Annotated in this window: 40 protein-coding genes and 3 pseudogenes (1 of these 43 running past the window's edge); 25 read left to right on the top strand and 18 right to left on the bottom strand. The window is 58.9% G+C overall.

Annotated elements, in window-relative coordinates:
- Window positions 1-228: hypothetical protein (locus tag OKW20_RS30255; RefSeq protein WP_429177978.1), on the top strand; the 228-nt coding region annotated here is incomplete at its 5' end.
- Between the two features lie 231 nt (window positions 229-459).
- Here OKW20_RS30255 and OKW20_RS30250 read toward each other — a convergent pair.
- Window positions 460-870: a tautomerase family protein gene (locus OKW20_RS30250; RefSeq protein WP_043616246.1), complete on the bottom strand. Its 411-nt coding sequence runs from the start codon at window positions 868-870 to the stop codon at window positions 460-462.
- 110 nt (window positions 871-980) lie between these two features.
- On the opposite strand from OKW20_RS30250, the gene OKW20_RS30245 reads away from it, so the two are divergent.
- A complete protein-coding gene (locus OKW20_RS30245; RefSeq protein ID WP_043616243.1) occupies window positions 981-1,844 on the top strand; it encodes a LysR substrate-binding domain-containing protein in 864 nt (287 codons plus the stop codon).
- A 124-nt stretch (window positions 1,845-1,968) separates the two neighbouring features.
- On the opposite strand, the gene OKW20_RS30240 is transcribed toward OKW20_RS30245, so the two are convergent.
- Entirely contained in the window at window positions 1,969-2,718 is a 750-nt protein-coding gene (locus tag OKW20_RS30240) for an SDR family oxidoreductase (protein WP_043616240.1), read from the bottom strand.
- A 349-nt stretch (window positions 2,719-3,067) separates the two neighbouring features.
- Between OKW20_RS30240 and OKW20_RS30235 the strand changes: the two genes are divergently transcribed.
- A complete protein-coding gene (locus OKW20_RS30235) occupies window positions 3,068-4,126 on the top strand; it encodes a GNAT family N-acetyltransferase (protein ID WP_429178175.1) in 1,059 nt (352 codons plus the stop codon).
- 74 nt (window positions 4,127-4,200) lie between these two features.
- Here the strand turns inward: OKW20_RS30235 and OKW20_RS30230 are convergent, their stop codons facing one another.
- The 3 genes from OKW20_RS30230 to OKW20_RS30220 form a co-directional block, all read right to left on the bottom strand.
- Window positions 4,201-4,980, bottom strand: a complete 780-nt coding sequence (locus OKW20_RS30230) for an ABC transporter substrate-binding protein (protein ID WP_429119373.1) — start codon at window positions 4,978-4,980, stop codon at window positions 4,201-4,203.
- A 125-nt stretch (window positions 4,981-5,105) separates the two neighbouring features.
- Entirely contained in the window at window positions 5,106-5,501 is a 396-nt protein-coding gene (locus OKW20_RS30225; RefSeq protein WP_429119372.1) for a VOC family protein, read from the bottom strand.
- 75 nt (window positions 5,502-5,576) lie between these two features.
- A complete protein-coding gene (locus OKW20_RS30220; protein ID WP_043616267.1) occupies window positions 5,577-6,485 on the bottom strand; it encodes a DMT family transporter in 909 nt (302 codons plus the stop codon).
- 457 nt (window positions 6,486-6,942) lie between these two features.
- Between OKW20_RS30220 and OKW20_RS30215 the strand changes: the two genes are divergently transcribed.
- Window positions 6,943-8,046, top strand: a complete 1,104-nt coding sequence (locus OKW20_RS30215) for a DUF475 domain-containing protein (RefSeq protein ID WP_429178173.1) — start codon at window positions 6,943-6,945, stop codon at window positions 8,044-8,046.
- 118 nt (window positions 8,047-8,164) lie between these two features.
- On the top strand, window positions 8,165-8,440 hold the full coding sequence (locus tag OKW20_RS30210) for a hypothetical protein (RefSeq protein ID WP_429178171.1): 276 nt from the start codon (window positions 8,165-8,167) through the stop codon (window positions 8,438-8,440).
- A 93-nt stretch (window positions 8,441-8,533) separates the two neighbouring features.
- Here the strand turns inward: OKW20_RS30210 and OKW20_RS30205 are convergent, their stop codons facing one another.
- From OKW20_RS30205 to OKW20_RS30190, 4 genes are all read right to left on the bottom strand, one after another.
- Complete coding sequence (locus OKW20_RS30205; RefSeq protein ID WP_089045897.1) at window positions 8,534-8,701, bottom strand: hypothetical protein; 168 nt, start codon at window positions 8,699-8,701, stop codon at window positions 8,534-8,536.
- Window positions 8,702-8,907: 206 nt separating this feature from the next.
- The gene (locus OKW20_RS30200) at window positions 8,908-10,425 is read right to left on the bottom strand and encodes a tripartite tricarboxylate transporter permease (protein WP_043616223.1); all 1,518 of its coding nucleotides are present in this window, start codon (window positions 10,423-10,425) and stop codon (window positions 8,908-8,910) included.
- Between the two features lie 14 nt (window positions 10,426-10,439).
- Window positions 10,440-10,931 (bottom strand): tripartite tricarboxylate transporter TctB family protein, encoded by a 492-nt coding sequence (locus OKW20_RS30195; RefSeq protein WP_043616220.1) that lies wholly within the window; start codon window positions 10,929-10,931, stop codon window positions 10,440-10,442.
- Window positions 10,928-11,872 carry a Bug family tripartite tricarboxylate transporter substrate binding protein gene (locus OKW20_RS30190; RefSeq protein ID WP_043616217.1) on the bottom strand — a complete coding sequence of 315 codons (945 nt, stop codon included), beginning with the start codon at window positions 11,870-11,872 and terminating at the stop codon, window positions 10,928-10,930. The genes OKW20_RS30195 and OKW20_RS30190 overlap by 4 nt, the downstream gene beginning before the upstream one ends.
- A 461-nt stretch (window positions 11,873-12,333) precedes the next feature.
- On the opposite strand from OKW20_RS30190, the gene OKW20_RS30185 reads away from it, so the two are divergent.
- Window positions 12,334-12,783 (top strand): DUF1801 domain-containing protein, encoded by a 450-nt coding sequence (locus tag OKW20_RS30185; protein ID WP_429178186.1) that lies wholly within the window; start codon window positions 12,334-12,336, stop codon window positions 12,781-12,783.
- Window positions 12,784-12,842: 59 nt separating this feature from the next.
- Here the strand turns inward: OKW20_RS30185 and OKW20_RS30180 are convergent, their stop codons facing one another.
- Entirely contained in the window at window positions 12,843-13,910 is a 1,068-nt protein-coding gene (locus OKW20_RS30180; RefSeq protein WP_429178168.1) for an ABC transporter substrate-binding protein, read from the bottom strand.
- A gap of 77 nt (window positions 13,911-13,987) precedes the next feature.
- Here OKW20_RS30180 and OKW20_RS30175 point away from each other — a divergent pair, with 77 nt between their 5' ends.
- Both OKW20_RS30175 and OKW20_RS30170 read left to right on the top strand, forming a co-directional pair.
- Window positions 13,988-14,665 (top strand): response regulator transcription factor, encoded by a 678-nt coding sequence (locus OKW20_RS30175; protein WP_043616209.1) that lies wholly within the window; start codon window positions 13,988-13,990, stop codon window positions 14,663-14,665.
- Window positions 14,662-16,041: a sensor histidine kinase gene (locus tag OKW20_RS30170; protein ID WP_429178166.1), complete on the top strand. Its 1,380-nt coding sequence runs from the start codon at window positions 14,662-14,664 to the stop codon at window positions 16,039-16,041. The genes OKW20_RS30175 and OKW20_RS30170 overlap by 4 nt, the downstream gene beginning before the upstream one ends.
- A 117-nt stretch (window positions 16,042-16,158) precedes the next feature.
- Here the strand turns inward: OKW20_RS30170 and OKW20_RS30165 are convergent, their stop codons facing one another.
- The 6 genes from OKW20_RS30165 to OKW20_RS30140 all read right to left on the bottom strand — a co-directional run bounded on the left by OKW20_RS30165 (window position 16,159) and on the right by OKW20_RS30140 (window position 22,439).
- Window positions 16,159-16,281 carry a hypothetical protein gene (locus tag OKW20_RS30165; protein ID WP_255381084.1) on the bottom strand — a complete coding sequence of 41 codons (123 nt, stop codon included), beginning with the start codon at window positions 16,279-16,281 and terminating at the stop codon, window positions 16,159-16,161.
- Window positions 16,282-16,494: 213 nt separating this feature from the next.
- On the bottom strand, window positions 16,495-17,520 hold the full coding sequence (locus OKW20_RS30160) for an ABC transporter permease (RefSeq protein ID WP_402326851.1): 1,026 nt from the start codon (window positions 17,518-17,520) through the stop codon (window positions 16,495-16,497).
- Between the two features lie 34 nt (window positions 17,521-17,554).
- Window positions 17,555-19,096, bottom strand: coding sequence for a sugar ABC transporter ATP-binding protein (locus tag OKW20_RS30155; RefSeq protein WP_429178163.1), 1,542 nt, complete (start codon window positions 19,094-19,096; stop codon window positions 17,555-17,557).
- Between the two features lie 165 nt (window positions 19,097-19,261).
- Window positions 19,262-20,191 (bottom strand): sugar ABC transporter substrate-binding protein, encoded by a 930-nt coding sequence (locus tag OKW20_RS30150; protein WP_043616196.1) that lies wholly within the window; start codon window positions 20,189-20,191, stop codon window positions 19,262-19,264.
- A 227-nt stretch (window positions 20,192-20,418) separates the two neighbouring features.
- Window positions 20,419-21,231: a TIM barrel protein gene (locus OKW20_RS30145; RefSeq protein WP_429178161.1), complete on the bottom strand. Its 813-nt coding sequence runs from the start codon at window positions 21,229-21,231 to the stop codon at window positions 20,419-20,421.
- A 176-nt stretch (window positions 21,232-21,407) separates the two neighbouring features.
- The gene (locus OKW20_RS30140; protein ID WP_112772535.1) at window positions 21,408-22,439 is read right to left on the bottom strand and encodes a LacI family DNA-binding transcriptional regulator; all 1,032 of its coding nucleotides are present in this window, start codon (window positions 22,437-22,439) and stop codon (window positions 21,408-21,410) included.
- 164 nt (window positions 22,440-22,603) lie between these two features.
- Here OKW20_RS30140 and OKW20_RS30135 point away from each other — a divergent pair, with 164 nt between their 5' ends.
- The 15 genes from OKW20_RS30135 (at window position 22,604) to OKW20_RS30065 (ending at window position 42,666) form a co-directional block, all read left to right on the top strand.
- Window positions 22,604-23,695, top strand: a complete 1,092-nt coding sequence (locus OKW20_RS30135) for a fatty acid desaturase family protein (RefSeq protein WP_429178158.1) — start codon at window positions 22,604-22,606, stop codon at window positions 23,693-23,695.
- A 30-nt stretch (window positions 23,696-23,725) separates the two neighbouring features.
- Window positions 23,726-24,043 carry a MocE family 2Fe-2S type ferredoxin gene (locus tag OKW20_RS30130; protein ID WP_429178156.1) on the top strand — a complete coding sequence of 106 codons (318 nt, stop codon included), beginning with the start codon at window positions 23,726-23,728 and terminating at the stop codon, window positions 24,041-24,043.
- A gap of 48 nt (window positions 24,044-24,091) precedes the next feature.
- Window positions 24,092-25,318 carry an NAD(P)/FAD-dependent oxidoreductase gene (locus OKW20_RS30125; RefSeq protein WP_429178154.1) on the top strand — a complete coding sequence of 409 codons (1,227 nt, stop codon included), beginning with the start codon at window positions 24,092-24,094 and terminating at the stop codon, window positions 25,316-25,318.
- A 48-nt stretch (window positions 25,319-25,366) separates the two neighbouring features.
- Entirely contained in the window at window positions 25,367-26,164 is a 798-nt protein-coding gene (locus tag OKW20_RS30120) for a 3-methyl-2-oxobutanoate hydroxymethyltransferase (RefSeq protein ID WP_429178152.1), read from the top strand.
- An 80-nt stretch (window positions 26,165-26,244) separates the two neighbouring features.
- Window positions 26,245-27,057, top strand: a complete 813-nt coding sequence (locus OKW20_RS30115) for a sterol desaturase family protein (protein WP_429178150.1) — start codon at window positions 26,245-26,247, stop codon at window positions 27,055-27,057.
- 148 nt (window positions 27,058-27,205) lie between these two features.
- Entirely contained in the window at window positions 27,206-29,140 is a 1,935-nt protein-coding gene (locus tag OKW20_RS30110) for a glycosyltransferase family 2 protein (protein ID WP_429178148.1), read from the top strand.
- Window positions 29,137-30,240 (top strand): hypothetical protein, encoded by a 1,104-nt coding sequence (locus tag OKW20_RS30105; protein WP_429178146.1) that lies wholly within the window; start codon window positions 29,137-29,139, stop codon window positions 30,238-30,240. Before OKW20_RS30110 ends, OKW20_RS30105 begins: the two co-directional genes overlap by 4 nt.
- A 59-nt stretch (window positions 30,241-30,299) precedes the next feature.
- Window positions 30,300-30,872 (top strand): dTDP-4-dehydrorhamnose 3,5-epimerase, encoded by a 573-nt coding sequence (gene rfbC, locus OKW20_RS30100; RefSeq protein WP_043616181.1) that lies wholly within the window; start codon window positions 30,300-30,302, stop codon window positions 30,870-30,872.
- 17 nt (window positions 30,873-30,889) lie between these two features.
- Complete coding sequence (rfbB, locus tag OKW20_RS30095; RefSeq protein WP_043616178.1) at window positions 30,890-31,945, top strand: dTDP-glucose 4,6-dehydratase; 1,056 nt, start codon at window positions 30,890-30,892, stop codon at window positions 31,943-31,945.
- Window positions 31,942-32,829: a dTDP-4-dehydrorhamnose reductase gene (rfbD, locus tag OKW20_RS30090; RefSeq protein WP_082006003.1), complete on the top strand. Its 888-nt coding sequence runs from the start codon at window positions 31,942-31,944 to the stop codon at window positions 32,827-32,829. The genes rfbB and rfbD overlap by 4 nt, the downstream gene beginning before the upstream one ends.
- A gap of 14 nt (window positions 32,830-32,843) precedes the next feature.
- Complete coding sequence (gene rfbA / locus OKW20_RS30085) at window positions 32,844-33,704, top strand: glucose-1-phosphate thymidylyltransferase RfbA (protein WP_043616175.1); 861 nt, start codon at window positions 32,844-32,846, stop codon at window positions 33,702-33,704.
- Window positions 33,705-33,736: 32 nt separating this feature from the next.
- Complete coding sequence (locus OKW20_RS30080) at window positions 33,737-38,542, top strand: glycosyltransferase (protein WP_429178142.1); 4,806 nt, start codon at window positions 33,737-33,739, stop codon at window positions 38,540-38,542.
- A gap of 242 nt (window positions 38,543-38,784) precedes the next feature.
- A complete protein-coding gene (locus tag OKW20_RS30075; RefSeq protein ID WP_429178140.1) occupies window positions 38,785-40,020 on the top strand; it encodes a glycosyltransferase in 1,236 nt (411 codons plus the stop codon).
- A gap of 38 nt (window positions 40,021-40,058) precedes the next feature.
- Window positions 40,059-41,171 carry a non-hydrolyzing UDP-N-acetylglucosamine 2-epimerase gene (gene wecB / locus OKW20_RS30070; protein WP_043616252.1) on the top strand — a complete coding sequence of 371 codons (1,113 nt, stop codon included), beginning with the start codon at window positions 40,059-40,061 and terminating at the stop codon, window positions 41,169-41,171.
- 13 nt (window positions 41,172-41,184) lie between these two features.
- Window positions 41,185-42,666 carry a hypothetical protein gene (locus tag OKW20_RS30065; RefSeq protein WP_429178138.1) on the top strand — a complete coding sequence of 494 codons (1,482 nt, stop codon included), beginning with the start codon at window positions 41,185-41,187 and terminating at the stop codon, window positions 42,664-42,666.
- A 51-nt stretch (window positions 42,667-42,717) separates the two neighbouring features.
- On the opposite strand, the pseudogene OKW20_RS30060 reads toward OKW20_RS30065, so the two are convergent.
- Window positions 42,718-42,872, bottom strand: a pseudogene (locus tag OKW20_RS30060) (transposase domain-containing protein); the annotation flags it as partial.
- Window positions 42,873-43,068: 196 nt separating this feature from the next.
- Here OKW20_RS30060 and OKW20_RS30055 point away from each other — a divergent pair.
- Window positions 43,069-43,302 carry a DUF6429 family protein gene (locus OKW20_RS30055; RefSeq protein WP_082006000.1) on the top strand — a complete coding sequence of 78 codons (234 nt, stop codon included), beginning with the start codon at window positions 43,069-43,071 and terminating at the stop codon, window positions 43,300-43,302.
- Here the strand turns inward: OKW20_RS30055 and OKW20_RS30050 are convergent.
- Window positions 43,283-43,638: pseudogene (locus OKW20_RS30050) on the bottom strand (transposase domain-containing protein); the annotation flags it as partial. The gene OKW20_RS30055 and the pseudogene OKW20_RS30050 overlap by 20 nt on opposite strands.
- Window positions 43,639-43,833: 195 nt before the next feature.
- Here OKW20_RS30050 and istA point away from each other — a divergent pair.
- A pseudogene (istA, locus tag OKW20_RS30045) lies at window positions 43,834-45,229 on the top strand (IS21 family transposase); it runs 146 nt beyond the window's last position.

The following is a 45,229-nucleotide window of genomic DNA, read 5'->3' as shown; positions in this document are numbered from 1 at the left end:
GTCGAGCGGACGCTGGAGCTGGAAAACGGCCTGATCCTGTCGCCGACGATCGGCGCCGATGTCGGCTTTGCGTCGCTCGATGGCGAAGGCCTGTTTGGCCGGGTCTCGGCCGGGCTTGCCCTTTCCAACAACGACAACTGGGACCTCGACTTCTCGCTGTTGTTCAACATCGAGGGCGATGGTTCGCAAGCCGCCGGCGCCAAAGTCGGCGCCCGCGTCCGGTTCTGACGCCCACGATACGGCGGTATCGCGTTGCGCTCGACGCGATACCGATGGATGGGTGGCGCTTGGGCGATACGTCTGTTGCGATCGACCGAACTTCGATTGACCGGCGGCTCACCGGCGACCATTGGCTCCATGCTATGCGCGTGCCCGTTTGGGTTTGCCGGGTAAACGTCTCGCCATGGTCAAGCTTCGCCTGCGCCTGAATGAAGGCCGCAGAAAGCGGGCCGAAGGGCTTCAGATGCCGGATTTGAGCTTGCCGCTGATGTAACGGAACTCCTGCGTCTTGCCGCCATAACCATAGGCGGCGGCCGAAACCTCGTGGACGAGAACGTAGCTCTCGTGGTGCACCCGCCCGAGCAGCTGTTCAAAGCGCCCGAAGATGGCTTCGAGATAGGCAGCCATTTCCTGCTTGGTGTTGGTGCCGTCGACGACCTTGATGTCCAGCCAGAAGCTGTTGGTATCCTGCTCGGCAAGCGACTTTCCGCCGGCGAACCAATGTTCCGGGTCCGCATAGGTGACGACGATGGCTGTGATCGTCGGATCCTTGCGCAGGTGGGCAGCCGTCAGTTCGCTGACTGAAGCGGCAATCCGCGACGAGAGTGCCGGATCCGGCTTGCCGCTGACGGTGACGTTGATGATGGGCATTGGCTGGTTCCTTTCGGGTTTCCCATTTCTTGTGTGAGCCCAATCTGCCATGTCCCTATCTTCGGAAAAATCGAATTGTTTGGCATTATAAATTCGACTAAATTGAAGTAATGCAAACCTTCGATCCTGACCTGCTTCGCACCTTTCTTGCTTTCGCCGAGAGCGGGTCTCTCGCGAATGCGGCTGCGGCCGTGGGGCGGACACCTTCGGCGGTGACCGCCCAGATGCAGCGCCTTGAAACGATGATCGGCGAACCGCTGCTTGCACCCTCAGGCAGAGGGCGGATTCTGACTCCGGCCGGAGAGGAACTGGTCGTTCATGCGCGCCGGATCCTCGAGGTTCACCGGGACGCGTGGCTGAGCCTCAAGGGCGCCAGCACCGACGGCCGCCTGGCGCTCGGCTGCACCCAGGATTTTGCCGACAGCAACCTGCCGGATCTCCTACGTCGCTTCGGGCGCACCCATCCGCGTGTGCGGCTGGACTTGAGGGTCGGCCGGTCCCGCGAACTGACATCGGCCTACGATCAGGGGCTGATCGAGGTGCTGATCGTGATGCGGGAAGGGCCGACACCTGACGAGATCACCATTCTGCGCGAACCGATGCTGTGGCTATCGGCATCGGATGTTCCATCCATGGCTGACGGCGAATTGCCGATTGCTGTGCTGGATCCGCCTTGCGGCTTCCGCGCGGCTGCGACGGCGGCCCTCGACGAGGCGGGGCGCCATTATCGCATCGCGGCGACCAGCCCGAGCCTTTCTGGTCTGCGCGCGGCGGTGAGAAGCGGCATCGCCGTCACCGCCCGCACGCCGCGCTTCCTCGGAGAAGGCATAGCGCTTGCACCCCCGGCACTTTCGCTACCGGCATTGCCGAATGCGGATTTCAGCCTGCGGCTGAAAGCAAAGGCCGACAAGCCGGCGTCGAGCCTGGCGGCACTGCTTGCCGAAGGCTTGGCGGTCGGTATCGAGCGGTGGTGAAGACGATCGCCCGGCAAGGCTGCGGCGCGGCCGCGCTGATCTACGGGCACTTCAGATCCGAGCACACAGCGAAAAAGCGAGATGCGAAGCAGCCGCTGCAGCGGAAAATTGTCGACGATGACACTCACATCTGCGCGGTCATACCGCCGTCCACGGTCAAGGTGATGCCGTTGACGAAGCTGGCAGCGGGCGAGGCCAGGAACACAGCGGCCGGCGCGATCTCCTCCGGTCGGCCCCAGCGTTTCAGGGGAATGCGGACATCGACGAAGGCCTGCAGCGCCGGATCGGCGGCAAGGGCCGCATTGGTCTCGGTTGCAAACCAGCCGGGCGCGATCGCATTGACCGTGAGTGTCGCCGACCCAAGCTCCACCGCCAGCGAACGGGTGAGGGCATCGAGACCACCCTTGGCCGCGGTATAGGCGGGGTCGCCCGGCCGCGCCACGGAGGCGGCGATCGAGGTGACGAAAATCAGTCGGGCGGACGAGGACCGGCGAAAATAGGGAAGTGCCGCTCGCGCCATAGCATAGGCGGCCGTCAGGTCCGTGTTGACGAGGGCGGCAAAGGCTGCAGGGTCCATGACGTCGGTCCCACGCCGATCGCGCTCGCCCACGGCATGAATGAGGATGTCGAGTTGGCCGGTCTTGGCCGCGGCCGCCGCGACGATCTCTTCCGCATCCGTCGAAACGTCGCCGACGACAAGGTCGAGTGCGATGCCTTCGGCGGCGGCCTCGTGGCGCGCCAGATCGAGGGCCGCTTCATTACGGCCGTTGATCGTAACGATCGCGCCGGCCCGCGCGAGCGCCTTTGCCATTTCAAGGCCGAGACCGCGGCCGCCGCCCGTTACCAATGCCGTCATTCCGCTGAGGTCGAACATGTCGGTCTCCGATGCTTTCCGCCGATTCCGGGGTGAGGCTACACCAAATCCGGGCAGGAGAGCTTTAGCGCCTGCCGTTGCCGCCGCCAATGGCGCAAGCCCGCCGGACCGCAGACCAGTCTGGAGCGGTTACCGTAAGGCGCTTGCGCTGCACGGCCCGGCTGTCTAGTCCGACGATTGCAATCGCGCTCGATCCGAGGGCGCAGGTATAGAGAGGTAACAAGATGACAGTGTCCAACGCCGTGCGCCGGTCGGCTGAAGCCGGTCTGAAACGGGACGACCTGATCGTCTCCACCCTTTCTTCTAGCGGCAGGGATGGGATATCCCGCCGCAACAGGATTGCATTTTCATGTTTCTACTCGAACAAGCCGCCTATCCGGCTGCTCAATCCCTCCTAAAGGACCTTTCCTCCACGCACGTGGCCATCGCTGCCGTACTCGACGGCATCATAGAAGGTGAAGTCTGGGTCGATCGTCCGGTAGAGCCGCGCGTTGCGCTGCTCGCCAATGGCGATGCCTACTATCTCGCGGGCGTGCCGGACGAGGCGGCCGACAGCTTTGCCGAGCTGAAGGAACTGATCCCCGACTGGGCCTATTTCTTCGTCGAAGACCGCTGGTCCGATCGTCTGGGCGATATCTGGTCCAATGGCTTCGCCCGCCCGCATCCGCGCGTCAGGATGGGCTTGCCGGGAGTAAGGCATGGCCTCACGGCGACGGCGTTGCCTGACGGCTTCCGCCTCGTGCAGATCGACCAGTCCCTGCTCGATCTGGGACCCGGCGATATCGAGACCGTGACCTATCTCATGGAAGGCTGGGCCTCCCCCGAAGTCTTCCTGGAGAACGCCATCGGCTTCTGCGTCCTTCACGACGGATCCATCGTCAGCCATTGCGCAACCGACAGCGTCAGCGGCACCCGTTGCGAAGTGGGTGTCGGGACCGAGCCTGCGTATCGGCGCCTGGGGCTCGGCAAGGCGGCAGCGGCTGCGACGATTGCCGAGTGCGTCAAGCGAGGTCGACCCGATATCGAATGGCACACGCACGCCTCCAACAAGGGATCGATGGCGATTGCCAGGGGCATCGGCCTCATCGAACGCGACCGGCATGTCGCCTATAGCGGCAACTTGCCGGCGGAGAACGTCGGCGATCTCGATCTCGATACTTGCCGGGAATGGGGGCTGCATCTGGAGCGGGCAAGCGATCACATCAACTGGTATCGCTTCCACGCAACCGGAGCCTGGACGCTTGCCGGCGACCGCACCCGGGCGCTTGCCAATCTTCGCCAGCTTGTCGATGGCGGTTGGGAGGGCGAGGCCGAGTGGCTCGAGGGCTACTGGGCCGTGCAATCGCTCGTCGACGATCCCGAATTCAAGGCGATCGTGGCGAAGCAGCGCGCGGTAAACGAAGCCTAGCCATAACAGGCCGGCCGCGCCCTTGGGGCGCGGCCGGTCTTTCGTAGGGGCCGTGTCGGCCGGCCATCCATGCGTCACTTCATCGTATAGACGTCGATGGTGAAGTACTTGTCGTTGATCTTCTTGTAGGTCCCGTCGGCACGGATTTCGTCCAGCGCCTTGTTCAGCCGTTCGCGAAGGTCGTTGTCCTCCTGGCGCACGGCAATGCCGACGCCTTCACCGACGAATTTCTTGTCGGTGATCGGTTCGCCGATCAGTTCGCAGCATGCCTTTCCGTCGGCATTCTTCGTCACCCAGTCGAGCAGCGGCAGCATGTCGCCCACCTGCAGGTCGAGGCGGCCGTTGACCATGTCGAGGTTGGCCTCGTCCTGGGTCGGATAAAGCTTGATCTCCGCGTCGGGATAGGTGGCGGTGATGTATTCGGCCTGGGTCGTGCCCGACTGCGCGCCGATCACCTTGCCCTTGAGCGCTTCATTGGTGAACTCAGTGATGCCGGCGCCCTTCGGGGCGGCATGGGTCATGGCGGCCAGGTAGTAGGGGTTGGTGAAGGCGACCTGCTTCTTGCGTTCTTCGGTGATGAACATCGAGGCGATGATCAGGTCGTATTTCTTGGCGACCAGACCCGGAATGATGCCGTCCCAGTCCTGGGCAACGACTTCGCATTCGACCTTCATGCGCTCGCAAAGCGCAAGTCCGATATCGACGTCGAAGCCGCCGATCTTGCCGGCGGGATCGATGAAGTTGAAGGGTGGGTAGGCGCCCTCCGTGCCGATCTTGATCTTCTCGGCGGCCTGGGCCGTGACCGCCGTTGTCGCCATGATGGCGAGCACTGCTGCTGCAATCCGCTTCTTCATTCGCGTTCCCCTGTTGTGCATCATTCTTGATGCTTCCAGGGAAGACTAAGTCGCGCTCGCCTATAAGCGAAATAGATAGGCGCGATAATCGCTATTGTTTTCGTTGATTGCCATGGCCCGCCCGGTCACTTGTAGCGACCGTGGCGCTGCAGTACCTCGACCTTGTAACCGTCCGGATCGACCAGGAAGAAGAAGCGCGCAAGCAGGGCGCCGTCGCGGTTGAAATCGACGATCTTGCCCGGGTTAAGGCCAGCGTCCGTCAACCGCTGGTGCTCGGCACCGAGGTCGTCGACCGACAGCGCCAGATGGCCATAGCCGTCACCGAGCGCATAGGGCTCGGTCCGGTCCTTGTTGACCGTCAGCTCCAGCTCGAATTCGCCTTCCTCGTTGCTGAGATAGATCAGCACAAAAGTTTCGAACTCCAGCCGTTCGGCGACTTCGAGCCCGAAGGCCACACGATAGAAATCGATCGATCGCTTCTCGTCGAGAACACGGATCATCGAATGGATCGCTTTGGCCACGGGCATCTCCTTCACGCTTTGACCTCGGCGGCGTAGCAGAGTGTCGCCGATGATGGAACCCCGCCGGGGTGGAGGTCAGGCTTTTGCCTTTCGCTTCTTCAACTGCTGTTCGCGGAAGAAGATGAAGAGGCCCGAGGCGACGATTAGTGCCGCGCCGACGAGCACGGTCGGACGTGGTGTGTCGCCGAAGAAGAACCAGCCGAAGACGACGGCCCAGAAGAGCAGCGTATATTGCAGCGGGACGACGGTGGCGGCATCGGCGAGCTTGAGCGACCGATTGACAAGGATATGCGCGAGCATCGCGACGATGCCGAGTGCCCCGAGCTGCAGCAGCGCCTCGCCATCGACGGGTGCCCAGCCCGAAGGATTGGCGGCAACGCCGACGAGCGAGAAGATGAGCGCGCCGACGATCTGCCAGAAGACCAGCGTGGTGTCAGGCGTGGAGCGAAGCGTGCGACCGAGCATGAGCGCAAAGGCGAAGGCGGTGCTGCCGGCAAGCGCAATCAGGGCCGGGAGGCCGAGGCTTTCCTTGGAGGGTTCGAGCGCGATCAAGACGCCGGCAAAGCCGATGAGGATCGCCGTCCAGCGCCGCCAGCCGACCTTCTCGCCAAGCAGGAACGGCGAGGCTGCAGCGACATAGATCGGCGCTGCCAGCCAGTAGGTCATGGTATCGGCAAGCGGCATGTAGGCGACCGCGAAATAAAAGGCCGAGGCGTCGATGGCAAAGAGCAGCGAGCGAAGGGCCTGGAGGCCGGGACGTTCGACCTGGAACATCGAGCGCAGGCCGCGCCTGAGAATGAAGGGCGACAGGAACAGAAGGGCCGCAACGCTTCGGATCACCATCAGCTGGCTGACGGAGTAGGTCGCGACCAGCCACTTGCCCATGACGTCGTTCAGCGAAAACATCAGCATGCCGAGCAGCATGATGAGAACCCCGGTCCGGGCGGCGTTCGGGGCGGTTATGGGGGCGGTCATCACGGTCATGTCGGGGCTCTCGATAAGTTGCGCACGCCATGCCACATTCGGTGCGGCCGATCCATCGCCGTGTGCATATGGAACCATAAGTTTTGCGAATGAATCGGCGCCGGCGCCCAGGAGCGGTAGCAGAACCAAGGCAGAGCTTGGTAACAACCGTTTTGTGATCCTTTGTCAAAGCGCGAAGCGGCCCCCTTGACGTTCCGCCCGACACTGCTAATTAGTCAATCGTTCCCGCCGTCCAGACATCGGATCGCGGGTCGAACACTGGTGCCGGGCCCCTCTGGCGAGAGTTTTTACGGCGCTCTCGTGATGTCGGTACCGCCAGCAAATTAGCCGGCGGATTAGCTCTCATGAAAACTGATCTCATGCCTCACGCATGTGCCCCTTCGGCCGTGCGCATTTCTGTTTTGAAACCCCATCTTTTCACCGAATCCGGCGTCGTCCGCGCGAAGGAGGCACGTCGATGAACCAGCCTCAATCGCATTCGAGCGCGCTCGGCTATTTCACCTGGGCCTTCATCGTCACGGGCGTCGGCCTCCTGCTCGGCGCGTGGCTCGGCTGGCAGTCGACCGGCACCATCGGTGGCATGGCCTCCGTCTTCTTCATCTGCACCGTGCTTGCGGTGCTCGAAATCTCCCTGTCCTTCGATAACGCGATCGTCAATGCCAACAAGCTCAAGGACATGACGCCCGAGTGGCAGCATCGCTTCCTGACCTGGGGCATTCTCATCGCCGTCTTCGGCATGCGTATCGTCTTCCCGCTCCTGATCGTCGTTATCGCAGCGAAGATCGGTCCGATCGAAGCGATCGTTCTGGCGGCAAGCAAGCCCGAAGAATACGCGCGCATCATGAACGACGCGCATCTGCCGATCGCGGCTTTCGGCGGCACCTTCCTGATGATGGTCGGCCTCAGCTACTTCTTCGACCATGAGAAGGACGTGCACTGGATCAAGTGGGTCGAAACCAAGATGGCGCGTTTTGCTACCATCAAGGGCGTCGAGATCGCGTTTGTCCTCGCGCTCATCCTCGGCTTCTCGACGCTGCTTAAGCCGGAAGACGTTCACACCTTCGTCTATTCGGCGATCTATGGCCTCCTGACCTTCCTCGTGGTCGAAGTGGTCGGTGGCCTGCTCGATGCGCAGCAGGAAACCATGAGCGCTGCAGCAAAGGGCGGCTTCGGTGCCTTCCTTTATCTCGAAGTTCTCGATGCCAGCTTCTCGTTCGACGGCGTTATCGGCGCCTTCGCGCTGACGCAGAACCTCTTCATCATCGCGATCGGCCTCGGCATCGGTGCCATGTATGTGCGCTCGATGACGATCATGCTCGTCGAAAAGGGTACGCTCAGCGAATATCGCTACCTGGAACACGGCGCGTTCTACGCGATCCTGATCCTCTCGGTGGTCATGTACTTCCAGACGCTCGTCCACATTCCGGAAGTCATCACCGGCCTCGGTGGCGCTGCGCTCATCGGCATCTCGCTCTGGTCGTCGATCAGCTACAACAAGCGGGAACGCCAGGAAGAGCTTGCTGGCGCGCACCAGGAAGAGCGGGCTCGCGCAGAAGCCTAAGCGGCGGACGCTCTTTTCAAATCGGAAACGGCCCGGCGGAAACGCCGGGCCGTTTTTCTTCGGCTCGGTTCGACCGTGCCGCGTTGTCAAATCACGCAGCACACCGGATAAGGAACGGATGCTGGCTGACGATCTGAAGAGTGTACTTGAGGAGCTATACAGGGCAGGCGCACATCGCGTGCCGGCCGAAGATATCGATTGGCCACAAGACCTGCATGCGGCGGTTTTCCGTGCGCTCAACATGCAGTACATGGTCCGCCGGCAGGACGACGCCGGTCATGTCGAGTTCTCGCTGACGCGAGCCGGTTACGCGGCGATCGATGCGGAGGTTCCCTGGTCGCAGATTCTTCGGATGCGATTGCGGGATTTCCTAGCCTTCCGAAAATCTCGCTGATACCCCCAGATGCAAAGCGGCCCGGTGGTCTCTCGACCCCGAGCCGTTCTTCATCCTTGGGAGGATAAGGCGCCCCTGAGGGCGCTGGAATTGTTAGCCGCGGCGCGTATCCGGGAAGTTCGCGGGGTCGATGCCCAGCGTGCGCAGGTCGCTTGCCTTCGGGCGGCGGTGACCTTCGACAGCGGCGGCGGCAGCGCTAGCAGCGCCGAGAACTGCGAATGCACGACCGATGAAACCCTTGTGATAAGTTGTGGTAGCCATCTTCTTGCTCGCTTTCGTTTTCTCTCTTATGAGCAAAAAATGGGGTTTGGTCGGTCTTTTTGCAATGCACAATCGGACACGCCAGCTATGCAATGGAAGCAGGCCCGGTCGGTTTTCAAACCGGCCGGGCCTTCGGATAGGCCTTGGGAGGAGGCGCTAATTCGATCAGGTCCGGGAGGGTTTCCGGACCTGATTGTTATAGGGGCTTAGTCTTCGTTGGCGGCGAGCTGCGAAAGGACTTCGCCGCGGCCACGGGCCCGAAGGATCAGCGGTACGATCAGTGCGGCAGCCGCGATGATCAGGAGGCCGGCGGCGATCGGTGAGGTGAACAGCACCGAGATGTCACCCTGGCTGATCGCGAGGGCACGACGGAGCTGTTGCTCGGCCAGCGGCCCAAGGATCAAGCCGACGACGACTGGAGCGATCGGATAGCCGAAGACGCGCATCGCGTAGCCAAGCAGGCCGAAGGCGAGCAGCATGCCGAGTTCGTAGACCGACGGGTTGGCGCCGATGGTGCCGAGCGTCGCGAACAAGAGGATGCCGGCATAGAGCCACGGCTTCGGGATCGTCAGCAGCTTCACCCAGAGCCCGATCAGCGGCAGGTTCAGGACCAGCAGCATGAAGTTCGCGATGAGCAGGCTGGCGATCAGGCCCCAGACGAGCTGCGGGTTGGTCGCAAACAGCAGCGGGCCAGGTTGAAGGCCATATTGCTGGAAGCCGGCGAGCATGATCGCGGCCGTTGCGGTGGTCGGCAGGCCGAGCGTCAGCAGCGGCACGAGCGTGCCGGCAGCCGAGGCGTTGTTGGCCGCTTCGGGGCCTGCGACGCCTTCGATTGCGCCATTGCCGAACTCTTCGGGATGCTTTGCCAGTTTCTTTTCCGCCGCATAGGACAGGAAGGTGCCGATCTCGGCGCCGCCGGCCGGCATCGCGCCGATCGGGAAGCCGATGAACGTGCCGCGAAGCCAGGGCTTCCACGAACGCGCCCAATCGAGCTTGCTCATCCAGACCGAGCCACGCACGGCCTCGACCTTGTCCGGTCCCTTTTCGCCTTGCGCGGCGATAAACAGCGTCTCGCCGATCGCGAACATGGCAACGGCAAGGGTGGTAACCTCGATGCCGTCGAGCAGTTCGGGAACGCCGAAGGAGAGGCGCGCCTGGCCGGTCAGCTGGTCGATGCCGACGACGGACAGCGCCAGGCCGACGAAGAGGGCCGTCAGGCCGCGAAGCGTGCTGTCGCCGAATGCCGAGGATACGGTGACGAAGGCAAGGACCATCAGCGCGAAGTACTCGCGCGGACCGAAGACCAGGGCCAGCTTGACGATGTAGGGTGCGATGAAGGCGAGGCCCAGCGTCGCGATCAGGCCGGCAACGAACGAGCCGATGGCGGCGGTGGCAAGGGCCGGTCCACCGCGTCCGGCGCGCGCCATCTTGTTGCCTTCGAGCGCGGTGACGATCGAGGCGCTTTCGCCCGGTGTGTTGAGCAGGATCGAGGTGGTCGAGCCGCCATACATGCCGCCATAATAGATGCCGGCGAACATGATCAGCGATCCGGCGGGATCGAGCTGATAGGTAACGGGCAGAAGAAGTGCCACGGTCAGCGCCGGGCCGATGCCGGGAAGAACGCCGACGGCGGTCCCGAGCGTCACGCCGATAAGGGCGTAGAGCAGGTTCATCGGCTGGGCAGCAACCCACAATCCCTGGATCAGGAAGTCAAAAGTAGCCATGGTCGACGGCCCTCTTAGAAGAACAGGTGTTCAAGCGGCCCTGCGGGCAGCGACAACTGCAGAAGCTTGGCGAAAATCACCCACACGACGAAACAGAGCGCGATGCCGACTGGCAGGGAGAACCAGAGCTTGCGCTTGCCAAAGCCGCGCGCGGTGAGCGCAAAGAGAATGCCGGTGGCGATCGAGAAGCCTGCGACCTTCAGGAGCAGCATCTGTGCTGCAAGGCCCGCCACGATCCAGATGACCGGTGCGACTTCCTGGCGCTCGCGCTCTGGAAAATCGTTGCGAAACGCAGCGAAGATCGTCCAGACAGCGAGGGCTGCGAGACAGCAGGCAATCGCATAGGGGACCGTCGTCGGTCCGACCTGGGAGTAACCGGCAGCGCCCGTCAGGCGCGACACGTCCCAGAAGATTAGGCCAGCGATAGCGGCGAGAACCGCCGCGATGAAGAGCGCCGCCCGATCCGGGCGACGCGTTGAAGTTGAAGGGTTATGCCCCGTGGTCATTTCACCAGTCCAATGTCCTTGAGAACACCTTCGGTGGCCGCAACATCCTTGTCGAGCTGGGCGCTGAAGGCGTCACCGGCGAGGTAGCTGTCCTGCCAGCCCTTGGTCTTCAGCACTTCCTGCCAGCCAGCGGACTTCGCAAGCTTTTCGATGTCGGCGGAGACGGCTGCCTTCTGCTCGTCGGAGAGGCCCGGAGCTGCTGCGACCATGCGCCAGTTTTCGACGACCACGTCGAGACCGGATTCCTTCAGCGTCGGGGCATCAATGCCGGCGACACGCTCGGGACCGGACACGGCGAGCAGGCGAAGCGTGCCGGCCTTGACCTGCGACTCGAATTCACCGTAGCCCGAAATGCCAGCCGTTACCTGGCTGCCGAGGATTGCGGCCAGTGCTTCACCGCCGCCCGAATAGGCGATGTAGTTGATCTTGGTCGGGTCGACGCCGGCCGCCTTGGCGATCAGGCCAACGGCGATGTGGTCGGTACCGCCGGCCGAACCGCCAGCCCAGGAAACCGCGCCAGGATCTTTCTTCAGGGCTTCGACGAGGTCGCCCATCGTCTTGATGTCGGACGAAGCCGGAACGACGATTGCTTCGTATTCGCCGGTCAGGCGAGCGATCGGGGTGACGTCCTTGAGGGTGACCGGCGACTTGTTGGTGAGGATCGCGCCGACCATGACGTAGCCGCCGACGATCAGGGCGTTGGCATTGCCCTTCTGCTGGCTGGCGAACTGGGCAAGGCCGATCGTGCCGCCGGCGCCCGGTACGTTCTGGACCTGAACGTTGCCGGAAATGCCTTCCTGCTGCAGCACCGTCTGAAGCGAACGGGCCGTCTGGTCCCAGCCGCCGCCCGGGTTTGCCGGAGCAATGATCGTGTAGTCAGCGGCAACCGCCGGGAGCGACATGGCGCCGGCGAGAATCGTTGCGAGGAAAATATGTTTCAAGGTCAGTCCTCCGTGAGGCGCGTTTTCACCGCGCACGTTGTTGCTGTGTGCGAACGGGAAGACAGCGACGGGCTCTTTCGACCCTTATCGCTTGACCGGATTGGTGGCTTCCTCCCAGTACGCAACCGGCGGCCCGCCTCCACGGGTGCCAGTGACCTTAAGGCACCATAGAAAGCTGACATTTAGCTGACATCAAGTCCCGAATGCGAAAATCCTGCCGCATCGTTTACGGAATTTTAGGCTCTCGCATGCGCTGACGGGCGATGTTTCCGGTCCTCTTCACCCCAAATGAGCAGGCCCGCAGACCGAATTTCGCGACGGAGCCTCGAATCGCTACTCGGATATTGCCGCCAGCCGGGCCGAGCCTAGGTATGAGGAGGCGACGCCGACAAAGTGACGACAGGTTTGCGCCGGTGCGCCTGATGGCGAGTTCCGGCAAGGATGACGGGAGAGTAAATTCGATGGCGAAAGCGACGACAAAGGCGAAAAACAACGATGTGGCGGAAGAGGCCGTTTCCGCCTCCAGTCAGATCGATGCGAGGATCGCGGAACTTGGCGACTGGCGCGGAGCGACGCTCGCGCAGATCCGCAAGCTGATCAAGGAAGCCGATCCTGACATGGTCGAGGAATGGAAATGGCGGGGTGTTCCGGTCTGGGAACATGCCGGCATCATCTGTACCGGCGAGACTTACAAGGCGGTGGTGAAGATGACCTTTGCCAAGGGGGCAGCGCTTGAGGATCCGGCCGGACTTTTCAACTCCAGCCTGGAAGGCAATACCCGACGCGCCATCGACATCCATGAAGGAGAGGCGATCGACGAAGAGGCTTTGAAGGCATTGGTTTTGGCCGCCGTTGAACTGAACCTTTCCGCGCAGGCCTCACGGCCCGGGCGCCCGCGGAACAAGGTTTAAGGCCGAAGGCTGGCGCGTTTCCGGCTTGGCCAGAGGTGTCGCGCTTCCGTTCACTGCCGTCAATGAAGCCTCAGAACCTCGTTCCATTTGGCAATCAGCCGTGAGCGCTTCACCTGATCGAGATAGACCATCAGGCCCGGGCTTACCGGGACGGGGCGCAACTGGCCGCCAAGCATCTCCTGCATGGTGTTGGCGGTGTTTTCGCCCGCCACTTCGGGGCTGACGGCCGGGATCTGCAGTTCCCGCGCCATGATCGTCTGGCCTTCCTTGGACATGAAGAATTCCAGGTAGCGCCGGCCGAGGTCGGGGGAGGCGGCGGCCTGTGGCACGAGGCCGATACGCGACATCACCACGGTGTAATCTTTCGGCAGAACGATGCCGACATCCGGATGCCGTGCCGCCCAGTCAGCGGCATAAGAACCGAGGATGTTGTAACCGAGCACGAAGCGGCCGTCGGCGACGCGCTCAAGGATTGCTTCGCTGGTCGAGTAGAGCTTGACGCCGGCCGCACCCATGGCCTGGATGACATCCCAGATATCGCCGAACTGTTCCTGGTCGCGCGACATGAAGAGGAAGCCGACGCCGGACCGCTCGATGTCATAGGTTCCGATCCTGCCAAAGACGGCGGCCCCCTGGCGCTTCAGGTAATCGACAAATTCTGCGCGGGTCGAGGGTGGCTTTTCCTTGGTGAAGCTCGGCTTGTGGTAGACGAAGACGGCAGGCTCGAAGGTCAGCGCATAAGCCGTGTTGCGCCAGTTGGCCCAGGCCGGCCAGCGTTCGCTCATCGGCAGGTCGCTGCGCTGGGCGTAACCGTCGTTGCTGAGCTTGACTTGCAGGTCCATGGCGGAAGAAAAGGCGAAGTCCGCCGTCCTCATTCCGGCGTCGGTCTCCTTGATGATGCGGTCGTAGATTTCTCCGGTCAGCATGTCCTCATAGCGCACGGCAACATCCGGATTGGCTCGTTGGAAACCGATGATCATCGGCTTTGCAAGCGGCTCGTCGAGCGATGAATAGACGACCAGCGTGCGCACGTCCGCTTTGCCGGAAAGAGCCGGGAATATGATGGGGGCCGCAAGGAGCAGCTGGGGACAAAGGGCGAAAAAAAGAAAAGAAATCAAGAACCGCATGAATCCACAATGCCTCAGTGTCGCACCGTTCACAAGCAAGGCATCGGCGGATAAGGTGGTCGGGGGAGTGATGATAATTGCGTATCTTGCTTGTTGAGGACAACCAGGACCTGGCTGAGGGCCTGTCGGCGATCTTGCGCGGCAGCGGCTATGCCGTCGATGTCGTCAGTGACGGTGCGTCGGCGCATGCGGTGGCCGCCACCGAAACGTTCGACCTTGTCATTCTCGATCTCAATCTGCCGGAGATGGATGGCCTTGATGTGCTAAGGGCGATGCGTGCCCGCCAGAACCGCGCGGCGGTCTTGATCCTGACGGCAAGGGGGGCGCCCGAAGAGCGGATCAAGGGGCTCGACCTCGGCGCCGACGACTACATGATCAAGCCGTTCGACGTCGGCGAACTCGAAGCGCGCGTGCGCGTGCTCTTGCGCCGGCAAGCGGGGCTTAGGGCCTCGACCGTCAGCTACGGCAATGTGTCGCTCGATCTCAACACGCGCAGCTTCTCGTCCGGCGGCGCGCCGATCGAGATCCCGGCGCGCGAGCTCGGCCTTCTAGAGCTTCTGTTCATGCGTGCCGGCAAGGTGGTCGCCAAGGATGCGATCATGCAGTCGCTGACCGGCTTTGACGATGATCTGAGCCCGAATGCGATCGAGCAATATGTCAGCCGGCTGCGCAAGCGTCTCGCGCCGCACGGGCTGACCGTGCGCACCGCCCGCGGCATCGGTTACTATCTCGACAAGGCGGCCGGGCCGGAATGAGGGCGACGGTCTACTCCCTCCGCCGGCGCCTGCTTGGCTGGCTGTTGATCTCGACGGTGGTGATCGGGGTCATCGCGCTGACGGATACCTATCGGGAGGCCGTGACGACCGCCAACGTCGTTTCCGACCGGGTGCTTGCCGGCTCGGCGCTGGCAATCGCCGAGCGCGTGGTCGTGGCGGAAGACGGGTCGCTCGAAGTCGATATTCCCTATGTCGCCCTGGAAATGCTGACGTCGGCCGCGCAGGACCGTGTGTTCTACCGGGTCGACGGGCCACCCGGCCAGTTCATCACCGGCTACCAGACGCTGCCGTCGCTGGCGGAGGAACCGGGAGCATCGACCACCTTTGCGGATTCGATCTTCCGCGGCGAACCGATCCGCATCGCTGCCCTACGACGCTCCGCCTCGACGGGCATCAATTCCGTGCCCTTCGTGGTCACGGTCGCCGAGACGACGATCGCGCGCCGACATCTGGCGCAGACGATCCTGGTGCGCTCGGCGCTGCGCCTCGGGATGATGATTGCCGGTGCGGCCGTGATCGTCTGGATCGCGGTCACGTTTTCCTTGCGGCCGCTCTACAGGCTGGGTGACGCGATCTCGGAGCGCAGTCCGGACGATCTGCATCCGATCGGCGAGCGGGTTCCAAACGAGGTCCAGGGTCTCGTCGATACCGTCAATTCCTTCATGGGGCGCCTGCAATCGGCGCTCGACGCGCTTCGCAATTTCACCGGCAATGCCAGCCATCAGCTGCGCACGCCGCTCGCCATCATCCGCACGCAGCTCGCGCTTGCGCAACGTGCGGGCTCGATCGAGGAAACGCGAAATGCTGTGAAAAAGGCCGACGAGGCGGTTGCCAATGCCGAGCGCATTCTGGGGCAACTGCTGCTGATGGCGAAGATCGATGCTGCCGGCAAGGACGAGGCGCGCTCGCTCGAGCGCGTCGATCTCATCGAACTCGTGCGGGAGATAACGGCCGAGCACGTGCCGGCGGCAGGGGACGCCGATATCGATCTCGGCTTTGACGGCGAGGGCGAGGCCTTCATTCGCGCCGAGCCGTTGCTGATCGGCGAGCTGCTCAAGAACCTCATCGGCAATGCTTTGCTTTATGCCGGCCGCGGCGCGGAGGTGACGAGCCGTGTCTTTGCGCGGGACGGTTCCGTGTCGCTGGAGGTGGAGGACAACGGACCTGGCATTCGGCCGGAATTGCGCGAGACGGTGCTCAGGCGTTTCGAACGCGGCGGCAGTGATGCGCCCGGTTCCGGGCTCGGCCTGCCGATCGTCGAGGAGATTGCCGAGCTTTACGGCGCCACGACCAGCCTCAGCGAGGGGGGCGACGGTCGCGGTCTCAAGGTGACCATTCGCTTTCCGGAGGGCTAAGCACGAATGGGCTCTATCCGGCGCCGCCAAATGCGAGCCGGTTGAGCGAAAGCCATCTGCGAGCGGTCAGGCGACACGCTCAGATGGTTCAGGCAGTTTTCGTTTTTTGGGTCTTGCTTAGCGGCCGCGGTGGCCGAAGAAGGAAGCTGTCTCGCGGGTCTGTACCCGCAGCATCGCGTTCCAAAGCTGAAGAACGAAACGCGGCTGAAACTGGCTCGCAAGCTTACGCTGCGACAACATGGGAAGTCTCCAATAGTTTTAAACGCCTGGCATATAGTGCATCGCCAAGGTTTTTGCCAGAGCGCGTGCGCCGGGGCAGCCCTGCGCGCCAAGCATATGTGAAAAATGGCTTGAGCCTGCCGATATAGCCTCCTGAACAAAATAAAATGCCGGGATGACTTTCGTCATCCCGGCCAGTTGGCTTCACTGGGAGGAGGGTATTGCTTTTGGGTGTCAGGCCTTCTTGCGGTTCTTCTGTCGATAGACGTCGATGACGACGGCGGCGACGATGATCAGGCCCTTGACGATTTCCTGGTAGTAGGCGTCGACCCGGAGGAAGGTGAAGCCCGAAGTCATGACGCCAAGGATGATGGTGCCGATGACCGTGCCGGTGACCCGGCCGACACCACCCGTCAGCGAGGTGCCGCCGATGACGGTCGCGGCGATCGCGTCGAGTTCGTACATGACGCCCATGCCAGCCTGTGCCGTCTGGGCACGGGCAGCCGTGACGACACCGGCGAGGCCTGCCAGCATGCCGGCAATCGCATAGACCTTGATCAGATGCGCCTCGACGTTGATGCCGGAGACGCGGGCGGCCTGGACGTTGGCGCCGATCGCATAGGTGAACTTGCCGTAGCGGGTGTAGCGCAGTGCGATGTGGAAGATGATCGCGACGACGAGGAAGACGATGACGGGCCAGATGCCGGTGCCAATGAAGTTAAACTGCTCGGTGAGGCCCGAGACCGGTTGGCCCTTGGTATACCACTTGGAGATGCCGCGTGCAGAGACCATCATGCCGAGCGTGGCGATGAAGGGTGGGATCTTGGTGCGGGCGATCAGCTGACCGTTGATAAAGCCGGCGAGCAGGCCGATGCCGACGCCAAGGCCGATCGGGACGATCGCCGGCATGTCGGTGAGCGACGGATAGAGCGCACGCGGCCAGGTGGACGCCTGGGCCACACTTGCCGAGATCATCGCCGTCATGCCGACGACGGAGCCGGAGGAAAGATCGATGCCGCCGGTTATGATGACCTGGGTGACGCCGACGGCGATGATGCCGATCACGGACACCTGCAGGATCATGATCGTCAGGCGCTGCGGGTTCATCAGGAAGCTCTGGCCGACGAAGATCCAGCCAAGGATCTCATAAACCAGCGCGATGCCGATCAGCACCAGGAAGATGTTGAATTCGGGGGGCAGGCGGCGCTTTGCGCCGGCAAGCTGCGTGCTTGCTCCCTGTGCGGCGATGTTGGTGTCCATTTTCATTCCTCCCTTTCGTCAGGTGGCTCTTCGCTCAGCTCGCGGCGAGCTCCATGACCTTGATCTGGGTTGCTTCCGCCCTGTCGAGGAAGCCGGTGACGCGGCCTTCATGCATGACCATGATGCGGTCGCTCATGCCGAGCACTTCGGGCATTTCTGATGAGATCATGATGACCGCGACGCCGTTGCGGGCGAGTTCGGTGACGAGGCGGTGGATTTCCGCCTTGGCGCCGACATCGATGCCGCGTGTCGGTTCGTCGAGGATCAGGATGCGTGGATTGGTGAGCAGCCAGCGGCCGATCAGCACTTTCTGCTGGTTGCCGCCCGACAGGTTCTCGATGCGCTCCTGCAGGTTCGGCGTCTTGACCCTGAGCTTGCGGCTCATCTCTTCGCAGGCAGCCGTGATCTGCTTTTCGGTGACAAACCCGCCTTTGACGAAGCGATCCTGCAGCACGGCGATCTGCATGTTTTCGAGGATATCGAGGATCAGAAGACAGCCGGTATCCTTGCGGTCTTCCGTCAGGAACGCCATGCGGTTCCTGATCGCCGTATTGGGGCTGTCGATCGAAAGCGTCTTGCCGTCGATCGAAATCGTGCCGGAGCTTGCCGGCGTCACGCCGAACAGTGTTTCGGCGACATTCGAGCGGCCGGAGCCGACGAGACCGGCAATGCCGAGGATTTCGCCGGCGCGCACGTCGAAGGAGACGTCGCGGAAGACGCTGTCAAGCGCGAGGTTCTTGACCGACAGCACGACGTCGCCGATCGGCACCTCTTCCTTCGGGAACATCTGTGTGATTTCGCGGCCGACCATCATGCGGATGATGTCGTCGCGGGTAACGTCGCTCGACGCGTGCGTGCCGATGAACTTGCCGTCGCGGAAGACCGAGAACTCGTCGGCGATCTCGAACAGCTCGTTCATCTTGTGGGTGATGTAGACGATGCCGATGCCCTGTTCGCGCAGATCCCGGATGATTTCGAAGAGGTGGGCGACCTCGCGCTCGGTCAGCGCAGACGTCGGCTCGTCCATGATCAGCACGTCGGATTCGTAGGAGACCGCCTTGGCGATCTCGACCATCTGCCGGTTGGCCACCGACAGGTGACGCACTTCGATTTCGGGATCGATCTTGATTTTCAGGCGATCGAAGAGGCGCGCGGTGATGCGGTTCATCTCGCGGTGATCGACGAAGCCGAAGCGGTTCTTCGGCTCGCGGCGGATCCAGATGTTTTCCGCCACGGTCATGAACGGCATCAGGTTCAGTTCCTGATGGATCATGGCGATACCGTTTTCGAGCGCGTCGAGCGGGGACTTCAGCCGGATTTCGGTACCCTTCAGCTTCACGTCGCCCTTGTCGGGCGTGTAGATGCCGGCAAGGATCTTCATCAACGTCGACTTGCCGGCGCCGTTTTCGCCCATCAGTGCGTGGACCGTGCCGCGCTTCAGCTTGAACTCGACATCGTCGAGCGCGACGACACCGGGGAATTCCTTGCGGATCCCTTCCGCAGAAAGAAGATATTCGGCCTTGGGTACCGCGCCGCTGGCGCGCACGGCTGCCATCGTTGTCGGACTGAGCGTCATGTTCCTTGCCTCCCCGTCGTTTCCGGCTGTCGCGGAAAGTCCTCATCGCTGGCGGGTGACCAGCTCATTTTACCGCGTACGGCATCCATTGGACGCAGAGATTTGCGGTCGGACCTGCATTTTTGAAAGAGAGCGCGGGGTTTCCCGCGCTCTCTATTGCGGCGATCAGTTCTTCGCCTGGTACTTGTCGAGGTTTTCCTTGGTCACGAGCTCGAAGGGAATGTAGACCTTCTTGTCGACCGGTTCGCCCTTGGCGAGCTTGAGGGCGGCATCGACCGAGCCCTTGCCCTGGCCGGCGGCGTTCTGGAACACCGTGACGTCGAGGTCGCCTGCGGCCATGGCTGCAAGCGCGTCCTGCGTCGCGTCGATGCCGCCGATGACGACGCTATCCATAGAACGGCCGGCGGCCTTCAGCGCCTGGATCGCGCCGATTGCCATTTCGTCGTTGTTGGAAATGACGGCGTCGAATTCAACACCGGCCGAGAGCCAGTTCGTCAGAAGGTCGGAGCCTTGGGTACGCGACCAGTTGGCGGTCTGCTCCTCGACGATCTCGATGCCCTTGCACTGGTCGGTCGCAAGCACGTCGTGGATGTCCTTGGTGCGCATGCGGGCAGCCTGGTTGGAGAGTTCGCCCATCATCACGACGGCCTTGCCCTTGCCGCCAAGCATCTTGCAGATTTCCTGCGTCTGCAGCGTGCCGGACTCCTGCTCGTTCGACGCCACGAAAGCCTGCTTTTCCGGCAGCGTGTCGACGTTGACCGGTTCGCGGTTGACGTAAACGAGCGCAATGCCGGCGTCCGCCGCGATCTTCGACATGGCAGCCGTCGCATCGGTATCAACCGGGTTGACGATGATGGCGGTGACGCCAGCGGCGATGAAGTTCTGGATCTGGCTCTGCTGCTTGGAGACGTCGTTCTGCGCGTCTTCGATCTGCAGTTCGACGCCATCGAGCGTCTTGGCGTAGTCGGACATGCCGTTACGCAGGACGGTCAGGAAGTTGTCGTCGAAAAGGGCCATGGATACGCCGATGGTCTCGGCATGTGCGGCCGTAGACATCATCACGGCCAGCGCTGTGCTGAGCACGAATTTCTTCATTGTCTTTCTCCTCCACAATGGTGCCCGGCGCCACCTTCTCCTGCCGGGGACGCAATGCCGGATTGCGCTCATTCATCTCGAAAGCGGCACTCCCGCTGCGCTTCGAATAAAACGGAACAAACGAACCAGTAAATTGCGATTACGGAATATGTATTCCATTTTATGCGGACGCCGTCAAGACCCGATGCGGCGCCCGTTGTTGATTTGCCGGCCCAGCGCCGAGATGCTCAGATCTGGCTTTGGATATAGTCTACGCTCCGCTGGACGGCTGACGCCGGATCCGCCAATCCATGGACTTCGGTGGCAAAAGGCTCAAAGGAAAGCGGCCCCGCATAACCGGCCGCCCGCAGGCGCCTTATCTGTCCGACATTGTCGAGCAGGTCGCTTTCATCGACGAGGACACGGTGCGAATCACGCAGATCCGAAACGGCCACGCGTTCATCGGTGACGCCGGAAATATGGATGAGGCCTGTCATCTCGGGATAGATCGCAGGCTCGCCGGCGAGGTGATGGTGAAACGTGTCGTGTACGAGGCGGAACGTTTGCTCGCCGTCGACGGCCTTGATTGCCTCGACAGCTTCCGTCTTCGAGCGTAGCGAGCAGATCTCGAAGCCGAGCGGTTCGACCAGGCCGATGATCCCGGCCTTTTCGAGCACCGGCTTCAGCGCCGACAGTGCCTTGCGAAGATTTGCCTGGCGCTCGCCATCGGCCTGGCCGGTGCCATCGTTGACGGGAACAAGGACAAGGGCCTTGGCGCCGCAGTCGCGCGCATAGGGGATGAGTTCTTCGGCTTCGACCTGACGCGCCCCGTTCCATTCGTTGAAACGTTGAAGGGCATTGATCGAGATGATCGTGATGCTGTGACGGCCGGCGAGTGCGGCGACATCCTTCGCCGGCGTCCCGTCGAGGATTGCGTTGCCGGTCAGATCGTTTCGGATTTCGACAGAGTTCATGCCGAGCGATCTGGCGAGTTCGAAAAATGCGCCAAGCGGCAGGCTCGGCGTCGTCATGTGATTGAGGGCGAAGGGCAGGGCGGTCACGGGAATGTCTCCTCCAGTGGGATGGGTGATGAGTTATAAATGGAACGTTCATTCCATTTATAACCTCGCGGACAATTCACCAACTGTCGGAGCGCAGTCAAAGCGCGCAACGCCCAAACGTCTTGCATCCCTGCAAGATTGCCTTTCGTCAATGATGGTATTCCATCAGCCCGTCGCTAGATATTCTCCGGCGTAAAGAGGTCAAAAGGCAGGAAGGTTTGTCCTGGCGCACCGGTCGGGCCTTTGTCGATCGCTTGGATCATCAGGTTGATCGTTTCGCGGGCGAGCGCGGCTGTCGGTGTCGATATCGCCAGGGTCACGACATCGTCGCCAAGGGCGGCACGGGAATCTGGTGTCAGCTCGTTGACGACCGCAATTAGCTTGCCTTCTAGCTTTTCCTCGCGGATTGCCGAGATCGCGCCTTCCATGCCGCCGCCGCAGACATAAAAGCCAATCAGATCCGGGTGGCGCTGGAGTAGATTGAGTGTCGCTTCATGGGTGATCTCGGCGGTGTCGAGGTTGACCATGGTATCCAGCACTTCGAAATCGGGTGCGTGTTCGCGAAAATAGGAGCGGAAGCCGATCTCACGAAGCTCATGGCCGAGAAAGCGATGGCTGCCGACGAAGGCTGCGACCTTGCCGGGACGTTTTGCCGCCTTGGCGATCATCCACGCGGCTGTGCGGCCGACCTTGTGATTGTTGAGGCCGACATAACCCTCACGGACGCCGGCGGCAAAATCCGAAAGCAGGGAGAATACAGGAATGCCGCGTTCCTTAAGTTCCTCAATCGCGGTGGTCACGGCCGGGTAATCGGGAGCGACAAGCGCGATGGCCTGGTTGCGGGCTGCGGCGGCCCTAAGCTTTTCCGTGATGGCCGATGGCGTGGAATTTGCGACGAAATCGACCTGGGCGAAGACGCGGGCATGCGACAGCGACAGCGCCGCGTTTTCGATTTCCTTCGCCACCGTTTGATAGAAAGCCTGCTCCGGCTTTTGCAGGACGAAGCCAAGTCTGTATTGCGGCAGGTCCTCAAAGACGCGCTGCCGGATCAAGCCCACGGCGTGATAGCCGATTGATTTTGCAGCCTCATAGACCCGGCGCGCGGTCTCCTCACGCACGGGATGGCGCCCGTTGAGTACGCGGTCGACGGTGGCGACGCTGACGCCGGCAGTGCGCGCAAGGTCGGCAATGGTCGGACGGTTGCTCATCGTGGCTCCTGATAGGTTTGTATCACGCGTGAAATGCAGGTTATGACATCATTTGAGAGAATATATCATTGCTGCATTGAGGCCTGGCAAAAGTCAACCTATCGTCATTGCACGACATGAGACGTCGCCGGCCAGATCGGGTCGGACCGCGGGGAGGAGCGCAAATGACGATGATGCCGACGAAGCGAGACTACAGCCTGCTTGGCCGGGATGCCCAGGCGGCGGTCGCCAACGGTCTCTCGGCCGCGGAGTGGTACCACACCGACATTCCGCGCAAGCAGATGAAGGAACTGATGAAGCGCGAGGATGGGCCGGCCATCCGCGACACTGCGATCTGGCTCGGTTGTCTCGTTCTGTTCGGTGCACTCGGCATCACCCTGTGGGGCACCTGGTGGGCCGTCCCGTCCTTCCTTGCCTATGGCGTTCTCTACGGTTCCGCCTCCGATAGCCGCTGGCATGAATGCGGCCATGGCACGGCGTTCAAGACGATGTGGATGAACGATGCCGTCTACCAGATCGCCTGCTTCATGATCATGCGCAATCCGGTCACCTGGCGCTGGAGCCACACGCGCCACCACACGGATACGGTGATCGTCGGCCGGGATCCCGAAATCGCGGTCATGCGGCCGCCGGATCTGCTGCGCCTCGTCCTCAATTTCTTCGGTGTGCTCGACGTCTGGCACGCGATGATCGACATGGTGCGCAACACGTTCGGCATCATCAGCGCCGAGGAAGCGACTTTCATCCCTGAAATGGAGCAGCCGAAGGCGATCCTGGTCGCACGCATCTGGTTTGCGATCTATGCAGCCACCATCGCCGCCTGTTTCTATCTCGGCTCGATCCTGCCGCTGATGCTGATCGGTCTGCCGAGGCTCTACGGTGCCTGGCACCACGTGCTGACCGGGCTGTTGCAGCACGGCGGCTTGGCCGACAACGTGACCGACCATCGGCTGAACAGCCGCACTGTCTACATGAACCCGGTGAGCCGCTTCGTCTATTGGAACATGAATTACCATGTGGAACACCACATGTTCCCGATGGTGCCTTACCACGCGCTGCCGAAGCTGCACGCCATGATCAAGCATGATCTGCCGGAGCCGAACCCGTCGATGCTGCACGGCTACCGAGAAATGATCCCGGCCTTTCTGCGGCAGTTGCGGAACGAAGATTACTTCCTGAAGCGCGAACTGCCGGCGACGGCAAAGCCCTACCGGGAAGAGTTTCACAGCGACGCGATCGTGCACGCCGCCGAATAACCAACGAATGCCAGGAACTGGGAGGAAATCATGAACGGAAACTGGGTTGAAGTCTGCGCAGCGGACGAAATCGACGAGGAAGACGTGATCCGTTTTGATCACGACGGGCGCACCTTTGCGGTCTACCGCAGTCCCGACGACGAGTATTTCGCAACCGACGGGCTTTGCACGCACGAACACATCCATCTCGCCGACGGGCTGGTCATGGACGACATCATCGAATGTCCGAAGCACAACGGCCGCTTCAACTACAAGACCGGCCAGGCCAAGGGCGCGCCCGTCTGCGTCAACCTGAGGACCTATCCGGTGAAAGTCGAGGCGGGAAGCGTGTTCATTGCGCTGAGCTGAAGCCGTTCTCGAGAGATTGGGCTCGCCGCAGCGGGCAGGGAGGTTGAGATGGGTTCCATCGTCATCGTGGGCGCCGGCGAGTGCGGCGCAAGGGCCGCCTTTGCCCTCAGGGAAAAGGGATACGACGGCAAGGTCACACTGATCGGCGCGGAACCGCATTTTCCCTATGAGCGGCCGCCCCTTTCGAAGGGTGGTCTCAAGGCAGAGGGCGTTCCGAAATATGTCGCCGATGCCGAGCGCTACGCGGCGGCAGGGATCGAAGTGCTGACGGATACCCCGGTCGTGGCGATTGACCGCGCGGAGAAGCGCGTAACGCTCGCAGACGGAAGCAGCATCGCCTACGACCGGCTGTTGTTGACGACCGGTGCGCGGGCACGAACGATCCCCGGGATGGACGAGGCGTCGCGTCGCATCCGCACGCTTAGAACCCATCGCGACGCTGAAGAGATCCGCCGCGAACTTTCGCCCGGCCGGAAGCTTGCGATCATCGGCGGCGGTTTCATCGGTCTTGAGCTTGCTGCAACGGCGCGCGGCTTGGGTGCTGCCGTGGTCCTGATCGAAGGGCTGCCGCGCATCCTTTCGCGCGGCGTGCCGGAGGAGATCGCCGCGATCGTTGCCGAGCGGCATCGTGCCGAGGGCGTCGACATACGCTGCGAAGCGAAGATTGAACGTATCGATGCGGACGAAAACCGTGCGCGGATCGTTCTTGCCGGCGGCGAGACAGTCGAGGCCGACCTTGTCGTCGTCGGCATCGGTGCGGTCCCGAACACGGAACTTGCAGCCGTCGCCGGCCTCTCGATCGAGAACGGAATTGCTGTCGACGCAACGCTTCAAACCAGCGATCCCGATATCTACGCCGCCGGCGATTGCTGCTCGTTTCCGCTTTGTCACTATGGCGATCGCCGGATACGTCTCGAGGCATGGCGCAATGCGCAGGATCAGGGAACGCTCGTTGCCGGCAATCTCCTCGGCGGTGGCGAGGCGATCGCCAGTGTGCCCTGGTTCTGGTCCGACCAGTATGATCTGACGCTGCAGATCGCGGGGCTTGCCGACGGCGCTGCGACGATCGTGCGACGCGAAGTCGCCGACGATTCCTTCATTCTTTTTCATCTCGACGATACCGGCCGGCTGCTTGCGGCCGCCGGGATAGGTCCGGGTAATGCGGTCGCGCGCGACATTCGGCTTGCCGAAATGCTGATTTCGGCCGGAAAGCACCCAGATCAGCAGGCGCTCATCTCGCCCGAAACCAAGCTCAAAACACTCCTCGCCGCCTAGCGCGAGCGGCAAATCTCGTCCTGTTTCCATGATTTCCGGAGCCGTCTCATGAAAAGCCACCGTCCGACCGTTGCCGATCTCCTGTCGATGAAGGGCAAGCGCCAGCTCACCATGCTGCGTGTCGAAACGCTGGATGAAGCCGAAGCGGCAGAAGCCGCCGGCATCGACCTCGTTTCGGTTCCCCCGACGCTCTTAGGACCGGAGTTTCGTGAGGTGGCGCCGACCTGTTTTGCCTTTCCGGGCCTCGAATACGGCGACTACGTCACGGCGGAAGACTATATGCGTGCAGCCTTCAAGGCGCTGAAGGCCGGCGGCGATGCGGTCTATTGTGCCGCGGGGCTTTCCACCGTCCGGCGGATGCGCGAGGAGGGCATTCCCGTCTGCGGCCATGTGGGTCTCATCCCCTCCAAGGCCACCTGGACCGGCGGTTTCCGTGCCGTCGGCAAGACGGCCGCGAGTGCACTCGAGATCTGGCGGCAGGTCAAGGCGCTTGAGGACGCCGGCGCCTTCGCTGCAGAAATCGAGGTTGTTCCGGGAAATGTCGCAGGGGCGATCAGTGCCAGAACGTCGATGCTGATGCTTTCGATGGGAGCGGGGGCAGGCTGCGACGCCCAATATCTGTTTGCTGCCGACGTGCTCGGCAGCAATCGCGGCCACGTGCCGCGCCACGCCAAGACCTATCGCAACTTTGGCGCCGAATACGACCGGCTCCAGCGCGAACGGATCGCCGCGTTCGCGGAGTTTGTCGAGGATGTGCGCTCCGGCAGCTACCCACAAGAGGGTCACCTCGTCGGCATTGACGGCGCGGAATTGCGGGCATTTCTGGCCGAACTCGAGCGCGGCTAGAGCCTGACGGCTTGCGCGGAGGAGGGTGCTTGGTATAGTCCACGCGCCAGTTCAACTTTCTTTCCGCAACGGATCACGATTTGAGCGCCCTTCTTCAGGACAGTCTCACCTTTGTCGGCTTGCTGGCCGCGATTTATGCAGCGACGGTGGCGCTGTACTTCATACTCGGCTACGGCATCACCTGGCTCAACGACCGCAACCCCGAGCGCCGCATTCAGAAGGGGCGGCGCGGCGAGAAGCGCAAGGCCATCGAGATCCGCCAGAGCATGGCCTCGATCCTTGTCACCTGCACGTCGGTCGCGATCGGCCTTTTCGTCCAGTACAAGGGATGGACGCTGTTTTCGCCCTGGGAGTTCAGTTGGTGGACGGCCGTTCCGCTCTTCGTGCTCTGCATGGTGCTCTTCGACGCCTGGTTCTATTTCGCCCACCGGCTGCTGCACACCAAGCTCTTTTATGAGTACCACCTCCTGCATCACCGCAGCGTCGCGCCGACGGCTTGGAGCAACGATTCGATTGGCCTGGTGGATACCGCCATGAGCCAGGGCTACTACGCCGTCATCACGTTTCTCGTGCCGTTCCCGCCGATCATCCTTCTGGCCCACCGCCTGTTCGATCAGATCAACGGCACCTTCGGCCATGCCGGCTTCGAATATTTCGCGTCACGCACGGCGCGGTATCCTTCGCCGATGCTTTGCACCACCTACCACGACCAGCACCACGCTGAATTCAAATACAACTACGCGAACTATTTCTCGTTCTGGGACCGCGTGATGGGAACCGTCGCGCCGAACTATGATCGGCGGGTGGAGATTTTCGAAGGTGAGGCGCCAGCGCTGAAGCTGCGAAAGGCGGCAGGTGCAGCGGGTTTGGCTGAAGGGTCGTCGGCCGACTGAGGCGTTCTCGTGTCGGCGGGTTGCCTTAAAGGGGCCCTGACTTGAACCGGTGCGGCTGTCGATTTCGTTGTTTGCTATCGACTTTTCTGCGAATGGATGGCTCGACTGAGATGTGAAACCGCTCCAGGCGGTTGATGGATGGGATCAGATGGTCGAGCCATCGCAGGATGAATTCAGCGTTGCGATGAAGCATGGTGCGGGGCATTACGCTGACCGCCCGGTGACACTGCTGGTGCGCGATCCCGACCATCGCCTCGGGCGTCGGCCGCGGCTTGCGCTGAGGCGCCAAGGCCGGACGCCCGACACGGTGTTCCGCTCGTTCCTCATTGACGGGCGAGGCCGTGGGCGCTTCTACGGCTGGATGCCGGTGCAGTTGCGGGCGATGACCTTGCTCGTCGATGACGCAACGGCAAACAACAAGGCAGGGATTGAGCCGCAGATTACGATGCGACGGATGTCATTGATCGAGGTCGCCGTTCTCATCGCCTTGCGGCGGACGTTGATCCTGCTGCAGATCATTTCACTCTTTCTCGCGGGCAACAGGAAAGGGGCAGAGTTTCGCTTCGTGCGACAATACGATTCGCTTTCGGCTCCTGACTATCAAGACTGGATTGAGGCCCAGGCGCTGGCGGCGTTGCACGCGAACCGGGAGGATCCCCGCAACTGGCCGCGAAGGCCACATATCCTCGTTTCGATAGATGGCAGGGACAGCGCTGCCGCCGCCGAAACCAGGATGTCGCTTGCAGCGCAGACCTGGCGCGATTTTCGTGAGATGCCTGCAGCGGACGTGACGATGATGGTGAACAGCAGTGAAGCTGTCGACGACCTCCTTTGGATGCGGCTACCGGCGGGCATGCGGGTTGCGCCGAATGCCCTGGAGAGGCTGGCTCGACCTTTTACCTTGTCAGCCGATGTTGCGGTCGTCTATTCCGACGAGGACCATATTGATAGACGCGGCAGGCGCCTGAACCCCTTCTTCAAGCCGGCCTGGAACGAGCCGCTTGCTGTCTCCGGATGGCTTCCGCTCGAAGGGGCGCTCTTTCGTCTGATCTACATCCCCAGGGACGTTTGCCTGGAACGCACATCGGGTGCCAATATTGCTCTCGCCGTCTGCCGAACTCAGGCAGGAAGGATATTGCATCTGCCAGAGGTTCTCCTTCATTCCGGGCCGTCATGTCGCCGTCGAGCAGAGTGCGCGACGATTACGCAGCCGAAGCGGGAACGCCCGGCAGTCAGCGTTATCATACCGACGCGCGACAGGGCCGATCTGCTCGAAGCGTGCCTGAAGGGTCTCTTCGAACACACGGCGCCAGCGGACCTGGATATTCTCGTCATCGACAATGAAAGCGTCGAACTGGCCACGCTGGCGCTCTTTGGCCGGTACGAGCAGGCCGGGCTAATCCGCCGGATACCGCTTCTAGGCGCCTTTAACTTCTCTCGGGCATGCAACATCGGCGTCGATGCCGCGCGGCACGACCTCATCCTTCTTTTAAACAATGACGTGGAACCCATCGGCCCTCACTGGTTGGAGCAGTTGGCGGGGGAGCTCGATGATCCGACGGTTGGAGCCGTTGGCAACTTGCTACTGTTCCCGGACGGGTTCGTTCAGCACGGCGGCGTTACGCTCGGCGCCGGCACGGTTGCCCGGCACAGCTTTCACTTTCTTGACCCGAAAGGGCGGGGTGATAGGGCGCTTCTCAGTCAACGCCGGGACATGTCGGCGGTGACTGCGGCCTGTCTGCTGACACGCAAGTCACTCTGGCTCGGCCTTGGCGGCATGGACGAAGAAAAGCTCGCGGTCGCCTTCAACGATGTAGACTATTGCTTGAAAGTTCGGGAAGCGGGCCTGCGTATTGTCTGGACCCCGGCAGCGGCAATGTTGCATAGAGAGAGCGTTTCGCGTGGAGCCGATGACACGCCACAAAAACTTCAGCGCTTCGCGCGCGAAGAACGAGCCATGCACGAGCGCTGGAGCGACACCTTGAAATCCGATCCATATTACAATCCGAACCTCTCGTTGATTGCCGAAGAATTCGTTCTCGAAGCCTATCCGAGAAGTCTGGCACCGAGGTCCAGCGTTTGACGCGCGTGCGCGAACGTTTGGCCCGCTGGATCGAGCGGCGATTGCCGCAACCTCGACTTCGGCAGGGGGCTACCGGTAGCCCGCGGCGGCCGGTGAAGCGGATCATCGTTTTCGGTCGCATACCGAACCCGACCTTCGACTATTATCTCGCGGCTCGTCTTGAGGCGCCAGGCATGCCACCATATGAGGTGGCCGATATCCGGGGTCGAGATACACCGGCACTGAACGCCGATGGGGCCTTCGTCGTCCTTTGCCGCTATGCTTCTCCCTCGGTCTTGCGCTGGATCGAGAGCAATGCAAAGCATCTCTCCGGCGTGGGGCTGTTCCTCGATGATGACATCCCCGCTGTTGTTACAGGCAAGGACGCGGACTTCCTCTACCGGCTGTTCCTTTGGTACCGCGCCCTCTGGCCGCTTCGCCGACTGAACCGGAATCTCGATATCGTCTGGGCCTCGACACCGCACCTTGCGTCCAGACTGGCGAGGGTGGAGGCAATAATCTTGCCGCCAGCGCCGGCGAAGGAACTTTGGAGGGGGGACGGGAGTGATGGTGATTGGCATTGTCAGTCAAACGGAGATGTCTTGATTGGGTATCATGCGACCGGAGTTCATCTCGAGGAGCATCGGTTTCTTCGGCCAATCATTGCCGAAGTTCTGCGCGCACGGCCACGCGCCCGGTTCGAAGTATTTGCGGATCGCCGTGCCAAGGCAATCTGGCACGGTCTGGACCGGGTGCAGATCCGGGAGCCAATGCCTTGGGCTGAGTATTTGGCGGACGCGAACACCCGACGTATCGATATTATGCTTGTTCCGCTCTCTCCTTCACACGTGAACGAAAGCCGTTCGCCGACGAAGCGGATCGACGCGGCCCGGTACAAGGCGGCCGGGGTGTTTTCGGAAAGCATTGCATACGGCTGGTCCCGTGATACCGAGGAACTGCGGATTCCCTATGCTGCAGATGCCTGGCGCGAGGTCATCCTTCAACTTGTTGATGACGACGAATTGCGTCGCAGGGTTGCAGGCGCGATGCACCAAACAGTATTGCAAATGACGACGGCAGCGGATACGGGTCTTGAAGTTCTTGAAGGGCGACAAGTGTAGGTTCGTCGCGCGGTTGGTGGGGTTTAGGAGCCCGGGCCTTTTCACATAAGGTATTTGTAATGACTTCCAAGGTTGTGTTGCTTCGTCCCAAACGATATGGCGACGATCGCGGATGGTTCACTGAAGTTTACAATGAGAAGGCTTTTGCCGGTTACGGCATCGGCGATCGGTTCGTTCAGGACAATCATTCACTTTCGGCTCCCGTTGGGACTCTGAGAGGCCTGCACTTCCAGACACCGCCCTTTGCACAGGCTAAGCTTGTTCGTTGCATCCGGGGTCGAATGTTCGATGTTGCAGTGGATATCCGCCGGAATTCACCGACCTTCGGGCACTGGGTCGGCGCCGAACTCTCCGCTGAAAATGGCCATCAGCTTTATGTTCCAGTGGGCTTTGCTCATGGGTTTGTCACATTGGATCCGTCTACGGAAGTAACATACAAAGTCTCCAATTTGTATTCGCCGCAGAACGATGGGGGCATCTTATGGAACGATCCAGCGATCGGTGTCGAGTGGCCACTGCCGCAAGGGGTTGGTCCGATGTTGAGTCCGAAGGACGGGCAGCAGCAGCTGCTCAGCGATTTCGATAGTCCGTTCGACTATGACGGGACTCCGCTCGAATTGGTCGAAGTATAATTTTAGAGGAATCGATCATGCGTATATTCGTCACCGGCGGCGCTGGCTTCATTGGATCGGCCTTGGTTCGGCACCTCATCGAAAACACGGAACATGAAGTTCTGAACTTCGACAAGCTGACTTATGCCGGCACCCTGACTTCTCTGTCATCCGTCGCTGCTTCGTCGAGATATAGCTTCAAGCAGGGCGACGTCTGCGACGAGCGAGTTGTGGCGGCCGCCATCGGCGACTTTCAACCCGATGTAATTACGCACTTGGCAGCCGAATCTCACGTCGACCGATCGATTGATGGTCCTGGCGCCTTTATCCAAACGAACATCGTCGGCACCTACACAATGCTGGCCGCTGCGCTCGACTACTGGCGAAAGCTTGGAGAGGAGCGCGGGCTGCAGTTCCGTTTCCACCACATCTCAACAGACGAGGTCTTCGGATCGCTGGGAGAAACCGGCTACTTCACCGAAACGACGCCCTACGATCCCCGTTCGCCTTACTCGGCTTCCAAGGCGGGTTCGGATCATCTCGTCTCCGCGTGGGGGCACACCTTTGGCCTGCCCGTTCTCATTACCAACTGCTCGAACAACTATGGACCTTACCACTTCCCCGAGAAGCTCATTCCGCTGATGATAGTCAAGGCACTCGCCGGCGAACCGCTTCCGGTCTACGGAAATGGCTCGAATGTGCGCGATTGGCTTTATGTAGAGGACCATGTTCGTGCCCTGCAATGCGTATTTGAGAAGGGGATCCCTGGGCAGACATACAACGTTGGCGGTAGCTCAGAGAGAAGCAACATCGATGTCGTGACGACGGTGTGTGCAATTTTGGATCGCTTGCGACCGCGCGATGATGCGCACTCTTATACCGAGCAGATCACATACGTTTCCGATCGCCCTGGTCACGACCAAAGATATGCGATCGATGCAGCCAAGATTTGCGGCCAACTCGGGTGGACACCAGTCGAAAGCTTCGAAAGCGGAATAGAGAAGACGGTGGCCTGGTATTTGAGCAACCGCGATTGGTGGAGAGAGATTCTTGATCGCAGTCAGGCCGTTAGGCGGCGAGGTCTGGGCTCGTGAGCAAGCGGCGGATTCTTGTTACCGGTGGTACAGGGCAAGTTGGCACCGAACTACTTCGTAGTATTTGGCCAGAAGATGTCCAATTGGTTGCGCCAACGCGGCAGGAATTGGATCTGAGTGATTGTGACAACATCGCCCGTTACATTTCAGCGGGAGATTTTTGCGCGGTTATCAACTCGGCTGCCTATACTGGAGTAGATCGGGCGGAGGACGATTTCTTGGCGGCGTGGAAAGTAAATGCATTAGCGCCGGCAGCGCTCTCCGAGGCGACAAAAAAACAATCGATTCCGCTAATTCAGGTTTCAACAGACTATGTGTTCGACGGAGAAAAAGGTGAGGCATATGCAGAGGACGATCCGGTGGTCCCCCTTAATGCATACGGAGCATCTAAGGCGGCGGGCGAACAGGCTGTGCGGTCTGGAAATCCTCTTCACGTCATCGTCAGAACGTCTTGGGTGTATAGCGAACACGGTAGTAACTTCGTCAAAACAATGCTCCGGCTCCGAGAGCAAGGGGGAAAGATTCGTGTTGTCAACGATCAGCAAGGCTGTCCGACAAGCGCCGCAGATCTCGCGGAGGTCCTGAGTAGACTCACTCTCGCCTTACTTGACTGCCAATCCGCTCCAACGGGCACATATCATTTCGCTAACGCGGGCATGGCAACTTGGTACGACTTTGCTCGCGAGATATTTAGGCAAGGAAACGTAGCAGATTCAGTCGATGTTGTGCCGGTTCAGACGCACGAGTTTGCGCTCAGGGCTCACCGGCCAAAGAATTCGGTTCTGTCGGTACATAAGATAGCCTCAGACTACGGAATCGTTCCGCGCGACTGGCGCATGGCTCTTGAATCGGTACTCGCTTCACTACGACGCTCTGCCAAATAAGAGGAAGAACAGATATGAAGGGGATAATACTAGCCGGGGGCGCGGGGTCGCGGCTTTATCCAGCAACACTTGTTGTGAACAAGCAACTGTTGCCTGTATACGACAAGCCGATGATTTATTACCCCTTGTCGACTTTGATACAGGCCGGTATCGCAGACGTGCTAGTCATATCCGCAGGAGAGTTTGTCGAAAGCTATCGAAGACTTCTGGGAGATGGATCCGATTGGGGAATCACAATCACATATGCCGTTCAAGAGTCCCCAGATGGTTTGGCGCAAGCATTTGTAATCGCCGAAGAATTTATTGGAAGCGACAATGTTTGCTTGATACTAGGTGACAATATCTTTTTTGGAGCCGGGCTGGAAGATATGTTGTCACGAGCCCGGGATCGCACGGTGGGCGCAACGGTTTTTGCGTACGAAGTCGAGGACCCGCGCCGGTATGGGGTTGTAGAACTTGATACGGATCGACGCGCGGTTTCCTTAGAGGAGAAGCCGAACGCTCCAAAATCGAACTTTGCGGTTACGGGACTATATTTTTACGACAATAGCGTCATCGAAATTGCGAAGAAATTGACGCCGTCTCCCCGGGGAGAGTACGAAATTACAGACGTCAATATAGAGTATTTGAGAAGGGGCGAGTTGTTCGTTGAAACCATGGCGCGAGGTTACGCTTGGTTGGACACGGGTACCCACGACAGTCTTCTTGAAGCATCTGAGTTCGTCCGGACCATCCAGCACCGACAAGGAACACAAATCGCATGCCTGGAAGAGGTCGCTTATCTGCGGGGCTTAATATCCAAGTCCGACGTCCAAAGGATAGGACGTAGGTATGAGAAAACGGCCTATGGGCAATATCTTCTTCGAATTATTTAGTAGAATGCGGTCGATAAATAATGGAAATTCTTATGAAGCGAAGGTTCGGACGTCTTCCGTCACTATTCCAACGGTTCCAAACAAACGCCAAGGCGCTTTTTGATCGCGATTTCTACCTGAGAATGAATGGTGATGTACGGCTAAGCGGCATTGAGCCCTGGCGTCACTACCGCAGGCATGGCTTCAAAGAAGGACGTCGACCAAATAGCTTGTTTGATCCCAATTGGTACCTGGAGCAATATCCGGATGTGAAACGTTCGGGCATTGAGCCTCTGCTACACTATTGTATGCACGGGTTTACCGAAGGTAGAGATCCAGGACCACAATTCTCGACGCGTGGCTATCTCGCTATGCACCCCGACGTAGCGGTTGCGCGAGCGAATCCCTTGCTTCATTATCTTCAGCACGGCAGAACCGAGGGGCGAGCGATTGTCGTAGCAGAGGCATTGCGGAACTCGGCCATCAGCTTCGCAGAATGCAGCAAAAAGCAGGTTGCTGATTCTACAGAAGAAAGTACGGCGATCTCCGGGAGCGGCCTATTTGACAAAGACTTTTATTTGTCAAGATATCCGGAACTCGGTCTGAGTGGCGTTGACACCGTCTCACATTTTTGTGAGCGAGGTTGGAGGGAGGGTCGTTGGCCGAACCCAACTTTCGACGTGCCGTATTACCTCAAACAAAACCCGGATGTAGCTGCTGTGGGCATGAACCCGTTGCTGCATTGGATCAACTTCGGGCGTGCAGAAGGGCGAAAAGTCGGCGCGGTTCAGTTGCCTGCGGATGATCTTGGCGTGGGCGCCCAGGGCCCCACCGTAATCTTTCTTTCTCACGAATCTTCCCGCACCGGCGCCCCGCGGGTATTGCTCAACCTGATCGAGTGGGTTTCTCGAAACACCAGCGTTTCATTCCGTATCGTCATTGGCTCTAGGGGCGCGTGGTCCGACAAATTTGAGGCACTTGGCGAGTGTTTCCATCTGGATGGAGATCATGGGAGCTCGTTCGAACGCAATCTTCGAGAGTTTTGTGGAGATAGGGTCGGCCTCATTTACGCAAATACGATTGCGGCTGGGCACTACATCCATCTTTTTGATTTTCTTGACGCTGAAGTGTTAACTCACGTCCACGAAATGGAAAACCTGTTCGCTCTCTATGAGAAGTCCTTTGCGGCATTGAAGGAAAGAACAAATAGATACATTGCAGTGTCCGAGGCGTCAGTGACTTGTTTGCGCTCTCGTGGAGTGCTCGCCGATAGCATTAACTTGTTGCCGCCATTCGTGGCGCCGAGCTTGCCGACGAACTCAGTCGAGCGGTTGGGCGGAGCACGTATCATCTTAGGCTGTGGCACGGTTGAAAGTCGAAAGGGCTTCGATATTTTCTGTGAAGTAGGCGCGGCGTTGAAGCTTACAACGACGTTGGACTTTCAGATGTATTGGATCGGATCTGCCAGTGAGAGTGGACCCGATCCCGAACTGGAAATTTCGAGGCGCGGCGTTAGCGATGTCGTAAAATGGCTTGGTCCCAAAGATGTCCCAAGCGACTATTTCCGGCAGGGGCATGTATTTCTGCTGCCCTCTCGCGAGGATCCATTCCCCTTGGTTTGTTTGGAAGCCGCACAACTTGGCCTACCAGTTGTGTGCTTTGATGAGCGCGCGGGTGGAATGCATAGTTTCGTAGAGCAGGATGCGGGCATTGTTGTAGACTATCTAAATGTTGAGCAAATGGCTGCAAAGGTCAGGGAGTTGCTCGAGGATGATGCTCACCGCGTAGCTCTAGGTTCTAAGGCTAAGGAAAGAGCATTCTCCAAATATAGCGTCGACAGCGCTGCTCGGCGAATAATAGCACTATATCCGGACTTTACGCTGGACCCGGATTCGACTTGGCTTCATCGTGCCCTACGGTGGATCGACCGATCCGAAATCGTCTCTTTCGACATCTTCGACACTTTGGTCACGCGTCGGCTCAGCCAACCGGAGATCGTTTTCGATTTAGTTGAGTTCCGGCACACTCGCCAAGAGGCGGCTCCCGTAAAACTATTCCCGGAGCGAATGGAAACCGCGGGACGGGTTTTGATGTCGCACGGCGGAAGTCGCGACGACGTTGATATCGATCAAATCTATGCGGAAATGGCGTTCTTTAAAAATTCCGAGATAGAAAAGGAAATGGAGGTATCTGTCTCCGTTGCTCATCCAACAGGGCAATTGCTATACAATTACGCTAGGGAGAAGCAGAAGAAGATATTTATCGCTAGCGACATGTACTTGGATGCAGATACGATCAAGAGCATTCTACGCAAGAATGGCTACATGCATTGGGATCACTTCTTTCTCTCGTCCGTTACAGGAAGAAAGAAAGAAAGCGGCCGGATGTATGAATTGCTGAAGGCGAGCGCAAACGAAATCGGGATCGCTCCTGACAAGATTATCCATTTTGGCGACAACCGGCATAGTGATGTCGACATGGCTCGTTTGGCCGGACTAAAAGCTTTTCATTTCCCCGCGTTGTACGAAGAGCGCGCGTCGGTTCTGGATCCTGGTGTCGTCAGTAGTCTATCTCAAATCGGACGTCTCTGGGCTAGTTTGTCTGAACAATCATTAAAGCTCTGGCGCAAGACCCCGATCGGAGCGACGGCCTCGTTTTTTACGCGTCTCGGGTTTGAGGTCACGGGCCCCCTCTCCGCAATGATGGCGCTTTTCGTCAAGCAGACAGCAGATGAAACTGGTCTCTCCGAGATCGTTTTTATGGCTCGTGATGGTCGGATTATAAAAGACGCATTTGATGGACTATTTAAGGACGATATCGCCTCGGGAAAATATGTTTCGCACTACCTGCATTTGTCACGAGCAACTGTGGTTCCTGCGACTTTTGAGCGCGAACTATCATCGAACGATGTCTATTTTCTATTGGAAGGTTTGCATCTTGGTGTAAAGCCAATAGCCTATTTTCTTACCAAGGCGGGCTTGGATCCCAATGATCGCGCCATTGCAAAAAAGGTAAGAGAATACTTCGCTGGACCAGACTTTGTACCGAACTGGAGCCATCTCGCTGAAGCCGCAAAGCTTATGAGAAGCTTGTCTGACGCCATCTTCTCGGCAGCGGCTTTAAATAGAGCTCTACTAAAGGACTACCTGACGCAAAATGGCCTTTTGAAATGTGGAAAATTTCTTGTAGTAGACGTCGGGTGGTTACTGAACATACAATCTCGACTGGAGCGTTTTGTTGCTGAGATTGGCTCTGATGTAACGGTAAGTGGGTGTTATGTCGGCTCGCGTGATCGTGTCAGCAAAAGCGTTAAACACAGGTCGTTCCTGTTCGATTGTGGCGATCCAAGCTACTATGCGTCGTTCGTGGAGTCTCATACAACGCTATTTGAACTACTTTTCTCCGCAGGGGAACCTTCTGCAAGCGGACTGACGCGAAATGAGGCGGGGAAAGTCCTGCCCGCGCTAAAGGCTGTGACACATCCACTTTCAACCGAGTTTACTGCGGCATTGGCTCTTCAGCTTGGTGCCCGTTGCTACTTCGAGTATCTTTCAGGTGCACTTGCTGACTTTTTCCCTCAGCAAGTTTCGCGGGACTATTTTTTTGCTTTGTTCGAAAGACTGGTGCGAACCGAAAGTCCTTTAGCACATGCGATGTTGAACGGTGTGCAGGTCAAACTTGGCGGCCATCACGAGTTTCTCGCGACTCAAAACCTGCTGCCAGCAACGCTGGATGTCGAGTACACCGCAGGGCCAACGAACGAATATTTTGAGCCCAAAGTTCTTACTGGGGCTACGTTGCGTAATATCGTTATTGTTACCGCGGCGGGTCTTAGTAACGCGTCGACGCGATATAGAGCGCTATGGTTGGCAGAATCCTTGAATAAGGTCGGCTACCAAACAGTTGTTATGCACGCAAGCACACCAGTGGGCATCGCAGAAACGTTCATTTCCAAAGCATCCGCAGTCGTTTTCCAGCGTTGCTTTGAGGCTCAGGGACACGTTGGGACCTTTTACGCCATGGCAAAGAGCCGAGGGCTTTATTGTATAGGCGAAATGGACGATCTAATTCTCCCGGATCAGATAGGTATCGTCGGCTCGGTCAAGGGCGGCGAATGGGATAAAAAAGAGGCAACGTTCGTCGCGCAATCATATGACGATTTTATGCATAAGATGGATGGGTTCGTTGTTTCAACCCCAGCGCTCAAGAAGGCGTTCGAAAAACGTTACAGGAAAAGTGCGGTAGTCTATCGAAACAAGCTACCGGCGAAGTATGTCAAGGCTCCAGAACGGGAGTTTGGACAACTTAGAATGATATACGCTTCTGGAACACAGTCACACAAATCGGACTTCTCTATAGTTGAGAATGTTCTATATCAGTTGTTGGTTGACCGGCCCGGTGTTAAGTTGACATTGCTCGGAGCTGTGCAAAGTTCCGAACGTTTGTTGGCACTTCCGAACGTGCGAAGTCTACCTTTACTTCGATATGATGCGATGATGAGTGAATTGGAGAACCATAACGTTCTGCTTGTACCGCTGGAAGACACGCCGTTTAACGAATGCAAATCATCGGTTAAATTCGTTGAATCTGGTGCGGTATCACTTACCGTGGTGGCGTCAAAGATCTCTGAGTTTGATCTTGCAGTCAAAGACGGTTTTAGTGGCTACATCGCTGCCGGATCCGATGATTGGTACAAAATTCTGAGCAGACTAGCGGATGATCCAATGAAACTTGCCGAAACCGGCGACGCGGCGCGTCAATCAGTTGCCAAAAGCTTCACGACGGATTTCTTAGAGCCTGAACTCAGCGATTTCCTGAGCGCGGTGTTACACTCTCCAAGTTATCAAAACTTCAGGTGAAGAAATGGGTGATCTGCATTTGAATCCTCATATCTGGACGATTCTCATCTCTTTTTGAGTGCTGCCGGAGTTACTCAAAAGTTTCAGAAGTTGCTGAGCTCGGGTTGGCAGCGATCGCCCTCGCGGGCTGTTGAGTTCGGACTCGGAGTGCCGAGTTGCGAAATTGGTATTCGTCGGGAGCAGTCCCGCGCCAATTTCCAACAAGTTGATGATGAGAACGGAGGTTGGAAAGGAAACATCCCGTGTCAGTGGCCGTTCATGTACATATTCTGGAGTCAATCGGCCTGGGAGGCTTGGAGTCACGTTTAGAGGCAATTCGCCGCCTGGATCGCAGCGTTGAACATGTAATTGCCATACCGCGCGGCCTGCAGGCAAACGTTCCGAAGTACTGGGGCGGAGGTGTAATCGAGCTACCGGTCAGCCCGAATTTGGTATGTACTTACCGAGAACTTGTGGAATTCCATGAGTTTCTAGGGCGTGTCTTGGGTCGAAACGACCGTAGCATCATTCATACACACACGCCATGGCCTGCGATTGCCGTCGCATCGGCGCCATGTATGGTGACGGGAGTGCACGTACACACGATCCACGGGCCTATCTGGGTCCCCTGGATTGGTAAGGGCAGGCGAACTTTCAACGATGTCATTACCACGCTCGTTGACCGCACTATAGCCGTGTCTAAAGAGGTGGAGGAACGTGCGCGGTCGGTTGGCGTGGTAAGAAGATTGCTAACAATTTCTAACGCATCGGCAATCGAACATTGTCCGAAGTCGCCGGTGCGGCAAAAGAGTGGGTTTTCGCCCTTGAAGGCCGCTTTTGCTGCACGTCTAGATCACGGAAAATGCGAGGGCCTCTACCAACTTTTCGATCTAATGAAGGACTGCCCAGCCCAAATCCAACTGGACATTTTTGGTGATGGTCCGTTGTTGCGCGACGTCAGCGAAAGCGCTCGGGAAGTCGGAGAGTATGTTCGGATCCTGGGAGCTGACCATTGGTTTAGATCCAGAATACCGGAGTACGACTTGATAGTCGGCGAAGGGCGCGTGGTGTTGGAGGCGCTTTCGGCGAGTAGGTCGGTACTTGTTTGTGGTTCCCAGCTTGCCACCTTCGCAACATTCGAAAACATTGACGCCCTAACTTATGCAAATTGCACCGGCCGCGGGCTGACAGACACTAGACCGCCAACAGCAGTGGAGCTCTTAGATCCGCCTGCGCCCCCCCCGTTTCCGGTAGCACCTTCGATTTCCAAGCTGAATTCTCTCCTTGCTGTCCGCTCGACCAGAGCCGCCTTAGCGCGCCGGCGGTTCGCTTCAATTTTTGCGAATATGGTCCGACGCACGGAGGGTTCCGCCGCGAATGTGATTGAAGTATTAGATAAGCTAGAAGAAGAGAACGCCTTAGGCCTGAATGATGAGTTGAGCGGGGATTCTTTCAGGCATTCCATTCGGTTACCAGAAACCGCTGAGGGTCTTCCATGACCTCTATCTTATTTCCTTGATGGTTGGGGATTGGTGACGTGAACAAAACGGTAGTCGTTGTTTTTGGGACTCGCCCGGAGGCAATCAAGATGCTTCCAGTCCTGAAACAGCTCCGCGCTGAGAGCTTTTGTAATGTGCTTTCAGTTTCGACTGGGCAGCACAAACAAATGTTAGAGCAGGTGCTTGCGTTCTTTGACGAAAAAGTGGACGTCAATCTTAACGTGATGACGCCGAACCAAACTCTGGCCGAACTTACTGCGAAAATCCTTGCGGAGTTTACCGACCTTTTAAGCAAGGTGCAGCCAGCCTTAGTCCTCGTGCATGGTGACACGACAACCGCAATGGCTACGGCCCTCGCCTGTTTTTATTCGCAAGTTCCTATCGGCCATGTCGAGGCCGGCCTTAGAACGCGAAATTACGGCCAGCCGTGGCCCGAAGAAATGAACCGGGTATTCATAGATTCGGTCGCAAAGCAGCTTTATGCTCCAACATCCCAAGCGAAGGACAATCTCCTCAGTGAAAAATCAGTGCGGGGAGAGATCTATGTCACGGGAAACACGGGAATTGATGCGCTGTTTTATGCTCAAGCAAAGCTAGACCGCGCCGATTCAGGGTTCCAACGTCCCGACTTCCTTTCAAATGACAAGAGAATGATCTTGGTAACCGGTCACCGACGAGAAAGCTTGGGGGAAGGACTTCGCTCAATCTGCACGGCGTTGCTGGAGCTTGCGAGAAGACCTGACATTCAAGTCGTCTATCCAGTGCACTTCAACCCTATTGTGAGAGCAACGGTAAACGAGGTATTGCAAAGCAGCGCCAACATACACCTCATTGATCCTGTGAGCTATATGGAGATGGTCTTTTTGATGACGAAGTCTCACCTGATTTTGACTGATTCGGGTGGTGTTCAGGAAGAGGCGCCCTCGTTGGGCAAGCCCGTTCTCGTCATGCGCGAAGTCACTGAGAGGCCAGAGGCCGTTTCGGCTGGAGTTGTTAAACTGGTTGGGACACAAAAAGACGTGATAGTTACGGAGGCTAATCGCTTGCTTGACGACGAATCAGCTTATATGGAGATGTCCCGTAGTATTTCCCCTTATGGTGATGGCAGGTCGGCTCAGGCAATCGCTAATATAATACGAGGTACACTTTAGCTGGGTGAGTAAAATGGTTGATAATAGATATGCATCTCCGGACACTATTGCTCAGAGCTCCATTGATACCTTGAGGTTGCATTCAGAAATTACGCGGCTTTCGACTGAGTTGATGACGGCGAGGGCTCTGTTGGCGTCGGACCGTGATGCTAGACGCGAGTTAGAGCTAGTACGAAAATCGTTAATGGAAGCAAAGTATAATTTAAGAACAACAGGGTCATTTCAGGAAACATTCGGTGCCGATTTGGCTTCTGCCGCTGTTATATTGCAACATGCGGATACAAGCGTGGCTGATCGCCCCTCGTCTAGCAATGGGACCGGAGGGTTTCCCAGACGTTGTTTAGAAATCCGGCCATATGATATCAGCGTGGGGCTTCGTCTCGGTTGTCATCTGGTGAAAACTGGGTTGCGACAAGGGCTTTTCGTTGTGAATTCCGAATTTGAATTCAAGCCCGAGTACAATCAGCGCGCCGTTGCAATGGCGAAGGAAGCTGCCACGGCAGGCTACTTCGTGATTTTCGTGGTCTCTGAACGGGAACGGGAGCCAGAATCGACCCACAGAGGGCGCATGTTTGGCGGCTCCGTCCTTGAGATCGGCCGCATTGATCTCGATTTTCTCGAGCAAGTGGTGCGTGAGGCGGCTGTAGAAGCCGAAGGGGTTTATCTTCTAACGCGGCCAAGCAGCGAGTTTGTCGATTTTATCCCCTTGGCTCAGTCGCTTGGTCTAAAGGCAATCTATGACATCATCGACGACTGGGAAGAACTCAATGAAGTCGGCCAGGCGGCTTGGTGGCATGAAGATATTGAGTTGAGGGCGATCCAGTCAAGTGACAGAGTAGTTGCGGTATCGGACGTACTTATCGCGAAATTTTCGCGCCTACGTCCCGATATTGTGTGCGTTCCAAATGGCCTGGGGACGATAAACTATCGTGAGCACTTCGTTTCCAACCGGAACCAATCCCAGAATGGGAAAGTTGTAGTTGGATATTTCGGTCATCTTACGGATGAGTGGTTCGATTGGCCTGGGGTGATTGAACTGGCCACCTGTCATCCCAACATCGAACTGCAAATCGCTGGTTATGGCGAGCCAGGATGGGTTCTAGAGCGCTGCAGAGACCTTCCGAATCTTAAGCTAATAGGAATCATTCCTGGTGATAGGCGGGCAGAGGTTGCCGCTTCCTGGCACCTCGCCATAATACCATTCGTTGACGGTCCTAGGATTCGTGCCGTCGACCCGGTTGCGATCTACGAGTATCTATACTTCGGATTGCCGGTAATAGCGAGTGGTATACCACACCTCGCGGCCTACCCTGAAACGGTTGTACTTGAACGTTTCCGCGACAGTGCTAAGTTAATCAGCCAAATTTATCAGCGATTGTGCGCCGGCGTAGTAGATTACCGAGCGATGGCCCGTTTCACCAGCTCGGCGATGTGGCATGAGCGTTTCGCTGCTTTGATGGTTGACGGTGAAGACGTATGTGATGGTGGCCATTAGGCGGACCCGGCGCAGGTGATGGCAGCAGGTGACCGATTCCAGGGGAGCGGTTAGTCTTTTGATCTTATGATCGTGGATGCGGTCGAGCACATCGGCGAGATAGGCCTGCGGGTCGATGCCGAACGGCATGCCTTTTCAATGATCGGCACGGCGCGCGCGAAGGTTTCCTCGCCAGTGCCGGAGCCGCCGCATATCCAGCTCCTTCGTCAAATTCCAACCAGCTGCCGGTGGAGTTGTCCGTCACCTGAACACTATACAACGCGAGGCTGCTTTACGGTAACTGGTGTTCCACTCGCACGTTGTCCTTGCCGCCGTGATCTGTGATGGGCTTTCATGGACGAGCAACGTATCCATCCGAGCAGGGCCGCGGGATTTTGGGCCCGCGCGTGGTAACGTCGGTTCATAGAGATCGATGAGGACAAGATCGACGATGCCGTTTTGTCGCTGTTATGGCTGACGCTACATAACGAGCGTTGTGCCTGGAAGGGTTTCGACTGGGCAGCGACGGATCGGCTTCGCCAGAAGGGCATGATCGGCGACCCAGTCAACAAGTCGAAGTCATTGATCCTGACTGATGAAGGCTTGGAGCGTTTGGAAGCGTTGTTCCGGAAGCTGTTTACGCGGCCGCCGCCATAGCCTTCTCTTTGTGTGTCTTCCATTGCCAGGGCAGTAGTTCGTGCAGGCGGGAGACGGGAAGATCGTCGATGCGGGCGAACACATCGGCAAGCCATGCCTTTGGGTCGACGTCGTTGAGACGGCAGGTCGTGATGACGGAGAGCATGATGGCGGCTCGATCGGCCCCACGCTGGGAACCGGCAAAGGTCCAGTGGCGATGCCCGAGCGCAATTCCTCTCAGCGCCCCTCGGCGGCATTGTTCGTGAGACAAATCCGGCCATCTTCGAGGAAACGGGCAAAACCATCCCAACGCTTCAGCATGTAATCGATCGGTTCGATCACCTCGGACAATTTGCTGCGGGTTTCGGTAATTCGCGGACAGGGTTTCCATTAAATCCCGGACAGCGTTTTCACTAAATCCGGGACAGCATCTCCGCTAATTCCCGGACAGCGATTCCGGTAAGTCCCGGACAGTCTTTCGGCGATTAAAACATCGACTTTCGCACGCGCCGTTTTGCCATTCTGGACCCCGATTTGAGAGAGGTGCGGGGAATGGCGAGACGGAAGCAGGCGAGACTTACTGACGTGAAGGACATTCGATCGATATTGCGATTGACGCACGAACAGGGGCTTTCGGTTCGTGCGATATCGGAACGGCTGAAGATCAGCAAAACGACCATTTCGACCTACCTGCTGCGGGCGCGTGAGGCCGGGCTGACGGGCTGGCCGTTGCCGCCTGGGCTTGACGAGTACGCTGTGTTGCAGCGTCGCCTGTTCCATCGTCGCGGTCGCCCGCCCCAGGACATGCACGCGCCCGACTGGGGCCAGATCGCCAGTGAACTAAAGCGAAAGGGCGTGACGCTGACGCTGTTGTGGCAGGAATATCGCGAGCGTCACCCCAACGGTTAGGGATACACATGGTTCTGTGAGCGTTTCGCCGCTTTCGAACAGCGCGCCAGCGCCACTTTCCGCCATCGCCGCACTGCCGGCGCGGCGATGCAGACCGACTATGCTGGCCACACCGTCCCCGTCATTGATCCGGCGACGGGCGAGATCCGGCCGGCGCAGATCTTCGTCGCGGTTCTGCCGGCCCCCTTGTACACCTTCGCCTATGCGAGCTTCACTCAACGGCTGCCAGACTGGATCGAGGGTCAGCAACGGGCTTTGAGCTTCTTCGGTGGCGTAACGAAAGCGATCGTCTGCGACAACCTCAAGGCCGGCGTTGCGAAGCCCTTGTGGTTCGAGCCGACTATCAACGCCACTTTTGCAGCATTCGCCGAACATTACGACACGACGATCCTGCCGACCCGCCCAAAACGGCCGAAGGACAAAGCCAAGGTCGAAGGCAGCGTTCTGATCGTTGAGCGCTGGATCCTGGCGCGACTGAGGAATGAGCGCTTCTTCAGCCTCGTTGATCTCAACGTGCGGATCAGCCAGCTCCTCGGCGATCTCAATAACCGGCCGATGCGGCGTGTTGGCAAATCCCGACATCAACTCTTCGAGGCGATCGAACGCGAAGCGCTCGCCCCATTGCCAGCAACGCCATTCGAATATTCCGAATGGAAATTGGCAAAGGTTCATCCCGACTATCATGTCGAGGTCGATAAGGCCTTCTACTCCGTGCCGCACCGCCTGATTGGCCGCCAGGTCGATGTCCGGCTCACAAGCCGGATCGTCGAGGTCTTCCATGATCACCAACGCGTCGCCAGTCACCGCCGGACGTCGCAGCGGGCTGGTCACGTCACCGTCAACGAACACATGCCCAAGACGCATCAGCACTATTGCCAACACCACCCCGGCGAGCCTGATCAAGCAGGCCGCAACGCTGCGATCTTGATCGAACGGCTGATGCGCGACAGGCCCCATCCCCAGCAGGGATACCGCGCCGCTCAAGGCGTTTTATCACTCGCGCGCCGGTACGGACCTGAGCGTCTTGAAGCCGCGTGCG

Source organism: Ensifer sp. LBL (genome assembly GCF_050435225.1).
In the GTDB taxonomy this organism is placed as follows: Bacteria; Pseudomonadota; Alphaproteobacteria; order Rhizobiales; family Rhizobiaceae; genus Ensifer.
The sequence above is the reverse complement of the archived record's forward strand: the minus strand, read 5'-3'. Positions and strand labels throughout refer to the sequence as shown.

Coding starts and splice junctions, on each gene's coding strand:
- OKW20_RS30250 (WP_043616246.1), bottom strand. CDS start 870: ATGCCCATCATCAACGTCACCGTCAGCGGCAAGCCGGATCCGGCACTC.
- OKW20_RS30245 (WP_043616243.1), top strand. CDS start 981: ATGCAAACCTTCGATCCTGACCTGCTTCGCACCTTTCTTGCTTTCGCC.
- OKW20_RS30240 (WP_043616240.1), bottom strand. CDS start 2,718: ATGTTCGACCTCAGCGGAATGACGGCATTGGTAACGGGCGGCGGCCGC.
- OKW20_RS30235 (WP_429178175.1), top strand. CDS start 3,068: ATGTTTCTACTCGAACAAGCCGCCTATCCGGCTGCTCAATCCCTCCTA.
- OKW20_RS30230 (WP_429119373.1), bottom strand. CDS start 4,980: ATGAAGAAGCGGATTGCAGCAGCAGTGCTCGCCATCATGGCGACAACG.
- OKW20_RS30220 (WP_043616267.1), bottom strand. CDS start 6,485: ATGACCGTGATGACCGCCCCCATAACCGCCCCGAACGCCGCCCGGACC.
- OKW20_RS30215 (WP_429178173.1), top strand. CDS start 6,943: ATGAACCAGCCTCAATCGCATTCGAGCGCGCTCGGCTATTTCACCTGG.
- OKW20_RS30210 (WP_429178171.1), top strand. CDS start 8,165: ATGCTGGCTGACGATCTGAAGAGTGTACTTGAGGAGCTATACAGGGCA.
- OKW20_RS30205 (WP_089045897.1), bottom strand. CDS start 8,701: ATGGCTACCACAACTTATCACAAGGGTTTCATCGGTCGTGCATTCGCA.
- OKW20_RS30200 (WP_043616223.1), bottom strand. CDS start 10,425: ATGGCTACTTTTGACTTCCTGATCCAGGGATTGTGGGTTGCTGCCCAG.
- OKW20_RS30195 (WP_043616220.1), bottom strand. CDS start 10,931: ATGACCACGGGGCATAACCCTTCAACTTCAACGCGTCGCCCGGATCGG.
- OKW20_RS30185 (WP_429178186.1), top strand. CDS start 12,334: ATGGCGAAAGCGACGACAAAGGCGAAAAACAACGATGTGGCGGAAGAG.
- OKW20_RS30180 (WP_429178168.1), bottom strand. CDS start 13,910: ATGCGGTTCTTGATTTCTTTTCTTTTTTTCGCCCTTTGTCCCCAGCTG.
- OKW20_RS30170 (WP_429178166.1), top strand. CDS start 14,662: ATGAGGGCGACGGTCTACTCCCTCCGCCGGCGCCTGCTTGGCTGGCTG.
- OKW20_RS30165 (WP_255381084.1), bottom strand. CDS start 16,281: ATGTTGTCGCAGCGTAAGCTTGCGAGCCAGTTTCAGCCGCGTTTCGTT.
- OKW20_RS30160 (WP_402326851.1), bottom strand. CDS start 17,520: ATGGACACCAACATCGCCGCACAGGGAGCAAGCACGCAGCTTGCCGGC.
- OKW20_RS30155 (WP_429178163.1), bottom strand. CDS start 19,096: ATGACGCTCAGTCCGACAACGATGGCAGCCGTGCGCGCCAGCGGCGCG.
- OKW20_RS30150 (WP_043616196.1), bottom strand. CDS start 20,191: ATGAAGAAATTCGTGCTCAGCACAGCGCTGGCCGTGATGATGTCTACG.
- OKW20_RS30140 (WP_112772535.1), bottom strand. CDS start 22,439: ATGAGCAACCGTCCGACCATTGCCGACCTTGCGCGCACTGCCGGCGTC.
- OKW20_RS30135 (WP_429178158.1), top strand. CDS start 22,604: ATGACGATGATGCCGACGAAGCGAGACTACAGCCTGCTTGGCCGGGAT.
- OKW20_RS30130 (WP_429178156.1), top strand. CDS start 23,726: ATGAACGGAAACTGGGTTGAAGTCTGCGCAGCGGACGAAATCGACGAG.
- OKW20_RS30125 (WP_429178154.1), top strand. CDS start 24,092: ATGGGTTCCATCGTCATCGTGGGCGCCGGCGAGTGCGGCGCAAGGGCC.
- OKW20_RS30120 (WP_429178152.1), top strand. CDS start 25,367: ATGAAAAGCCACCGTCCGACCGTTGCCGATCTCCTGTCGATGAAGGGC.
- OKW20_RS30110 (WP_429178148.1), top strand. CDS start 27,206: ATGGTCGAGCCATCGCAGGATGAATTCAGCGTTGCGATGAAGCATGGT.
- rfbC (WP_043616181.1), top strand. CDS start 30,300: ATGACTTCCAAGGTTGTGTTGCTTCGTCCCAAACGATATGGCGACGAT.
- rfbB (WP_043616178.1), top strand. CDS start 30,890: ATGCGTATATTCGTCACCGGCGGCGCTGGCTTCATTGGATCGGCCTTG.
- rfbA (WP_043616175.1), top strand. CDS start 32,844: ATGAAGGGGATAATACTAGCCGGGGGCGCGGGGTCGCGGCTTTATCCA.
- OKW20_RS30080 (WP_429178142.1), top strand. CDS start 33,737: ATGAAGCGAAGGTTCGGACGTCTTCCGTCACTATTCCAACGGTTCCAA.
- OKW20_RS30065 (WP_429178138.1), top strand. CDS start 41,185: ATGGTTGATAATAGATATGCATCTCCGGACACTATTGCTCAGAGCTCC.